Origin of the sequence: Klugiella xanthotipulae (assembly GCF_006716695.1) — a bacterium.
In the GTDB taxonomy this organism is placed as follows: Bacteria; Actinomycetota; Actinomycetes; order Actinomycetales; family Microbacteriaceae; genus Klugiella; species Klugiella xanthotipulae.
In genome coordinates this window covers 576,717-634,387 of sequence record NZ_VFPN01000003.1, presented here as the reverse complement: position 1 = coordinate 634,387, position 57,671 = coordinate 576,717, and the positions used below count along the sequence as shown (strand labels likewise).

The window sequence follows — 57,671 nt, the reverse complement described above, 5'->3', positions numbered from 1 at the left end:
GTCAGCTCCAGGGTGCCGCGCTCCTCGTCGCCGGCAATCGCCGCGGTTCCCCACGAAATCCCGGCAATTGAGAGGAGGACAAAACCCATCAGGCCAAAGAAGGTGCTCTGCGTGTATCCGGCGCCCGTGAAGATGTTCTGGTAGCTGAGCGCCGCCGTGAGTTCGGGCGGGAGGTTACCGATCAGGTCCTGGATGCCGGAGTCGCCGCCGATTGACGGGAACAGCGGCAGGTAGAGGCTGAGCGCCGCGACCAGGCCAATTGACCATCCGATCAGGGACCGCCACGACTCGCGCATCGCGTGCCGAAGCAGGGGTAGTACCGTGCTGGCCGGGGTGGTGGTACTCATCGGGTGGCCTCCTGGGCTGACGGGGTGGTGGTGATTCCGGAGGCCGCGATCTCGGCATCCGACTCGCTGTAGAGCTGGAGGACGGCATCCTCCAGGTTGGGCATCTCGATGCTCACGTCGTGGACGTGCAGCGCGGCGAGGGCCTTCACGAAGGCGTCGGGTTCACCCTCCAGGGTGCCCGTGAGGGACAGCGTTCCGTCCGGCGCGGTCGCCACCGTGAGGCCGTTGAGCCCGGGGATAGTGTTGAGGTGGGCGGTCACCTCGCCGGGGGTGGCCTCCAGGATGCTCGCCCGTACCCGCCGCTGCGCCACCTCGCGCAGCCGCTCGACCGTGCTCGTGGTGACCACGCGCCCCTCGCGCAGAATAGCGACCTCGTCGGCGACCTGCTCAATTTCGCTGAGCACATGAGACGAGAGGAAGACTGTCTGGCCGGACTCCCTGGCCTCGCGCACCAGGTCGAGAAAGATCTGCTGCACGAGGGGGTCGAGGCCGCTCGTGGGCTCATCAAGCACGAGCACGTGGGGGTCGTGCATAAACGCCTGGATAATGCCGAGCTTCTGTTTATTGCCCTTCGAGAGGCTGCGCACCGGCAGCGTGAGGTCGAGGCCGAGCCGCTCCGCGAGGTCGGCCACGCGTGACGGGGATACCGGGCCGCTGATGCTCGCGTAGTGGGTGAGCAGCGCCCGGCCGGTTACGCGACCCTCCAGGATGAGTTCGCCGGGGAGGTAGCCGATCCGCCGACGCAGGCCGATACCGCCCTCGCGCGGGCTGCGGCCGAGCACCGTCGCGGAGCCGGAGGTGGGCCGCACGATGTCGAGCAGGATGCGCATGGTCGTGGACTTGCCGGAGCCGTTGGGACCGATCACACCAAACACGCTGCCGGTGGGGATCGCGAGGTCCACGCCGCGGAGGGCTTGGCGGGAGCCAAAGGTCTTGGTGAGGTTCACGGTTTCGATTGCGAGAGTCATGATGTTTCCTCTGGGGTTGGAGCGGGACGCGCGGAGTGCGGGGGAGTGACGGATGCGTGGCCCGGGCCGGGCGGGCCCGTCGCCTGCTCGGGCGTGCCGGGTTCGGCCTCGCCTGCTGCCCCCGACAGTGCCGCCCGGGTGGCGGTGAGGATGCTGTCGTCGCGGTAGAGGCCGTGGGTGTAGAGGTCGATTGTGGGGAGCACCATCCGGCGCAGGATCTCGGGGGTGAGGCCCTCGTCGCCATCCCCGTCGCCGGAGCCGGAGTCGGGACCGCCGCCCGCCGTGCCCGCAAACGCCCGGGCGATGTGTCGCTGGAAGACGAGCGTAGAGAGGCCCTGCGTGGTGAGGAGCATGGCGACCATATCGGGGTCCTCGACGGGGCGCATCAACCCACCAGCGGCGTACTCGGTTACGAGGGTGCGGGTGTCCTGAAACATCCGGTCGAAGAGTGCGGTGCCCGCCTCACCGCCGTCGAGGAGCATTCGCGCCGTGTAGTCGAGCAACACCCGGTATCGGGTGGGTTCGCGTAGCCACGCCTCAATACCTTCCTGTACCCGGGCGGGGTTTTCCATCTCGCTGCGGTCCCGCGTGAGGCGCTCAGAGACGAATGTGTCACACTCCGCGCGCAGCCCCTCCTTTGACCCAAAGTGGTGGATGATCAGGGCTGCGCTCACCTCGGCCTGCGCCGCGATGGCCCGCACGCTCGTGCCATCGAAGCCGTTCTGGCCGAAGAGTTCCAGGGCGGCGTGCAGGATCCGCTCGTCACTGTCCCGGTCATCCCGGTCCGGGTTCGCGGGGGTCCCTATTGAACGCATGTTCAATAGACTAAACATCCGTTCAGGATAATGCAAGGCTACGGGACATCGTGATTCGAGGACCCCGTAGTGAGGTCAGCGAGAAGCCGGAGCGCCCTGGCTGATCGGTGTCCGGCGTTCGTTCGCCGTGTACTGCGCCGCGAGCCGCACGGGTGCGTTTGGCGCACCGTAGCCCTCATACAGCGCCCGGCGCTCCACCACCTCAAAGAACACATTGCCCGCGGTGGGGGTGTAGAAGTGCAGATACTCGCCGTCGGCATCCCGGTCATAGAGCAGGTTGAGTTCGGCGAGTGTGGCGATAACGCCATCCGGTAGGTCGAATCGGGCCCGGATATCCGCGTAGTAGTTCGCGGGCACGGGAAGAAAGGCGAGCCCGCGGGTGGCGGCCCGGCGGGCGACGGCAACCACGTCATCCGTGGCAAACGCGACATGTTGCGGATGCGCCGCGTGCACCGTCGTGCTGTTCTGCTCGGTCAGAGGCGGCACCACATTGAGCGCCAGTCGCACGGCACCGTCGGTGGTGCGCAGCACCTGGCTGCGCACGAGCCCTACCGGTCCGGCTACGTCGAGCGAGTCCTCCGGGGTGAGCGAGAGCGTGCTGCTGTAGAAGAGCACCGCCTCGTCAAAGTGCTGCCAGGGTTGGGCCAGGTTGATGTGGTCAATGCGGGTGACGAGCGAAGCCTCCGGGGTCTGGGTGTCCAGTTCTCGCTCGGCCACACCGTGAAATTCGAGCATCCAGCGGGGGGTGCCCTCGGTGGCGCGGCAGAGGAACACCTCGGTATCGTCTGGAGCGCGCACCGCGAGTAACTCCTCCTCATCGGCCCGGTTGCCGCGTGGGACGGGGGCGGCGCTCAGCTGCACGGCGCGGGCAACCGCGACCTCAGGGTCGGGTACGTCGCAGCCGATTGCCGAGACGGTGGGCTGCCAGCTCTCCGCCTGCTGGAGGTTGACGATCACCCGGGCCGCGCCCTGTGACCACAGGCGCACGCGTTTGGACCGGTGCGGCCCGTGACCGGTGAAACCCAGCTGGTAGAGCAGTCGTTCGATCTCGCGCGGGTCCTCGGCTTTGATCTCGACAAAGTTGATGCCCGTGGGGTCGGCAACTCGGGGGAGGATCGCGAGTGGTGCGTGGCTGGCACCCGCGTTTCCCCGGGCCAGGTAGGTCGCCGTCTGGTCCTCGAGCCAGGTGAGTGAGCGCATGGCATCAACCGCCGTGCGGATGCTCTCCACCTGCCGGAACACGTCATTGAAGATTTCCAGCGAGAGTGGCCCTGCATAGCCTGTGCGCAGCACCTGCGCGAGGAACGCGTCGAGCGCAAAGCGACCCTCGCCGGGGAAGACGCGGTGGTGGCGGCTCCAGGACAGGACATCCATGGTCACCGGCAGGGCATCCGCCAGCTGGATGAAAAAGATTTTCTCGCCCGGGATCTTCTCGATACCGGCCGGGTCGTGTCCGCGTGACAGGATATGAAAACTGTCGAGGCAGACGCCCAGGTTCGGATGGTCAACCGCCTGTACGAGCCGCCACGCGTGCTCGTACCCGCTCACAAAGGTGCCCCAGGCGAGTGCCTCGTAGGCCACGCGCACGCTGAAGCGGGCCGCGAGTTCGGCGAGTGTGCGTAGTTGGGTGACCATGACCTCGTCGTCATTCACGGTGGCGGTAGCCACGTTGCTGCACAGCAGCATGGTGCCGATGCCCAGCTCGTTCATGAGGGTAAACTTGGCCTCGGCGCGGCGCAGATTGGCGGCCAGTAGCGGCGGTGTAACCGCCTCAAAGTCCCGGAATGGCTGGTACAGGTCGAGGCTCAACCCGAGCGAGGCCGCGAGGTCTCGGATCTCGGCGGGGCTCTCGGGGGCCACGACGAGGTCGGGTTCAAAGAGCTCAACGCCGTCGAAGCCGGCCGCGGCGGCGGCGCGGAGCTTCTCCGTGATTGTTCCGCTGAGGCAGACGGTGGCGATGGATTTTTTCACGTGCGGCTCCTGACGTTCCGAGGGGGATGAGCGGACGGTTAGCGCCCACTCCGGATGAGGCGGAGAAAGTGCTCCCGCATCCGCTGCCGGTCAGGGTCGAGGCCCGTGATGAGAGCAAACGCGTCGGCAGCCTGACCCACGGCCATAAAGCCGCCGTCGAGTACCCGGCAGCCGAGCGCCCGCGCGGCGATCACCAGTTCGGTGTCGAGGGGGCGGTAGACCACATCGGCCACCCAGAGCTCGGGGCGTAGCAGCGATGCCTCCACGGGTATCCCGGGGTGCTGGTGCATACCCACGGGTGTTGCGTGGATAAACCCGGTGGCCGCCGTGAGGAGTTCTGGCAGTTCGGCGGTGTCGGCTGCCGTTACCCGGGACCGGGGGAAGAATCCGCGTAGCGTTGCGGCTCGTTCCACGGCTCGCGCCGCGTCAAGGTCCACGATGGTCAGCTCGGCGGCCCCCGCGGCGAGCGTGGCGTAGCTCACCGCGGCACCGGCACCGCCCGCCCCCAGGAGCACCACGCGGTCGAGTGCGGCACCGGGCAGCCCCTCGGCGAGGGCTGCGGCAAAACCGGAGAAATCTGTGTTGTGTCCAATGAAGCGCCCGTCTCGGAGGAGCACGGTGTTGACCGCACCGAGGCGGGCGGCATCTTCACTCACCTCGTCCAATTCGTCCAGGACCAGTTGCTTGCACGGGTGCGTGATGTTGAGGGCGTTGAAGCCCAGATCGCCCGCAGCGCGCAGCAGCGGGCCGATCTGCTCGGGGGTGTAGCTCAGACGGGACAGGTCGAGCGGGCGGTACAGGTAGCGTACCCCGTGCGCGTCGGCCTCGGCCTCGTGCATCGGGGGAGTGAGTGAGGGGAGGACGCCGTCGCCAACGAGACCCACCAGGAAAGATTCGTCCACCGTACTCATGCAGCCACCTCAGCGTCGATAATAGTCTCTGAACAAAGAGCGAGTCGAAGCGCTTGTCAGACTCGGATGTTCTGGACTACGCTACAGGAAATGTTCGCTTAATGCACCGATGTGCACATAGTGAACAAAGTGAGCCGCAAGGATGCGCAACCACAGAAACTCAGGAGCCCCTATGACCACACCTCCCACCACTATCCCGACCCCGAAGGGCACGCCGCGCCGCGCCGCGATTGCGAGCTTCTTCGGGAGCGCAGTGGAATATTACGACTTCTTCGTGTTCGGTTCGGCCGCCGCGCTCATCTTTCCTCACGTCTTTTTTCCGGATGCTGATGCCAATGCGCAGGTGATGTCGTTTGCGACGTTCGGGTTCGCCTACATCGCGCGACCCATCGGAGCCGTGATCCTCGGCCACTTTGGTGACCGGGTCGGGCGTCAGCGGGTTCTCATGTTTACCCTCGTTCTGATGGGCGGATCCACGTTCCTGATCGGCTGCTTGCCAGACTTCGCCACCATCGGCTGGGCCGCCCCCGCGCTGCTCGTGCTGTGCCGCCTGATGCAGGGGCTCTCGGCTGCGGGCGAACAGGCCGGTGCGAGTTCCATGACGCTGGAGCACTCACCCGACCACCGTCGCGCGTTCTTCACCTCCTGGACGCTCAGCGGTACCCAGGGCGGGCAGATTCTTGCCGCCCTGATCTTTATTCCCATTACGCAGCTGCCCGACGACATCAAATACAGCTTCGGCTGGCGTATCCCCTTCTGGCTCAGCGCCGTCGTGGTTGTGGTGGCATTCTTCATTCGTCGCTCACTCACTGAGCCGCCCACCTTTGTTGAGGCGCGACAGAGTAACACGATTGCCCGTCTACCCTTCCTGGTGCTTTTTCGGGACCACTGGGCAGATGTGCTCCGCGTGATCTGCTGCGCCTTCATCGCGGCCGTCTCGACCGTCTTTGGTAGCCTCGCGATCACCTATGGCAAGGGCGTGGGCATGGAAGAATCCGTCACCCTCTGGCTGGTTGTGGTGGCCAATTGCGTGGCCCTTATCACCCAGCCACTCTTCGGGATGCTCGCCGACCGCATCGGACGCAAGCCCGTTTTCATCTACGGTGCGGTGGCGAGCGCGGCGCTCATGCCCTTCTACATCCTCTCGATGGGGCCAGGCTCCGGTGTCGCAACCTTCCTCCTCGCCATCGCGGTCTTCTCCTGTGGGTACGCCGCCGCCAACGCGGTGTGGCCCTCCTTCTACGCCGAGATGTTCAGCGCCCGTGTGCGGTTCAGCGGCCTCGCGGTCGGCACCCAGTTGGGCTTTCTGATGGCGGGCTTTGCGCCCATGATCGTGACGGCGATGGGCGGCACGGGCGATAACGGTTGGGTGGTCATCTGCATCTTTACTGCGGTGATCTGCCTGGTCGCGACCGTGTCTGCGCTCACCGCGCGCGAAACGTTCCGCGTGCCAACGGCTGCACTGGGGCGTGACGGTGAGAACCTCGCCGGGGAGAAGGACGCCGTTCTCGCATCCGCGTCGGTATCCTAGACACACCCGCTACGACCGAAGGAATCGCCCATGCGCACGGTACTCGTCCTCAACGGGCCCAACCTCAACCGGTTGGGCTCGCGCGAACCCGAAAAATACGGGAGCGAGACCATTGCGGATCTACGCCGTGAGCTTGCCGAAATCTGCCCGGCCGATGTGCGGATTGATCTGCGCCAGACCAACGACGAGGCGGAGCTCATGTCGTGGCTGTACGAGGCGACGGATGAGCGTATTCCGGTGATCCTCAACCCCGCTGCGTTCACTCACTACTCCTACGCGCTGCGGGATGCGGCCGCCCAGGTGACCGGCGCGGGTGTGCCGCTGATCGAAGTGCACCTCACCAACCCGCACGCGCGCGAGGCGTTCCGGCACACGAGCGTGATCAGCGGTGTGGCAACCGGTGTTATTGCGGGTTTCGGGTTTGACTCGTATCGCTTGGCGCTGAGACACCTGCTCGATCGGTAGGGCGTGGGTCGGCATCAATCCGCCGATGCGCACGTACTTTCCAGGGTGGTGTGACAGGATCGTTGCTGGCCCGTGTCCTCCATCGATAAGGATGTGTATGTCTCAGCGCTCACCCCGACGTCGTCTCCTGCTCTGGGGGGTGCCTGCCGCGATTGTGGCGGTGGCCGCCGTGCTGGTTGTGCTGGGGGTGGATACCGCTGCCGAGCCGGAGGCGACCGCACCCACGAGTGCGGCGGGCGAGGGCAACGTCGCGGCGATCCCCGACCTCATGCGCCGCACCGAGGGCGACCCGCTCGCGCTTGGTGCGCTCGACGCGCCCCTGGGTATCGTCGTCTACTCCGACTATCAGTGCGGCTATTGTGCCCTCTGGTCGGATGCCGCACTGCCCACGATCATGAGTAGGTACGTGGACACCGGTCAGGTGCGAATTGAGTTCCGCGATATGCAGTTCTTTGGCGACGGCTCGACCTACGGTGCGCTGGCTGCGTACGCCGCGGGTAAACAGGGCAAACTGAGCGAGTATCACGCCGCGCTTTTTCCGGGCGGCGAAAAGCGAGCCCCCGGCCTCATGAATGAGGCTTCTCTCATCGCCCTGGCCGACGAGTTGGGTCTCGACGTCCAAAAATTCACGGCGGATATCAGCTCCGAGGAGGCCAAACAGGCCCTCGCCGTCAACAAGTACGAGGCAGAGCTGCTCGGTGTCACCTCGACCCCGTCGTTCCTGGTGGGGGAGCAGGCGCTCCAGGGCAACCAGCCGGTGGAGGTCTTTGAGACCGTGATCGACGCGGCCCTGGCCGAAAAGGCCGCCGCGAAGTGACCGTGTCGGCATGACCGAGGTCGGCTACCTGACCGCGTTTCTCGCCGGTATCCTGGCGTTGCTCAGTCCGTGCGGCGCGCTGCTGCTCCCCTCGTTTTTTGCGATCACCGTGACAAGCGTGACCCGGTTTCTCGCCCACGCGGGCCTCTTCTACCTGGGCTTGGCGACCACGCTCGTGCCGCTCGGTGCCGGGGCGGCCGTCCTGGGTTCGTTCCTCCTTGCCCAGCGCACCCTGCTGATCGTCTTGGCCGGATGTCTCGTGATCGTGATGGGCCTCATTCAGCTGCTGGGCGGTGGTTTCGACCTGGGGCGGCTTCTGCCCCGGGCGCGGGAGTCTGCCGCAGACAAGCTGGGCACTCGTGCCGCCGGGCTCAATGCCTACCTATTGGGGCTTGTCTCGGGCGTGGTGGGCTTCTGCACCGGGCCAATCCTTGGGGCTGTGCTTACGCTCGCGGCCGCGAGCGGTCAGCCCCTGCTGGGCGGCGTTCTTCTGGCGCTCTATGCGCTGGGGATGGCCCTCCCGCTCTTCATTATTGCGGCCGTATGGTCACGCGGAAACCTGAGCGGGCGGCGATGGATGCGCGGCCGCACCGTCCGCATCGGCCGACTCACGCTGCACACCACCTCCACCATCACGGGCACACTGCTGATTGCGGTGGGGGTGCTCATGCTGGTGACCAACGGGTTCAACGACCTACCCGAGTTGGTTCCGACTCGGGTGGTCAACGATGTACAGGTGGCGGTGCAGGGGTGGGCTGCGGAGATTCCGAACGCGGTATTTGTGATCGTGGCGGCGGTGGTGGCGCTCGGGGTGTGGGCTGCAGCGGTGCTCCGGGGCCGCCGGAGAGGCCGGGAGCGCGTTCAGGAGAGCACCGAGGCGTAGCGGCGTTCTGTTTGCTCTTCCTTCGTCCGGTGGGGATGCCGGGTGCTCGGCATCCCCACCGGGGTCGTTGCGGAATGACACTAGGCGGTGATGGTGGCCTCCGTCTCGGCTGCTTCCCGCGCCTCAGCCTCGATCACGGCCGGCGACTTCCGCGGCAGGAAAAGCAGCGCCACGACCGCGAGCAGGGCGGCCCCGGCAAAGAGGTAGAAGCCCCACGGGTAGGCGATGCCGGCGGACACGAGCGTGCCCGTGATGAAGGGCCCACAGATGGCACCGGCGCGACCCACGCCCGCGGCGAAGCCGAGCGCTGTTCCGCGCACGCGTACCGGGTAGAGCTTGCTGACGTAGGCGTAGATGAGCACCTGGGCGGAGAATACAAACACGCCCGTGATGAAGACGGCGAGGTAGAGAATAACCATGCTGTCCATCCGAATGCTGAGCGCCGCGAGGAAGATCGCGGCGAGGAAAAACCACGTGAGCGTGACGGTCTTGAGGCCCCGTCGGTCGGCCACAACCCCCGCCAGCAGCAGTCCCACCACGGCACCCACGTTGAGTACCAGCAGGAAGGCGAGGCTGTCACCCAGTTCATACCCGGCTTCACGCATGAGCTGTGGTAGCCAGGTGTTGAGGCCGTAGACGAGCAGGAGCCCCATGAATGATGCGGCCCAGATGCCCAGGCTGATAAAGAGATACGGCTTACGCACCAGGTCGGTGGGGGTGGAGGCTGCCACGATCTTGGTGCCGTCGCTCTGGGCGATGCTCTGCGCGGTGGTGAAGGACTCTGATTCGGGCAGCTTGGCCCAGATGAATGGCAGCACGAGGATGCCCGCGACCCCGCCGATCACGAACATCATGCGCCAATCGGGGATGATGATGAGCGCGAGCAGGGCCGTGAGCACGGCTCCCACGTGGTAGCCGGTCATCGTGGTTGTGGTGCCGCGGCCCGTGCGGTGTGCGGGGGTGAACTCGCTCATGTAGGCGAGCACGGTGGGTAGGCAGGCCCCGAGGCCCAGTCCGGCGAGGAAACGCAGAATACCAAACACCATCACGCTGGGCGCGAGGGCGATGCCGAAGGTACAGACCGAGAAGAGCGCGACGCAGGCTATCAGGGCGCGACGGCGGCCGAAGTTGTCGGCGAGCGGTCCGATGAGCACGGCACCCATCCCCACGCCCACGAGGCCGATTGTGGACACAAATGTGGCGGAGGGTCCGTCAAAGCCAATATCTCCAGTTTCTACGAGTGTGGGGATAACGGTGCCGAGTACCACCAAATCAAATCCGTCAAGGGCGATGGTGATCCAGCACAATAAGACGGGCCAGCTGATGCCGAATAGCGTCTGGGGTTTCTTTTCCACGGAGCCTCCTTGCTCTGTAGACCGGCCGCAATAACGGGGGAGGTCAGTTTTGGCCGCAGACAAAATGCAATTTGCGGACACATGTTCGTAATGCGAACATCTGAAATTTATATCACGTTGCGTGCGGGTTTGCCAGTCATTGGAAATTTGCGAACGACTGTTCGATATGCGAACATGAGAATAGTTGGATGCGTGGGGGCGCATCCACACGATCCCCACCAACGGCGCTGTAGAGGAGGACCCGTGGCAAACTCATCATCGGGGGAGTCCATGATTAGCCGTGTCGTGCGGGTTCTTGACACCCTTGATGCCGGGCGGGCAAATATGTCGATTACCCGCATTGCGGCCGAGGCTGAGTTGCCCCTCGCGACCGTTCACCGATTGGTTCGGGAACTCATGACATTTGGCTGGGTCGAGCGGGGAACCGACGGCACCGTGCGTCTGGGCCTGGCCCTGTGGGAACTGGCCAACCGCGGCTCGGTCGCCCAGGAGCTGCGCACCGCGGCCCGCCCCTTTATGGAAGATGTGCACAGCGTCGTCAAGCAGCACACGCAGTTGGGCGTGCTGCGCGGCGAAGAGGTGGTATTCGTGGAGTGCTACTCTCGCCGGGGTTCGGTGACCAACGCGGTGACGCTTGCTGGCCGCCTGCCTGTGCACTCCTCCTCCGCCGGTCTGGCTATCATGGCGTTTTCCGAGCCGCTTCGCCGTGAGGACTATATCCGTGCCCATGCGGAGCGGATGCCCGGTATCGGGAATCGTCTCGCCCAAATTCGCCGGGAAGGCTACGCCGTGATTGAGGGAGCGCAGCATGTGGACACCTCGGGAATCGCCGTGCCCATCGCTGGCCGCGGGGGCGCTGTCGTCGCGGCCCTGAGCGTGGTGGTTCCGCGTGACCCTGCGGAGGTGACCCTGGCCCTTCCACCGCTGCGCGTGGCGGCTCAGGGCATTACGCGCGCCCTGAGGAGTCGGGATTATCAATCAATGGAAAGGCATGTGGGCTAGCCCCCGATCCCTTGGGATACTGAGGAAAATTGTGCCGTGTCGAGAGGATGAGTATTCGTGGTTGAACGTCAGAAAATTCGTACGCAGGTGGGCATCGTGGGGGCCGGTCCCGCCGGGCTCATGCTGTCCCATCTGCTTGCACGCTCGGGCATTGACTCGGTCGTGATTGAGAAGCGCACTCGTACACAGATTGAGGAGACCATCCGGGCGGGCATCTTGGAAGCCGGTAGCGTCAGGCTGCTGGTGGACTCGGGTGTTTCTCGCCGTGTGCTCGATGAGGGCGATGAACACGAAGGCGTTGAGCTACGTTTCAGTGGCGAGGGACACCGTATCGACTTCCAGGACCTCGTGGGAGAGTCGGTGTGGCTCTACCCCCAAACCGAAGTGTTCATCGACCTGGCCGATGCCCGTGAGCGGGATGACGGGGATGTACGTTTTAGCGTGACCGACACCTCCGTGACCGACGTTCTGGGCAGCCCGCGCATCCAGTTCACAGATACCGAGGGGATGGCCCACGAGATCGAGTGTGATTTTGTGGTGGGGGCCGACGGCTCGCGCAGTATCTGCCGTCAGCTGATCCCTGCGGGTGAGCGCACGGATAACTTCCGCGAGTATCCTTTTGCCTGGTTCGGTATCCTCACCGAGGCACCGCCGAGCGCTCCCGAGCTGATCTATGCACACTCCGACCGTGGCTTTGCCCTGATCAGCCAGCGCACCGAAACTGTGCAGCGGATGTACTTCCAGTGCGACCCGACCGAAGACGCTAGCGCGTGGAGTGAGGCCCGGATCTGGGAAGAGCTGCAGGCCCGCGTGGCTGGTAACGGTTTCTCTCTCAAAGAGGGCCCGATCTTCGACCAGATGGTGCTGCCCTTCCGCAGCTACGTCTGCGAGCCGATGCGCTACGGCAACCTTTTCCTGGCAGGGGATGCTGCCCACACGGTCCCGCCAACGGGAGCGAAGGGTCTCAACCTGGCCCTGAACGATATGCGGGTGCTGCATCTGGCCCTCGCAGAGTTTTACGCGACTGGTTCCCAGCGCGAGCTTGACGCGTACAGCGAGCGTGCCCTGAACCGGGTCTGGAAGAGTCAAAACTTCTCCTACTGGATGACGACTCTCCTACACACGATGCCGGCCGCGAGCGACTTTGATAACCGTCGGCAGCTCGCCGAGCTGAACTCCATTGTCACCTCCCGCGCGGGATCAACCTACCTGGCCGAGGCCTACACCGGCTGGCCGCAGAACTAACCCCCAGACCAGAGACAGAGAACACGAAAGGACACCCGGTGACACCATCCGAACAACCCGTCGTCTCGTCTGACGCGGCCGCGAACACACAGGCCGAGATCAGCGAGGATATGCGGGTCATCCACAGCGCCTATGAGACAGGGAAGGCCGCGGGGAGTCTCAGCGAAGAGACCCAACCCCGCATTGACTTTCCGCCCTATCGGAGTTCCATCCTGCGCCACCCGACTAAGGATCTGCGCCACACCGACCCTGAGACCATCGAACTGTGGTCGCCGGCGTTCGGTCACCGCGATGTACACAAGTTGGAAAGCGACCTGACCATTCAGCACAATGGCGATCCACTGGGCGAGCGGATGATCGTGCGTGGGCGGGTTTTGGACGGTGATGGCCGCCCCGTGCGCAATCAGCTCGTGGAGGTGTGGCAGGCCAACTCGGCCGGTCGCTACATCCACAAGCGTGACCAGCACCCGGCCCCCATCGACCCCAATTTCACGGGTGTGGGCCGCTGCCTCACGGGGGATGACGGCTCATACGAGTTCATCACGATTAAGCCGGGTCCCTACCCGTGGAAGAATCACCACAACGCGTGGCGGCCCGCACATATCCACTTCTCGCTGTTTGGCACCGACTTCACGCAGCGCATGATTACGCAGATGTATTTTCCGGGCGACCCACTGTTTGCGCTCGACCCAATCTACCAATCGATCACCGATCAGAAGGCGCGTGACCGCCTGGTGGCTCAGTACGATCACGATGTAACCCAGCATGAGTGGGCCACAGGTTACACCTGGGATATCGTGCTCTCGGGCAGCAATCGCACGTGGATGGACACGGAGGAGGACGACAAATGAGCAAGCTCATCGCAACCCCTGGTCAGACAGTGGGCCCGTTTTACGGCTACGCCTTGCCGTTCCCGAAGGACTCCGAATTGGTGCCACCGGGGCAGGGTGGGTCGATTCGTGTGCACGGCACGGTCACGGATGGCCGCGGCCAGCCGATTCCCGATTGCCTGCTCGAAATCTGGCAGGCCGACGAGCACGGTGTGATCGCCCAGCGGACCGGTTCGCTCACGCGCGACGGTCACACCTTTACCGGGTGGGGGCGTGCCGCCGTGGATGATGACGGTCACTACACGTTCACCACCGTCAATCCGGGTGTGACCGAGGAAGGCAAAGCCCCCTTCATCGCGGTTGTGGTGTTTGCGCGTGGACTGCTCAACAAGCTGCACACCAGGGTGTACCTGCCGGAGAACCCGGAGCGGCTTGCCGTGGACGGTCTGCTCTCTGACCTCCCCGCGGAGCGCCGCGGCACCCTCATCGCCGAGCGGGAGGAGGACGGCTCACTGCTCTGGAACATCCGACTCCAGGGTGAAAACGAGACGGTCTTCCTGGACTTCTCCTAAACTGAGCAACCAATGAGTGCTAACACGATTGACGACCTCGGGCTGGTGAACCCCCTGTGGGTAAACTCGCCAGCCGCGCTGCTGAGTTCTGACGCGCGTATCCTGCAATTCATGCTCGATGTGGAGTGCGCCTGGATGGCGGTGCTGGTCGAGGGTGGCCGGGCCGACCCCGCATGGCTGCCGGTTGTGACCGAGGCCTGTCGTGTGGAGCACTACAACCTGGCCGAGATTGCCCGGGAGGCACAGGGGGGCGGTAACCCGCTCATCCCGCTCCTGGGCGCGTTGCGTCGCCGGGTGGGGGAGACCTCGCCCGGTGCCGCGGCTCGATTGCATGTCGGGGCGACGAGTCAGGACATTCTGGATACGGCTTTGCTTTTGGTCGCGCGTGATGTGCTCACCGAGCTACGTGCCGACCTGAACGGTCTTGCGGATGCTCTGGAACGGCTGGCTCGAGAGCATGTGGGGACACTCGCCGTGGCACGGACCCTGGGGCAGCACTCGTTGCCCGGCACATTTGGCTTGCGCGCGGCCCAGTGGCTCGCGGGTGTCGTCGCCGCGGAGCGACAGGTTGCGGATGTGCTCCGGCAGCTTCCCTTGCAGTGGGGCGGTGCCGCTGGCACGATGGCCGCCCTCACCCAGTTTGCCGGTGACCATGCTCTCGTCCTCACCGATGCTCTTGCCGCTCGTCTGGGGCTCGCCTTGCCTGTTGCTCCCTGGCAGACGACGCGCTGGCCCATGACCCGCATCGCGGGTTCTGCCGCCGAGGCCGTGGCCGCGTGTACTCGCATCGCCAACGACGTGGCATTCCTGACCCGGCCCGAGGTCGCTGAGGTCGCCGAACCTCAAGTGGAGGGGCGCGGTGGTTCCTCCGCGATGCCACAGAAGCAAAACCCGGTGCTGTCGGTGTTGGTGCGCAGCGCCTCCTTCCAAGCTCCCGGTGCCCTGGCGCAGGTGGTTGCCGCTGCCGCTGCCGCTGTAGACGAACGCCCCGATGGAGCCTGGCATGCCGAGTGGGCACCGCTGCGCCAGCTTCTGCGCCTGGCTGGTGGGGCCGCGAGTCTCACCCGTGAACTGGCGGAGGGCCTGGTCGTGTTCCCCGAGCGGATGCGTGCGAATCTGGATGCGGCCGGCCCACTGATCCTTACCGAGCGCATCACCGCCGTTGTGGTTCCCCTGCTCGCTGAGGCCGGTATCCCCGATGGCGCCGCCCAGATTGCGGCGGCCATTGCCGATACTCGGGCCGGAACGGCTTCACTGCCCGATCTGCTACGTGCGGCCCTGCCCCGCAGCGTTGTGAGCGACGCCCTGCTCGCTGACCTGCTCGACCCTGTCGCCTATCCGGGCCAGGCTCGGCAGCTGATCCTGAGAATTATCGCCGACCGAGGAGACTCCCTATCATGACCGTTCCGATCCTCAAGGCTGCCCTGCTCTCCGAGGCTACTGAGGAGATATCCACACCGATCCTGCTTGTGGGGCCATCTCTCGGCACCACCGCCCGCACCCTGTGGGGTCGTGCCGCGCGGATTCTCGGCGCTCGCTATCGTGTGGTGGGTTGGGATCTCCCCGGTCACGGTCACAGTCCACGCCCGGCGGAGCGTTTCACCATGGCCGAGCTGGCCGAGGGCGTTGCCGGTCTGGTTGGGGGGATGCGTGAACAGGGCGAGTGGGGTGGGTATCCGGTTTTCTACGCGGGCGACTCGCTGGGCGGTGCTGTGGGCCTGCAATTAGGCCTCGACTACCCCGATCTTTTTGCCGGTATCGGCGTGATCTGCTCGGCGGCTAAGATCGGTGAGCGACAGGGCTGGCTTGACCGTGCCGGGACCGTGGCGGTGCAGGGCACCCCCACCATGATTGTGGGCTCTGGCCAGCGTTGGTTTGCCCCCGGATTTATGGAGCGTGAGCCGGAGGTGTCGAGCCGTCTCCTGCACGCCCTTTCTGACACCGACCGGCAGGGCTACGCCTTCTGCTGTGAGGCCCTCGCCGATTTTGACCTGCGCGACCGGCTCGGTGACATCTCCGCTCCGGTGGTTGCGGTATCGGGGGAATTTGATACCGTGACTCCCTATGAGGATTCCTGGGCTATTGCCCGGTCCGTGCAGCGCGGCTCTGCGGAGTGGGTGCCCGGTGCGGCGCACCTTGTGCCGGTGGAAGCTCCCGAGCGAATCGCGGAGATCTTGATGCGACACTTCGACCGGGCCGTTGCCGAGTCCCCGGCGGTGGTCTCGGTCTCCGCCGCGTCGCCCGCGGGTCGTCTGCCGGGGGACCCCTACGATGCGGGTATGGCCGTGCGTCGCGAGGTGCTGGGTGATGCCCATGTAGACCGGGCGACCGCCGCGATTGATGAGGTGACCGCTGAATTCCAGGAGATGATTACCCGTTTTGCGTGGGGCACAATCTGGACCCGCCCCGGATTGCCGCGCACGACGCGCAGCGCGATTACGCTGACGGCGCTGATTGCCCACGGTCACTGGGAAGAGCTCGCGATGCACGTGCGTGCCGCTCTGCGCAACGGCGTGACGCGCGGGGAGATTACCGAGATTATCCTGCAGAGTGCCATCTACTGTGGTGTCCCCTCGGCCAATAGCGCCTTTCGCGTGGCTCAGCGGGTGCTCAACGAGGTGCCACCCGTCGAGTAATCCGCTACACTTGTCCGTATAGTGAACGCATGTTCGCCAACCGAACGCCCGAAGGGGGCGAACTCGGTGGCCGATACGTGCATAACCCAGAGATGAGCGATGGAGCACCCATGGAACAGGCCTATATCTACGACGCCGTTCGCACCCCCTTTGGTAAGTTTGGCGGCTCGTTGGCCGGCACCCGTCCCGATGACCTGGCAGCCCATGTGGTGGCCGAATCGGTCCGGCGTGTGCCGGGTTTGGACCCGGCCCGCATCGAAGAGGTCATCTTCGGCAACGCCAACGGGGCCGGCGAGGAAAACCGTAACGTGGCCCGTATGGCCACCCTGCTTGCGGGTCTCCCCACCTCGGTACCCGGCACGACCGTCAATCGGCTGTGTGGTTCCTCTCTTGACGCGGCGATGATGGCCAGTCGCACCGTCAACGTGGGTGAGGCCGACCTCCTCCTAGTGGGCGGTGTCGAGTCCATGAGCCGCGCACCCTGGGTGCTACCCAAGACCGAGCGACCCTATCCTGCTGGCGACCTCCAACTCGCCTCAACCACTCTCGGCTGGCGCCTCGTTAACCCCACGATGCCCGCCGAGTGGACCGTATCGCTGGGGGAATCCACCGAACTTTTGCGCGAGAAATATGGCATTTCGCGGGAGCGACAGGACGCTTTCTCCGCCGAATCACACCGCCTCGCCGATGCCGCCTGGACCGCGGGGCGCTACACGAACCTGGTTGCACCGGTACCGGGAACGACGCTTGAGCGCGATGAGGGTATTCGTCCCTCAACCACCGCAGAGGTGCTGTCCGGCCTCACGCCCGTCTTCCGGCCGCTCGCCACAGGAACCGTCACGGCAGGCAATGCCTCGCAGTTGAGTGACGGTGCCTCCGCCGCGCTGATCGGCTCCGAACGAGCAGCCGATATCCTGGGCATGCCACCCCTCGCCCGTATTGCCGGGCGCGGGGCCTTCGCCAACGACCCACAGTACTTCGGATTCGCTCCCGTGGAGGCTGCCAACCGGGCCCTCGCCCGAGCCGGTATTGCCTGGGATGAGGTGTCCGCGGTTGAACTCAACGAGGCCTTTGCTGCCCAGTCACTCGCGTGCATTGACGCCTGGGGTATCGACCCGGGGATCGTCAACGCGTGGGGCGGTGCGGTTGCCCTCGGTCATCCGCTAGGCGCGTCCGGTCTCCGCCTCCTCGGCACCCTGACCCGTCGTCTCGAAGCCTCCGGCCGCCGTTGGGGCGTTGCCGCCATCTGCATCGGCGTGGGCCAGGGGCTCGCCGTCGTTCTCGAAAACGTTCACGGAAAGTAGCATCGCATGCCCACACTCACGACGAGCGCCGCGGATGCGGTTGCCCAGATTCCCGACGGGGCCACCATCCTCATCGGTGGCTTCGGCAAAGCAGGCCAGCCGGTCGAATTGATCGAGGCTCTTCTCGATCATGGAGCCAGCGACCTCACGGTCGTCAATAACAATGCCGGCAACGGAGAGCACGGATTGGCCGCCTTGATTGGGGCCGGTCGTGTTCGCAAAATTGTCTGCTCGTTCCCACGGCAGAGTGACTCGCAGCTTTTCGATGAGAGATTTCGTGCGGGCCTGATTGAGTTGGAATTGGTGCCCCAGGGCAACCTGGCAGAGCGCATCCGTGCCGCAGGGGCCGGTATCGGCGGGTTTTTCACCCCCACGGGTTATGGCACGCTGTTGGCTGAGGGTAAAGAGACTCGGATGATTGATGGACGTGGCTACGTGTTGGAGAGCCCAATCCGGGCGGAGTATGCCTTGATCGCAGCGCACACCGCCGATCCGCTTGGTAACCTCACCTACCGCAAAACGGCTCGCAACTTTGGGCCAATCATGGCGACCGCCGCGACCCACACGATCGTCCAGGTGTCGAACGTGGTTCCCGTCGGTCAGATTGATCCGGAGGTTGTGGTCACGCCCGGCATCTTTGTTGACGTGATCGTTGACCTGCACCAGACGGGCCTGGGCAACGGCGTTCCAACCGATGCGTATACCTCAGGAAAGGTGTCGGCATGAGCGAGAGACTGACGCGCGACCGGCTGGCGGAGATCATTGCCGCAGACATTCCCTCGGGGTCATTTGTGAACCTCGGCATCGGACAACCCACGCTCGTGTCCAACTATTTCAGCTCCGATCAGAAGGTCACACTGCACACCGAAAACGGCATGTTGGGCATGGGCCCAGTGGCCGTGGGCGATGAGATCGACGAGGACCTGATCAACGCCGGAAAAATCCCGATCACGGAGTTGCCGGGTGCTTCCTACTTCCACCACGGTGACTCATTCGGCATCATGCGTGGTGGGCATCTCGATATCTGCGTGCTCGGCGCGTTCCAGGTGTCGGCCACGGGCGACCTGGCCAATTGGCACACGGGAGACCCGGGCGCGATCCCCGCGGTGGGTGGTGCGATGGATCTTGCGACCGGGGCCAAAGAGATCTTCGTGATGATGAATCTGTTCACCAAAACGGGCGAGAGTAAGCTTGTTCCGGCCTGCACCTACCCGCTGACAGGCATCGGCTGTGTCACCCGCGTCTACACGGATGTCGCTATCTTTGAGATCCTCTCGGCGGGTGTCCGGGTGAGAGAAACCTACGGGATGGAGTTTACCGAACTACAATCAAGAGTTGACGTTCCCCTGCTGCCGCCGGAGAACTAAGCTTCCAACTCAGGAGTGAGCGTGACCCAGTCAGCACCACCGGCCACCGAACAGTTCGTTCAGTCCCTGGCCCGCGGACTTGCGGTGATTCGTGCATTCGATGCGAATCATCCGGCCATGACGCTGAGTGAGGTGGCGAAGCGCACCGACCTCAACCGGGCGGCGGCGCGCCGTTTCCTGCTCACGCTGGTGGAGCTTGGCTACATGCGTACAGACGGCCGAATGTTTGAGCTCACCCCCCTCGTGCTGCAGCTGGGCTACTCCTTTCTTTCGGGCCAGTCGCTGCCGCGTATCGCGCAGCCGCTGCTTGAGGATCTCTCGGCCTCGATGCACGAGTCAGTGTCGATGGCGGTGCTCGATGGCTCGGATATCGTCTATGTTGCGCGCATTCATACGAAGCGGATCATGTCAATCGGTATTTCGGTGGGTACCCGTTTTCCGGCCTCCGTCACCTCGATGGGCCGTGTCCTGCTGGCGGGTCTCGGGGAGGACGAGTTGAATGCCTTTCTCGGCCGGGTCGAACTGACCGCGCTCACCGAGCGCACCCTGACCGACCCGGCCGCGCTCCACGCCGAAATTGTGCGGGTGCGGGAGCAGGGCTGGGCGATGGTTGATCAGGAGCTAGAGTTAGGCCTCCGCTCGGTCGCTGTGCCGGTATACGACCCGCAGGGGCGGGTCGTGGCGGCGCTCAATGTGTCGATGCAGGCTTCGCTGCATTCGACCGATGACATTACCGAAACGATTGTGACGATGGTGACCGGGTTGCAGGAGGTTGCCGAGAAAATCCGCGAGGTGCAGCGCGCGATGAGTTAAGTGCTGTGGGTGCATTGCTGCCCGCGTCCCCCCGTCACGGATATCCCTGCGGAACCAGTCTGCGGGCGGTGATGGGTAAGCGCAACACGCCGAGGAACTGGGTGAGAAGCTGTGCGGCCTTCGACGTGCTCATCAATAACGGCGGCGCTGTGACGGGGGATAGCTGCTCCTCGTGGGGAGAGATGCGCGGGGGTGGCACAGGTGAAATGGTACCCGGGCACCGAATATTTACCCTCCGGTATGATCCCAATTCCCAGCTTGATGCGGTGAGATATGATTCATGAATAAATTATCATTTATCTCGATTTTAGCGGGGCTAACTCTCGCGTTATCGGCGTGTGCTCCTTATGTGACAAGAGATAATAGTGATAAGTTTGACGGGATTTCAGGAATTAGATGGAATGATTGTGCGAGTCTCAAGAAGAGTGTGGATGAACTATATGCGTTGATACACTCCCCCTCCCCGCTAGAGCATGTTTCGGATCGATTTGAGTGTGGAGAGGTGGATGTCCCTCAGGACTACAATAATCCGGAGGGAGAAAAACTCACGATTGCTGTCAGTCGGCTGAAAGCCAAAGAAACTGAGCAGGGGGTCGTTTTTACAAATCCAGGTGGACCGGGGCTTGAGGGCCGGACCCTCCCTGTTGCTCTTGAGAAAACGGGGATGTCTGAGTTGACCAAAACTCACACTCTTGTGGGTATTGATGTTCGTGGTACGGGCGGCAGTTCTTCGTTGGGCTGTGAATCGCTGAGCAACTTTGAGGACGCTGCGGTTGAGTTCCCCGATAAAGAAAGTGCGGTGAGTTATGCGCATAAAATCAGAGAATCAAATCGTTCCTGCATCGATAAAGACCCTGAGTTCTACCGAAATCTAACCACTCAAAATATTGCGAGAGACATGAATTTTATTCGGGCAGCAATGCGTCTCGAAAAAATAAAATATTTCGGAATTTCCTGGGGCACGGAACTTGGCATTGAGTTTCGTTCACAGTTCCCTGACCGAGTAGAACGAATGCTTTTAGATAGCGTTGTCGATCTTTCCGGAGATGCCCAGAAGTCGTTGGATGATATTGTGCACGCCGTAGAGTTTTTCGGTTACTTCTTCTCCACCGAAATGGGGTTCGCTGCTCTCGGGTTTAAACCTTCCGATTTTGTTACACGTACCATGATCGTGTGTAACGTTTATCGCAATGTCGGCGATGTCAATCGGCAATGGAGTGACTATATTGAGCGCTCCCAAACGTACCCTCACGCGGGCTCACTTCGCCCACCACATCCGGTCAGTTCGTCATTTCCGGGACTTTCGACCTGTACCGGATGGCCACTCGAACCCCACCCGATCAGCCTCAATAAATCGGTGAGTTCTCTCCAGCTGGTTGGACATGCGAGAGAAACGGTGACCCCTGTTGTGTGGGCAAAAAAAGCGCAGAAGCTGATTGGTGGTCAATTATTTATTATTGACGACGATCAGCACGGATCGCTCGCTCTGGGTTCATTCGCAGACCAAGCGGTCGAGTACTTGAGCACCGGGACATATATGTCGAAATAAATTTCGACGGGGGCTCCGGCTATCCTGCTTAGCGTTCTGGTGGGAGCCAGCGGTATTCCAACTCCGGCCGACCCGGTGTGCCGTAGCGGGGCTCTCGTGACACCTGGCGCGTGCTGGTCAGGTATTCGAGGTAGCGCCGCGCGGTGATTCGTGAGATGGAGAGCGCCTCGGTGATCTCTCCTGCCGACACGGCCGTATTGACTCGGTGTAGATGCGCGGTGATGGCGTCGAGCGTATCGGGGGAGAGCCCCTTGGGGAGCAAGTCGGGTGTGCTGCTGCGCAGGCTGGCGAGTGCCCCGTCAATCTCGCTCTGGAGCACGCGCTGCTGCTCACCCACGACCGTGATCTCGCCCGTGAGCTGTCGGGCAAACTGCTGGTAGTGATTCAGTTTGTCGTGAAACGTGGCGAAGGTGTATGGCTTGATGATGTACTGCACCACGCCAAATGCGATTGCGGCCCGCACCACCTCCAGCTCGCGTACAGCGGTCACCGCAATGATGTCCACCCACAGCGACGCAGCTCGCACCTGGCGCGCGATCTCCACCCCGTGCATATCCGGCAGATTCATATCGAGCAGAATCACGTCCACGGGGGCCGCGCCTTCCCGCTGGTTGTGCGAGAGCCACTGGAGCGCATTGGCCCCGGTAGCGGCCGTGTGTGCGACCTCAAATCCACCGATTCGTCGGAGGTATTCGTTCTGCCCGGCCGCAGCGGTGGGATCATCTTCGATCACCAGTACTCTCAGGGGGTGTGTCATCGTGCCTCGTCCTGGTCGCTGGGCCTGTTCGCAGCATGAAACGGTACGGTCACCGTGAAACGCGCTCCGGCAACCGTTTCCTCGCTGTCTTCAACCGTTATTGTCCCACCGATTGAGCGGGCCGTTTGCCGCACGAGCGCGAGGCCGATGCCGCGACCCTGCCCGGCGTCCTGTTTGGTGCTGAACCCTCGTGCCCACAGCTCTTCGGGGCGCAGGCCCTGGAGTCCGAGCCCGCTATCGAGCACGCTAATGGTGAGTTCGGTTGCGGTACTGATTAGGACCACTTCCACCCAGCGTTCCTCGGGTGTGTGGGTCTCGGCCCCCTCCTCGACCGTCCGGGCTGCCGCGTCCAGGGCGTTGTCAATCAGGTTACCCATGATCGTCACGGCGTCATGTGCGCTGATTCCGTGTGGTGGGACGACCCCGTCGCTCACGATGATGAGGCTCACCCCGCGTTCGCTTGCCTGCGCAGTCTTCCCCACGAGCAGAGCGCTGAGGGCTGGCTCACCCACCGCATTCACCACGCGGTCGGTGAGAATCTGGCCTTGTTCAACCTCGTGCGTCGCGAAGCGGAGGGCCTCGTCACCACGCCCCAGCTCGATGAGCGTGACAATCGTGTGTAGCCGGTTGGAATGCTCGTGAGTTTGTGACCGCAGCGCATCGGCGAGAGTGTGCATCGAGTCGAGTTCCCCGCTCAGTCGCTGCATATCGGTACGGTCTCTGATGATTGCCACGGTGCCGAGGGAGGCCGCCCGCCCGCCGGTGCCAGAGGCCCGGGCCGGTCGCTGGGTCACGAGCAGTACCCGGCTAGGGGTGAGGACAACCTCGCTGTCCACAGAGGTACCGCCTGCGAGTAGCTCGCCCAACTCGGCGGGGAGGTCGGCCGTGCGCAGGGGGAGCGGGGGAGCCTCCGGTTTCATCGGCGGAAGTCCCAAAAGCTCGGCCGCCTGTGTGTTGTAAAGCACCAACTCTCCCTGGGGGTTCACGAGGAGCATTCCCTCTCCGATCGAGTGCAGCACCGCGTCATAGAACGCGTACATCTGGCTGATCTGCTCGGGGCCGCGGCCGTAGGTCACCCGGCGCAGGTAGCGACTGAGCCCCAGCGAGATGAGTGCACCCACCAGAATGAGGGTGGCTGCTACCGCGGCTACGAGCGGGAGCCTGGCGTTGACCGCGAGATTTACATTGGACACGGTCACGCCGGAGGAAACGATCGCGATAACGGTGCCGTCGGAGGAGGTGATCGGTACGATCCCGCGCACGGTGGGCCCGAGCGAGCCGTTGTGGATCTCGGTGAAGGCCTGCCCGTGCAGGGCCGGGGTAATGTTGCCCTCGAACCTCCCGCCGATCATATCCCGGTTCCGGTGCGTGTACCGGATGCGGTGAGTGTCCATGATCGTAATGAAGTCGGCGTTGGCCGCATCCATCAGGGATTCCGCGTAGGGCTGAAGGAGTTCACTGGGGTGTGCCGTCTGTACAGCGTCGATCACAAACGGGTTGAGGGCGACCGAGGTGGACAGGGTGAGCATCCGCTCTCGCGTCTCCCGGTCGATACGGTCGGCGGCGTCTATCACGAGCGCGACCGAGCCCACGATGGCGAGGAGCAGGATGAATGACAACTGTCCGATAAAGAACCGTTTGGCAATGCTCCACCTCGTCATCCCCCTATTGTCGCCGCTGGGTGGTGCAGTCGCCGACCGCCACGTCTGGGCTGTCAACAACCCCGACGTGAACAGTATGAACACAAAGGGCTCATTTCTTGGGTCTGACCGCACAATAGCTGAAGCTATTCCGCCATTCACACAAAGGAGTCGTCATGGCGAAAAATGATGTCACACCGTCTCACACCGTCGGCCCCGCGCCCCGGCGACGACGGATCGATAAATCCCATTATCTGTACATTGCCGTTATTCTTGCCGTGGTACTGGGTGCAACGCTTGGACTTGTTGCTCCCGAGTTTGCGAAGGGTCTCAAGCCCATTGGCGATGCTTTCGTGAGCCTGATCAAGATGATGATTGCGCCGGTAATCTTCTGCACCATCGTGCTGGGCGTCGGTTCGATCGCCAAGGCGGCCACAGTGGGGAAGGTGGGCGGTCTGGCGCTCGGTTACTTCATTATCATGTCCACGTTTGCACTCGGTATTGGCTTGTTGGTGGGTAACTTTATTCACCCGGGCGAGGGCCTGAACATTCAGAACATGCACTATGACGCACCTGTGACGGCGGAGGCGGGTGGTACCTCCAGTTTCCTGCTGGGTATTATCCCCACATCTCTGTTGTCTTCTCTGACCGCGGGGAACATTCTCCAGACGCTCTTCGTCGCGCTGCTCGTGGGCTTTGCCCTCCAGAAGATGGGTGCGGCGGGGAAGCCGATCTTGACGGCCCTCGGCCAGGTGCAGGTGCTTGTTTTCCGGCTCCTGATCATGATTATGTGGCTCGCCCCGATCGGGGCGTTTGGCGCGATTGCCGCTGTTGTCGGGTCCACGGGGTTTCAGGCCATTGTCAGTATGGCCACGCTCATGGTGGCGTTTTACATCACGTGCATCCTCTTCATTGTTGTTGTGCTGGGTACGATTCTGTGGACCGTCGCCCGGGTGAGTATCTTTAAGTTGATGAAGTACCTGGGGCGTGAGTATCTGCTCATCTTCTCGACTTCTTCCTCCGAGGCTGCCCTGCCCCGCTTGATCGCGAAAATGGAGCACCTGGGTGTGTCCAAGCCCGTCGTGGGTGTGACGGTGCCAACCGGATACTCGTTCAACCTTGACGGCACGGCGATCTACCTGACGATGGCGGCTCTCTTCGTGGCCACTGCTATGGGTAAGCCTCTGGAATTGGGCGAACAGGTCTCCCTTCTCGTCTTCATGATTATTGCCTCGAAGGGCGCTGCGGGCGTGACCGGTGCCGGTCTCGCGACCCTTGCCGGTGGTCTCCAATCGCATCGCCCGGACCTGATTGACGGGGTGGGCCTGATTGTGGGGATTGATCGCTTTATGTCTGAGGCCCGTGCACTCACCAACTTCACTGGTAACGCTGTCGCTACCGTGCTGATTGGCACCTGGACGAAAGAGATCGATAAGCGACAGGTTACGGCCGTTTTGGCCGGCCAGATACCGTTCGATGAGGCCACAATGTCCGCGGCGCACGGTGAGCCGACGACGGGTGCCGACGGGGCGAGTGTGCTGGAGGCCGTGCGGGAAACCGATGCGGCCAGCCTGGAGCGTGAGTTGAGCGAGATTGCGGCGGAAACGGAGACCGCGGAGAGTTCTCCTCGATAGCGGTATTACCCCGGTCATTTCGACGGCGGTTGCGCTGATACCGTGACCGCGAATGTCGAGGTGACCGGGGTTTCTTTGCGAAAAAGGTAGGTATCAGCCGGGTCGCGGGGTATCGTAGAAAAAATGACACAGAGGGGTGGGCTCACGGCGCGTGGGAGCCGGGGTAGCCTTTGCTCTGGTCGGTTTTCTTGCCCTGGCAGGCTGTCGTTCTGTCTGGTCTTCTGCCGACTCTGAGTCGTCGGTGCCGTCGGTGCCGTCGGTGCCGCCGGTGCCGCCGGTGCGCGCCGAGCGGCCCCTGACGCCGGTTCCGTGGTGCAGTTGCCGCTGAGCGCTTGGGCGGGACGAGGCCGGGTTTGACTTTGTTGTCGCGGAGCAGTGTTATCGGTATGCCGAGTGCGGCGATTACGCAGAGGTCTACGGTGGGCACCTCATCGACATCGAGTACCTTGACGATCTCCCCGTCCCGTGTGCCACCCTCTGCGCGGATGTGGGCCGCGTAGCCAGCACGATTCTGCGTGATCGGATGCTCACAGTGCCGGGTGATGCTGGCTACCATTACGCCGCATGCCCCACTCCCTAATCTGGCCATCCGCCGCGATTTTTCGGTGCATTGGGCTGGCACATTGCTCTGGCGCGGAACGAGGTTCGGACGTACGATTGTCCCACCGCGAGAAAGGTGAATCAATGGTGACTTTCACACAGACCATGACGGGGGAGCCCATCTGGATGGACCTCTTCAGCAGTAATCCTGAGGCTTCGATGCTCTTCTACCAGAAGCTTTTTGGCTGGACGTCCGAGGCGGCAGGTCCTGATTTTAACGGGTATGTGACCTTTTCGCTGCACGGTGAACGCGTGGCCGGCCTCGCCACCAACGACACAGGTGGTGAGGTAGCGGATGCGTGGACCGTCTACCTACACACGGCCGACGCCGAGACAACGGCCGCATTGATCGAGGAAAATGGCGGTGGCGTGCACTCCTCGCACCGGGTGGGCAGCCTCGGCACCATGCTGATCCTCAACGATGCGAACGGAGCGGTGCTTGGCGCGTGGCAGCCGGGCACGCACACGGGATTTGGTGTGTACCGTGAGCCCGGAGCTCCCGCATGGATCGAACTACACACGACGGGGTATGCCGGAGCTCTCACGTTCTATCAGCGTGCCTTTGGCTGGGAAACCACCGTCATGGGAGACTCCGACGAGTTTCGATACAGCACCCTGGGCTCGGGTGAGTCGAGTACCGCCGGAATGATGGATGCCACCAGTTTTCTCCCCCCGGGGGCGCGTTCCACCTGGGTCGTCTACTTCGCGGTGGCGGATGCCGACCAGGCCGTTGCTTTAGCTGTTGAACGTGGTGGTCGGGTTCTGCGTCCTGTTGAGGACACTCCGTTCGGCCGGATGGCTGAACTCGTTGATCCCACCGGAGCGCCCTTTAAAGTGCTTCAGGACACCGTCACTGCCCCATAAGCTGCCCCGGAAAGGTTCCTCATGCCCGTCTACGATTCACCCCTTCGTGGGGAGCCCGTCTGGATTGAGTTGTTCTCCAGTGACCCCGGGCGGGCCATCCATTTTTACTCTGAGCTTTTTGGCTGGACCGATGCCCCCGAGAGCTCACAGCGAGCCGGCTACGTGAACTTTTTGCTGCGCGGTCGCCCCGTGGCGGGCCTGATGCGCAATGATCCCGCGAGCGCCATGATCGACGAGTGGACGGTCTACCTGGATGTGCCTGATGCGGGGGCGACGTGTGCCCGTGCGAATCGTTACGGTGGCTCTGTTCTGACGAGTGAGCCCGTCGCCAACCTGGGCGTCATGCTGCTACTGCGAGATCCTTCGGGGTCACTTGTGGGGGGCTGGGAGGCTCAGGAGCGTGGTGGGTTTGAGGTTTTCCGTGAAGCAGGTGCCCCCTCATGGCTCGAATTACACACCCGCAGTTACGCGGCTGCTGTGCGTTTTTACGAGAACGTTTTTGGCTGGCGGACGAGCGAGATTGGCCGTACCGACGAAGACCGTTACAGCGTGCTGGGCACCTGGGAGGAGCCGCGGGCGGGTATTCAGGATGCCGCCGCCACGCTTCCAGATAATGCCCCCTCACGCTGGATGGTCTACTTCGGTGTGTCTGATGTGGACCGCGCTGCCGACCGTGTTGAGGAACTGGGCGGTTCGGTGATTGAGCCCCCCAGTGACAGCGATTTTGGCCGGGTGACGACCGTGACCGATCCCACCGGTGCCGTGCTGCGGCTGATGCGTGGGAATCGATAGGGCTGTCGTCGTTGCCCGTGCGGAGGGCGCCCTGTGGTGTGCGGTATCGGTTTATGTGTTCACCGATATGAACCCGGCGATAACGTACAGAACGAAGCTGAGCGCCATCGCTACCCCGGCGTAGGGCAGGATCGTGAGCATCAGGTGGAGCGGCTTTACCCCCGTTGATTTGGCGGCCAGGATGATCCCGTCACCGTAGAGACATGTGGTGCTGCCGAGTGCTGCGCCCGAGAATACGGCCGCACCGGCCAGGATCGGGTTGACCTCCATCGCCAGGGCCAACGGAATCACGACGGGGGTAATCACGGCGGCCAGGTCCCAGAAGGAACCTGTGGCGTAGGCGTAGACACCGCACACGAGAAAGACGATTGCCGGTAGCCAGGCACCGTTCATGAACGGCGTGGTCGCGTCGATGATGTAGGTGGCCAGTGCCAGGTCAACGTTCATGTGTTGCACCATGAACGCAAGGACCGAGAGCACAATCACAAATGACATGCTGGTGACCCCGCCGAAGGCCGCCTCGGCCACGCCCGTGAAACTGATCGTGCGCTGCGCGAGGTACAGCACGATGGCGACGACCAGTGCGGCCGTGGTACCCGTGAGGATATCCACCCCGGTTGTGAGTGTGACGGCGATCATGGTGATGATCGGGATCAGGAAATTGTAGGGGCGTGGTCGGTCGTCTTCCGTGGTCACCGCACATGTGTCCTCGGCCTTGCGCTCCCCCTCGGTCAGTGTGGCGGGCAGGGTTTCCCCGGTGGCGTGGGCACGCAGATTCGCCGTCTTGAGCGGGCCGATGAGAGGAAGGAGACCGAGAGCCAGCAGCAGCGACATGGTGACGGAGATCCACCCGAAGAAGATCAGGGGGATTGATTCGATATAGGCCCCGAAACCCGTCCCGTTTGTCGTTACCCCGGATTCTTCGAGGAGCCCGGAGAAGAACAGTGCCCAGGTGGAGAAGGGAATGAGCACACACGCCGGGGCTGCCGCCATCTTGATGATTGTGCCGAGTTGGGTGCGGGGTACCCGGTAGCGGTCGGTGACAGCTTTCATGGAGGTTCCCACCGTAAGTGAGCTGAGGTAGTCGTCAACGAAGAGCACGATGGTGAGCAGAAAGCTCATGACGAGCGACTTGCGGCGCGAGGTGACACGCAGTGCGGCCCAGGCGGCGAAGTCGCCGACCGCGCCTGATCGTTCCAGCAGTGCGATCAAGATGCCAAACAGTACCACCACGAGTACAAGCCACTGGAGCGTATCATCGGCGAGTGACGCGTTAAAGTAGGCCACCCAGCTCTCGAAAAAATTCCGTCCCCCCAGCAGCACCGTGCCGATAAGCGTGCCCGCAACCATCGCGAGCAGTGTACGGCGGGTGAAGACGGCCACCACGAGGATTGTCGCGACGGGAATGAGAGCGAGCGCACCGGGCTCTGTCATGAGCGGTTGCTGTCCTTTCGTGAGGGTGGAAAAGCTCTAGTCCTGCTGAAAGTGGGTGAGGGTTTCACCGTCAACGTAGCTGTCGAGTAGGGGTGACTGTGCCCAGATCTCGGTCGCCCTGAGCCGGAGCGGCCCAGGTGGTGTAGCCTGCGAGGGCTTCCCAAGGGGTGAGTCGCTGCTCGGGGTCGTAGACGAAGTCGTCCAGTTTACCCGGAGTGCGACGCAGCCGGGCCCAGGCGATACCGCGACCGTTTACTCTTTTTGTGCGTGCGCCCCGGTAGTCTAAGGCGTGGTGGTTCTCGTCAACAGCGATGGTGCACCCGTTTTTGATCGCAATGGCATTCGCCCGCGTGTGGTGAGAATCCATCGGGTGGACGGTCACATCGGTGATAATCGTATCGGTGAACACCATAGAGCACCCCCCTCTCTTTAGTGCTATGAGGTTACTACCGCGAGCCTCGTTGTGGTGAGAAAATAAATTTATTACGGTTAGTTAATTTGACATCAACAGAGTCAGTCGCGAGGGTTCACAACATAGAGGTGATCACATGGAGACAGTGAGTAGCGCACGAAAAGCTGGTCGGCCTCGGGAGGCTGTTCTCAATCGTGAGCGCATTATCGACGCCGCTTTTGCGGTGCTTGAGGTCGCCGGTCCGGATGGCTTCACGATGAAGGGTCTGGCTGAGCGGCTCTCCGTGAAACCTCCAGCGTTGTATAACTATTTCCGCAATAAAAACGATGTCATCAAAGCTATGCGGGGGCGGCTTGCCTCTCGAATTGACCTCGCGAGCTTCGAGGCCGCCCCCTGGTGTGAGGCGGTTGTGCCCTGGGCTCGGTCCTATCGCTCCGTCTTCGCTCGACACCCCGAGTCCATCGCGCTGTTGGCGACCATGCCCGTGAGTGGCCAAGAAGATTCGGTACTCAACTATGAGGTGATTAGTCGGTCACTTCAGGAGGGTGGCTGGCCGCTAGAGGAGATCGTTCCCGTGATCGTCGCCCTTGAGTCATTCATCATCGGGTCGGCTCTTGATGCGATCGCCCCCGATAACATCATGGACCCGGCCGACTACTCGCCGCAGGTTCCCCTCTTCGCGGCAGCCGGTCTTGCGCAGGCGGCTGTGGTCACCGCGGGGGGTGTTCGCCCTGCCGATCTAGCTTTTGAGTTGGGCCTCGGCGCTCTGGTTGCGGGTTTACGCGCACGGCTGGTGAGCTAGCGTGCGCCCACTGACGATTGTGACGGGGGGCAGCCGGGGCATTGGAGCGGCCGTGTGTGAGCGGCTGGCCCGTGATGGTCACGACCTGGTGGTTGCCTACCGTCGGGAGAGGGCTGCGGCCCTCGGCGTGCTAGAGCGCGTCCGCGTGGCGGGTGGAAACGGTGTCGTTGCTCAGGTGGACACCGCAGATGAGCGCTCCGTTGAGAGGCTCTACGCGGCTGCCGCCGCCTACGGCTCCGTCACCGGTCTCGTGAACAACGCCGGGATGAGCGGCCCTAACGGTCTCCTCGTCGATGCGGATGTTGCTGGTATGCGTCGTGCCCTCGACGTCAATGTGCTGGGCTACCTCGTGTGTGCTCAGCGTGCGGCCCAACTGTGGACAGCTTCGGCGGCAGAGGGTGCCATCGTGAATATCTCTTCGGCTGCGGCCACCCTCGGTGGCGCCGGGCAATATGTGCATTACGCGGCGGCGAAGGCCGCTGTGGATGCGCTCACGGTTGGCCTGGCTCGTGAATTGGCCGGTGACGGTATTCGGGTGAACGCGGTCGCACCCGGTACGGTGTGGACGGAGTTTCATGAGGATCCTGATCGCCCTCGGCGGGTGGCGGCTGACATCCCGATGGGCCGCGCGGGCCAGCCCCATGAGATTGCCGGTGCCGTCTCGTGGCTTCTCTCGGCCGATTCTTCGTATGCGACGGGGTCTATCATTCGAGTGGCCGGTGGCCTGTAGCCGCAGATAAGCCTCGCGTCAGGAGGTTCCGTTGGGTTGCGCTGTCCGTTGGGGCCGTTGCTTCCGGTGATCTAGGTGCCGCTATCATGGTAACTATCCGAACAAAGTTTCGATTAAGGGGAATGTGCCGTGCCCACAGCTGACGAATTACTCGGTGCCGAGGTGGTGGATGCGCTCGCCGAGGTGCTGCAGCGTGCGTGCTCGAGCGTGTCGTTTGACCGCGTGCGCGAATCTGCCGGTCAGCTTGATGGGCTGGCTCTGCGCGAACGCAGCGATCTCGTCACCGCCGCCCTCCTGCTTGACCTCCCAGGGGGAATTGAGCCGCTGGGGGCGACGATTCACGCTGCGCTGTCTGATGACAACTTCACCGGCTGGATGGTGTGGCCCGTGACGGAGGCTGTCGCCTCCGCCGCCATCACCGAGGGCAGCGAGGGGGCCATTGATGTGGCGCTCGCACTCCTCGGTGAATTGACCGGTCGGCTCACCTCCGAATTTGCGCTGCGGCCGCTCCTCAATGCGTACCTGGAGCGCACCCTCTCCGCGGCACACGAGTGGGCGTGGCATCCCAGTGAACATGTGCGGCGGCTTGCCTCCGAGGGGACCCGTCCTTACTTGCCCTGGGGCACGCGAGTGCATGCCCTTCTCCAGCGCCCGGAGGCCACCCTGCCCATTCTGGATGCGCTGTATCGCGACCCGAGTGAATCCGTGCGCCGCTCCGTCGCCAACCACCTCAACGATCTGAGTCGCCTACACGGTGACCTTGTAGTGCAGGTCGCGACCCGGTGGCTGGCCGAACCCACCGAGCACACGGCTCCGCTTGTCCGGCGGGCACTGCGCACTCTGGTCAAGCGTGGACATCCCGGAGCCCTGGCTCTTCTCGGCTTTGCCCCGGCTCCCCGCGTCGCCGTCACAGGGCCCATACTCGATGTTCCGTGCGTAGAAATTGGGGGCAAGCTGGGTTTTGAGGTTGCGCTGCGCAACGAGGGTGCCGAATCATCCCGCCTGGCAATTGACTACATTGTGCATCACCGCAAGGCCAACGGGTCCCTGACTCCCAAGGTTTTCAAGTTCACCACCACCACGCTTGCTCCGGGTGAGGCAACCAGGCTCACAAAGCAACATTCTTTTGCCCCCATCAGCACGCGGGCCTACCACCTCGGGGAGCACGCGATTGAGGTGCAGGTTAACGGTGTCGTGCATGGCCGCGCCGCCTTTACCCTGGCTGATTCTGCCGAGGGTCCCTCCGCCATAGTCGCGGGGGATACGTGATGTCGGGCCTACGATGGGGGAGTGAGCCTGTCGCCAGAATCTATCGTTGTCTCCCACCAGAGCCTGTCTGAGGGGGATGCCGCACTCGTCGCATCGCTGTTGACCACCGTGAACACCCTCATGCAGGCGGGGCGCACGCCGGGGGATATCCCCGGAGACGCCCTCCATGGCTACTATGTGGACTACTATCGGGCGGAGATGGTCTCGGCGGGTTCGATTGAGTTCTTGCACCGGGCGGGCCGACACCCCGCGGTTGCCGAGGTCGTGCAGAATGGCCTGGTTGCGATGTCGGCCGACTCCCACGCTGAGTTGTGCGCGCGCATCGTGACCCGCTGGAATGAACTTCCTCTCAAAGCTCAGCGTGCCGTTCTCCGTCAGCCGGTTTTTGGCGCTAACCCGGCGCGGAATGAGTTTCGTGCGTTTGATGAGGAATTTGTGGCTCTCAGTGCGGAGCTCGATCTCATCGAGGCCAACGCTCGCTGGCTGCGCAGCCATCCCTTTCTTGTTCCCCTGAAGGCCGCAGAACTCGCGGAGTACCTGCGAGGATAACGGGTTTCACGGAGGCAGCCGGTGTTTTTGGGCGCTTGTTGAGAATCCGCTGGTTGCGACCCCTCCCGCAGGGCTAGGCTAGGGCCAGAGGGCTTCGTGGAAGAAGTTTCTACCGCGAAGATCCCGGACTATTCACCGAGAGACAGAGGGGTTACGGCATGCTACACATCGACATTCCGACGAGAGCCGACATCGAGAAACTCGCCACCGCGCGAGACCTGGTTTCCGTGTCACTGTACCTGCGCACGAGTCCTCGCCCGACAGAGTCGGACGCCGCCCGGATAGAGTTGAAGAACCTGGCGTCCGCCGCGGTTGATCAGCTCCGGGAGGCCGGGGTAGAGAAGCATCTGATCGAGTCTGTGCAGGAACACTTTGAGGATCTGCATGAGGATAGCTCGTTCTGGCGCTATCAATCGCACAGTCTCGCCATCTTTGTCACCCCGGAATCAATGCAAACCTACCGGCTGCCCAACGAGCTTCTGTCGGCCGTTGAGGTGTCAGATCGGTTCTACATTAAGCCGTTGCTGCGCACGGTGACGTTCCCCCAGGCAGCCTTCATCTTGGCAATCGCGGCAAACTCTGTGCGGTTGATCGAGATCTCTGCCGACTCCGAGCCGCACGAGGTGGGGGTACAGGATATGCCGGCGGATGCTCCGGGTGCCGTCGGCCTCGACTCCATTAGTGGCCGCTCCACAACCGGTCGGGTGCGTGGCAATATGGCGGTGGGTCGCATTCACGGCTCGGAGGGGCAGAAGGTGCGTTTGCGTCAGTACTCACGTGCCGTTGACCGCTCACTGCGTCCCGTGTTAACGGGCCATAACCTTCCTCTTATTATTGCGGCGGCTGAGCCGTTGGCCAGTATCTACCGCAGCGTCAATAGCTACCCCAATCTGGTGGCGGCGGGTATCAACGGAAACCCGGAGGAAACCTCTGATGCCGACCTGGCCGCCGCGGCCCGTCGTATCCTCGACGATCTCTACGCCGCCGAACTCGCCGATCTCAAAGAAACGATGGCGATTCGGGGGGCCCACGGCCGAGCTGTCACCGACCTGAGCGATGTTGCCCGCGCCGCGACCTTCGGTGCGGTCGAGACCCTGTTTGTGGACATTGATCGCTCCGTACCCGGTTTTGTTGACGAGGAGAGCGGCGTGATTACGCTCAGTTCAGAGGACAACGCCGCGAACTACGGTGTGGTTGACGAGATTGTGCGACGAGCCTTGCTGTCGGACGCCAGTATTTTTGCTGTCCGAGCAGACGATGTGCCCGGTGGTGGTGCCGTAGCCGCGAGCGTGAGGTTCGCCGTCTAGCGTCTGGTGAGTTAATACAGGGGAGAGGGAGGCATCCGGGGATAGGATGCCTCCCTCTCTGCGCCGGACGTCTCCCGGATGTAATCGACGGGAGAATCGGGCGCTCACTGCAACGGGCGGGTTTGGGGTTAGCCCCGCCGGCAGCGGATCGGTGTGCTCAGGGGCTGCGGGATGCGAGGCGAGCCCCATCTCCGGCTCGGCAGGCTATCCGGTAGGTGTCTGAGCGGTCAGCCAGCCGCGAGACGAGCTCGGTGAGCTGGGCGACATCCTTGCACGTCCACGCTGCGAGAATTTCATTGATGATGTTCCGTGCAGCGCCGAGGAGGGCATTGATGGCCCCTTCTCCCGCGGAGGTGGGGACGACGAGGGTGGCCCGCGCGTCGCAGGGGTCGGTGCTGCGGCGGACGAGTCCGGTACGAACTAGCCGTGTGATCACCTTGCTCATGTGGGAGGGGGACATGCTGAGTTCACCTGCCAGGATGCCCGGACGCGAGGGACCGAGGCATCCCAGGGTGACCAGGATGGGAACATCTGAGTGGTGAAGTGTGGGGGTTGTGTGAGTTGCCAGGTAGGCGTAGGTGTCATCGTGGGATGCTCGCCGCATGAGACGCAGAAAAGGTACTAACAGGTCTGGGGTTGCTGCAGGCGGCCGTTCCGGGGTCGGCTGAATGGCGCGGACCTTCCGATATTCTTGGCGCGGCATCCCGTTTCCCCTCAGCGCAGTGGTTATCGTGTTTTCGCCCTGAGGAAAAGGAATTTACTCACAGCTAAATAGTATTCACTATAACGATATTTTATGTTTTTGAAAAGGTCCTCTCCGGGTGTGGCGAAAGTGACAGGGGTGTGGCCGTAAAGTTTGACGTGCAACGGTCATCGGTGGGAGGATTGCCCCGGGTGGGGTCCGGCGTGCGCCGTGTGCTGCGCGTCACAATCAGTTGTTTGTACTGCAACGAAAGATCCGTGTGCCCCCGTCATGACTCACGCCCTCCGTGCCGTTCGTCCCACCCTGAGAAGCTATGTCCTGATGCGGGCGACTACCGCCCTGCTCCTCATCTGTGCTGTTATCGCTGGTGGAGCGGTGATCGCTGCCCGCCCCGCTGTTGCCGCGGTGCCGATCTCGGTGAGTCCCGTGTCCGCCGCCGCGACCATCACAACAGCCCCCTCGGTTCCCGCAGTTCCCTCACTGGGGGCAGCGGGAACGTCCCGCCTGACCGTCACGGCCTATCCGCGTGAGGCCAACGGGGCCGACTCGCAGCTCGCCTGGGCCCGGGTAACAGATGCCGCGGGTAGGCCGATTGAAAATGTTTCCGTTGCGTTTTCTGGCGAGAGCACGGCGCTGGTACTGAGCGCCCCCACTGCGCTGTCAGATGGGGAGGGGTACGCGGTTATCGGCGTGACAGCATCCGTTGCCGGCAGCTACGCTGTGCACGCGAGTGTGGCCGGAATTGCCCTGGCGCAGAGTCCGGCCACCGCCACATTCGCGCCAGTTTCCGTCTCTGTTGCGCACTCGACGTGGCGGCTCAGCGGCGCAGAATCCGTTGTGGCCGATGGCGAGTCACACCGCGTTGTTCGGGTGGAGGCGCGTGATCAACGCGGTGAGCCCCGCGTGGGGGCCAAGGTGAGTGTGGACTACGGGGTGGGGGAGCACCCCGGTCTCGTAGTCCCCGACCCTGTTCGCACCGATGAGTACGGGGTAGCGACCCTGAGTATCACGGCGACTCAGGCGGTTTCCGCGTCGCTTCGCGTGGTTGTTGATGGTGTGCCGCTATCGGGTCGGCAGCAGCTTGAATTTAGCGAGAATGGTGTGGGAGTACCCTCCGCGGCCACTTCCACCTGGCAGATCAGGGCTGATCAGCCGGTGACTGCAAACGGACGTGACTACTACTCTTCCGTGATGACTATTCGCGACGTCGAGGGTACCCCGGTTCCCGGTGTGATGACGCACTACTCCGTCGAGGCTGCGGAGGCGATCGCCCCCGGTAGCGCGGTGACAGATGCGGACGGGCGCGCCGTGATCTCACTATCCGCATCCGCCGCGGGGCTCGCTGCGCTCCGAGCTGACGTGGGCGGTTGGAGCTTTGCACCGACCGTTGTCGGGTTTGCGGCCGCAGCGCCCGTTCCGCTCCTGGCGGCGGGGGCCACAGAACTTTCGGTGACTCGGGGCTCTCGCGTGGCCGACGGCGTGCAGGAGCACACGGCTTCCGTTGTGGTGCGGGATGCCGAGGGCCGCCCCGTGCCGGAAGCCGATGTCTACTTTCGGCTGGGTGCCGACCTGACCGCGACCTCCCCGGTGTCGGTGGCGACCGGAACCGATGGCGTGGCCCGCGTTGGTCTGACCGCGACGACCGCTGGTCGCTCCGAGGTTACCGCGACGGTGAATGGCCAGCCCGTCCCGCCAGCCGAGGGCTCCTCGGGTCGTATTGACTTCGTAGCGGGCAGCCCCTCCCTGGGGGTCGAGGGCCGTACCGCTCTTTCGCTTGCGGGCGGTGATCGTGCGGCCGACGGTTTGGACAGTCACCTTCTGCTTGTCACCGTGCAGGATGCGCAGGGAAACCCGGTGGCGGATACCCCCGTGAGTTTCCGGGCTGACGCCGGTGTTGATCTTTCGGGGCGTACCGCGATAACCGATCGCGGCGGTATCGCGGCGGTGACGGCCACCTCCGTCTTCATCGGTCGTTTCCGGGTGTCGGCCACGGTGGGTGGTCAAGCGGTCCAAGGCGGTGAGCAGACCGTTGAGTTTGCGGCCGGTGCTCCGGTGGTGGGTACCGGTTCGCACAGCAGTGTGGGTGCAAGCTCAGCTTCCAGTGATCCTGACGGCGTGGCGCAGCAGGCTGCCTGGGCGATTATCCGGGACGCGGCGGGTCATCCTGTGCCGGGGGCGCTGGTTAGCTTTGCGGTTGGTGGGGATGCATCGCTCACGGCGGCGTCGGTTGTGACGGATGCGGAGGGGGTCGCCCGGGTCGGTGTGACCTCCACCCGGCCGGGGGCGGTTGAGGTGACAGCCTCCCTTGCGGGGCAGCCCGTCGCCGATCAGCCGGTGCGCGTATCGTTTACTCAGGGTTCGCCGTCGGCCCGCGGCTCCTCCTGGGTGGTGGGCTCCTCGGCTGAGGTCGTGCGGGCCGATGGGGCCTCTGCCTACACGGCCGTTGTCACCGTGCGGGATGCCAATGGGGACCCGGCCCCCCGCGTGCCCGTTGACATTCGGGTGCCCGATGCTGTTGTCGCGGATAGTCCCGTTGCGCTCTCTGATGCCGACGGCAGGGCCGAGTTTCACCTGGTATCGACGGTGGCTGGAACGTTTAGCGTGATCGCCGCCATCGGGGGCGACCCCGTGGGGGAGCCTGCCGCTCTCCGCTTTGCGGTCGGTCAGCCCTCGCTCGGCGTTGAGGGTTCCTCCGAGTTGTGGGTAACTGACGGTACCGCGGTTGCGGGGATTGGTACGCAGCAGGCCGCCGTCACGGTGAAGGATGATCATGGAAACCCGCTTGCGGATGTTCCGGTGATGTTTGCCGCCGATGCGGGGATCGAGCTCACCGCATCCAGCGTCACCACCGATGCTGACGGCGTCGCCCGTGTGGCCGCTGCCGCGGCCCGGCCGGGCGAGTATACGATTCGCGCCTCGGTGCGCGTCAATGATCAGGTGCAGTCGGTGGGGGCTGGTTCGAGACCGCTGGTGTACCGAAGCGCCGGTCCGTCGGCTGATGCCTCCACCCTGTCCGTTCACGGCGCACGATCCACTCTCGCTGACGGCGTTGCCCAGGCATCTGCCACTGTGACCGTGCGCGATCATGATGGTCAGCCGGTAGCAGATGCGACCGTTGACCTGCAGGCTTCCGAACATCTAGTGCTCTCGTCGGGCCCCTACGTCACCGATGCCAACGGCGTGCTGACGGTGACCGCTACGTCTCGGGTCGCCGGCAGCTCTGAACTGACGGCCCTGGTAGGGGGCCAGCCTATTGGTATGCCCCAAAAGCTCACCTATGTGGCCGGAGAGGCGAGTAGCGTGACCTCCGAGATGACGAGCTCACGGCTGACCATTGCCTCGGATGGCAGCGATTCGGCCGAACTTATGGTGACACTGCGCGACGCGGTGGGTAACCTGACCGATGATCGAGGCTCGGTGCAGATCCTGTCCAGCGGCGGCGTGGTTACTCCGACGATCACCGAGGACGGTATCGCTCGTGCTACCGTCAGCTCGGTGCGTCCCGGTGTGATTGAGGCCTCCTTTCTTCTGGACGGTGCGGCCTCATCTGCGGTGACCTCCGTGACCTGTGCCGATGCCCCCGTGCCCCCCGTAGTTTTTGCCTCGAACGGCCGCGCGGCGACGGGTATCGCCGAGGCAAGTACCGTGGTTGTTGTGAGTGACGCTGAGGGCACCGTACTCGGCTCGGCAGAGGCGGATGCTGCGGGTCGGTTCTCGGTGCCCCTTAGCTCTACCGCGCTCCGGTCGGAATCCGGCGCTGACGACACTCTCCGTGCTGTGGCCTGGGACGATAGCGGTCTGCCCTCCACCCCAACTCCTCTCGTCGTTGACGCACAGGTCCCGGAGGCACCCCGGCTCGATGCGACCGGCGGAACTTCCGTGACGGGTGCGGGGCTCGAGCGAGGTGATACCTTTCGCGTCTTTACCGCTGACGGTACCCCCGTGCCCGGTGCCGCGAGGCTCGACTGGGGAGGCCTCGTCACCTTTACCCCCGAGGAGCCTCTCAATCGGGTAGACGCCCCCTACGCCACCATCACTGATGCGGTGGGTAACGAATCGGATCCTACTGAAGTTACGTTCACCGGGCGTAGCCCCGATGCCCGGGCATCGTCACCGGATGCTTTTCCAACCGCGGGCTCGACCGTCTCGGGCCGCCTGACGGATGTTTCCGGTGGTGCCGTCATGGTGAGCGGCGCAGCCGGGGTTTTTCTGGGGGCTGCCCGGGTCGGGTCGGAGGGGGCCTATACCGTGCGGCTTGCTACCGAACAGGCCATCGGCGACACCCTGAGCGTGGTCTCGGTCAGTGCAGAGGGGGCGGTATCGCGGCCGCTCGCACTGCGGATTGGTCTGCCACATGCGGAGATCAGCACGGAACCCGTCTACCAGCCGGGTGTGGGGGTGAGTGTCGGTCCTCTCGTACATGGCCAGGGTTTCCAGCCGGGCGAGGCGGTGATCGCGGTAGGTGGGACCGATGTTCCGACGGTGTATTCCGCGGATATTAACGGCAACGTCTATGCGCCCGTGAATATCTCCGCTCGCGCCGGGGCGGACTCCTACTCGGTCTCGCTGGTGGGTAGTTTTAGCGGTGAGGTGACGGGCAGCTATACGGTGCCAGCGGGGGAGTCGCCGGTTGGCGGGGTGAGTGTTCCGTTCGCCTTCTGGGCTGGTTTGGTGGCCCTCCTCATGACCGGTCTCTGTCGTGTCGAGGCGCGCGTTCGCCCGCGAATATGACGGCGGAAAGGTTGCAATCACGTTGCAGAATGAACAAATGTTCGCGGCGTTATGCGGGGCGGTGAGGACTGTTCGTTCGTGGCGTTGGATTCTTCTGTGTCTGCAATAAAAAGCCTGTTCAGGGTATAATACGGGTGGCAAATATGTGGTTTCTTTGCGGGGAGGTCGCGATAAAATCCGTTGCCATGACGTGAGGTCATTGCGGGTGTTGGGGGTGGCCTTCTGCAGCGACCCCAAAAGGGCCGCCGAGGGGCTTGGTAACGGGCTATAGTCGGCTCCGGGCCCCGCGACCCCAGTGTCGGCTGTTACGGGACCGTCCCACACTTCTCGGTGTGGGTGATTACGAAGGAAAGTGAACCCCCTCAATGACTGTTTATGCACAGCCGGGCACGCCCGGAAGCGTCATCACCTTTCAGGAGCAATACGAGAACTTCATCGGCGGCCAGTGGGTACCACCCGTCGAGGGCCAGTATTTTGACGTCACCACGCCCGTCACGGGCCAGGCCTTCACCCGGGCCCCTCGCAGCACCGCCCCGGACGTAGAGCTTGCCCTCGACGCCGCGTGGGAGGCCTTCCCCGCCTGGAGCAAATTGTCGGCCACGCAGCGTGCCGAGATCCTCTGGAAGATCGGCGACCGCATCGACGAGAACCTGGAGAAGATTGCCGTCGCCGACACCTGGGATAACGGCAAGCCGGTGCGCGAGACCCTCGCCGCTGACATCCCACTGGCGGCCGACCACTTCCGCTACTTTGCCGCCGCCATCCGCGCGCAGGAGTCAAACACCAACGAGGTAAACGAAGACCTGGTGGCCTACCACTTCCAGGAGCCACTTGGTGTTGTGGGTCAGATTATTCCCTGGAACTTCCCCATTCTGATGGCCGCGTGGAAGATTGCCCCGGCCCTGGCCGCCGGAAACACCATTGTGCTCAAGCCGGCAAGCGAGACCCCCGTCTCGCTGTTGGAGTTTGTGAAATCGTTTGAAGATTTGCTCCCCGCAGGTGTGCTCAACATTGTGAACGGTGCGGGCTCAAAGGTGGGCAACGCGCTGGCCAACAGCACGCGTATCCGCAAGATCGCGTTCACCGGTTCGACGAGCGTGGGACGCTCAATTGCCCAGTCGGCTGCCAACCTGATTATCCCGGCCACCCTGGAACTGGGTGGCAAGAGCCCCAACGTGTTCTTTGCTGATGTTGCGGATAAAGACGACGCGTTCTACCAGAAGGCGCTGGAAGGTTTCTCGCTCTTCCAACTCAACCAGGGTGAGATCTGCACCTGCCCATCGCGCGCCCTCGTGCAGGAGTCCATCTACGAGAAGTTCCTCACGGATGCTGTGGCCCGCGTGGAGTCGGCGATCCAGGGTAACCCTCTCGACACCAACACCCAGGTGGGTGCCCAGGTGAGTGAGAACCAGATGAACACCATCCTCGGCTACATCAAGGTGGGCAAAGAAGAGGGCGCTGAGGTGCTCACCGGTGGCGAGCGCAACATCCTGGAGGGCGACCTGGCCGGCGGTTTCTACGTGAAGCCGACGGTTTTCAAGGGTCAGAACTCGATGCGCGTTTTCCAGGAGGAGATCTTTGGACCGGTCCTGTCGGTGACCTCGTTTACCGACTTTGATGACGCGATCTCGATTGCTAACGACACCATCTACGGTCTGGGTGCCGGTGTGTGGAGCCGCAGCGGTCGGATCCAGTACAAGGCAGGGCGGGCCATCCAAGCCGGTCGTGTCTGGACCAACACCTACCACAACTATCCGGCCGGTGCGGCGTTTGGCGGGTACAAGGAGTCCGGTATCGGTCGCGAGACGCACAAGATGGTTCTTGACGCGTACCAGCAGACCAAGAACCTGCTCGTTTCGTACTCCGAAGAGCCCCAGGGCCTGTACTAGGAAAACCACCAAAACATTACTCAGGTCTGAGTAAGCGAGGCGGCGGCGGGATGACGGCAGCTAGGGGCGTCATCCCAACGCCGCTTTTCCTGTGCGCACCGTGTGGTGTGCCGTACCCAGCGAAAGGCATGGTCTCATGCAGCATGAAGACTGCTCCCGTGTGGTGATGACCCGGGCGGCGGCGGATGTCCTGCGTCGCGTTCGCGCCGACAACGGCGACGTGATCCTGCACCAGTCGGGCGGCTGCTGCGAGGGTAGTACCCCCCTCTGCGTCCTGGCCGCGCACTTTGTGGTGGCCCCGGCTGATCGTCTGCTCGGCTCCGTGCTCGACGGGGTTGATGCCGATGCTCGGCCCACCCCGGTGTGGATCTCCTTCCGTCAGCAGGAGGCGTGGGCGCACACCCAGGTGGTTCTTGACGTGGTGCCCAGCGATGGCCTGGGCTACTCGCTGGAGGGCGACCTGGGGTTCGCGTTTGTATCCCGGGCGCGGGTGTTTACCCCCGAAGAACTGGCTGCGGTGGCACCAGCCCCCTCCCGGCAGCAGTTGGAGGATGGTGAGGCTGTCGCCCCCGTGCCCGTCGCCCCGGTGGACCTGTCGGGTCCGTGGGTGGGGCTGTGCTCCCTCCCCTGAGGGCTGTGCGGGCTATTTTCCGCGGAGCATATCGAGTGAGGCGTCCTCCCAGAGCCACTCGGCACCCTGAGTGAGGTAGATCACCCACACGGCCAGAATGGGGGCGGTGGGGCCGCTCAGTAGCACGGGCAGGTCTGTGCGCATCTCGGCGATGAACCCGCGGCGCTCGGGTGAGGGGTAGAGCACCGCCATATCGTCAAATCGGATACTGGTCCACTCGCCCTCGACGAGGCACAGGACCCGCTCATCCGTCACGATGACGCGTACGGGCTGTGGCTGCCGCCAGCCGCCAATCAGGCCCCGTTCGGCATCGCTCAGGTGCAGCGCGTCAATCGCGGCGGGGCTGTGGGCGTCACCGACGGTGAGTCCCGCGCGAACGAAGGCGGGGAACGCGCTGTCGTCGTCTTCCTGGTTGCCGTCGGTGAAGACGTTGCCGGTGAATCGAGAGTGGAAGAGGGTGGTTTCGTAGTGGAAGACCTCCTCTGGGTCGCCCTCGATGCTTTCGCGGCCGATGATCTCGATGGGTGCGGGCTCCAGGTCTACCTGGAGGAGAGCGAGGAGCGAGGAGGCGTCGCTCAGCGCAGTGAGGGTGGTTATCTGGGGGTCGGTTGAGGGTTCCTGCGACAGGTAGACGAAGGGTTCCGGCTCGGCGATGTCCTCGTCTGCCGCGCTGTGAGTCGAGGTGGTTTCGGCCTCCGCATCGCGCCGTTCGGCACGGATCTGGTTGCGCTCGGGGGTGAGGTAGCTCTCGGCGCTGCTCGCGTAGCTCCGGGCGGGCTGCGCATTCGTCTGGGGGCCGTCCGCCGCCCGACTCTCGATCCGGAGGCGGGTGGCCTCCCGGACGAGACGGAGCCCAGCCACGGCCGCCCAGAGCACGAAGAACACCGGCAACATTATTGACGCGACCACCACGACTGTCAGACCAAAGCTGGGTTGGGTGTTGAGATTACCGTCGGAGTTGGCAATTGTCAGCTGAGCAACCCAGGCGCAACCGAAAAACGACAGCGGGGCGAGAAGCAGTGGGATGAGCCATTTCAGGTGTCGAGTCACCCCCTGACTCTAACGGATCAGACTGGGCGAGCCGAGCGTTATTGAACGTCGGGGGCCTCACCAATTCCGGTGAGGGTGGCGCGACCCAGGGTGTGCATGCGCAACTGAGAGCTGAGTGCGACCGGAGTAGATTCGGGGGCACCCGCGTTAGCGGGGAGCTCTGTGATCGAGACGGGGATGTTGAAAACGGCCCAGTGCCAGTAGCCGGACACCATCGGTGAGGTCTGCGCTCGTTACGGTGAAGGAGGGGACGGGGGCGAGGAAATCGTAGGGGTTGTAGTCGAACATAGAAATCCACTGCTTTATAAGGGTTTTTGAACAGGGTTTATGCTGCCCGGGGGGCAGCCCCTAACGGTGCGCGGCCACGGTATCCCGGGGTTCGATACCCGGCAGGTAGCGGTCCCCGTCGTGGGCGACACGACCGCTCGTGATTGCGAGGGTGAGGGCCCGACGGAAGCGGCTTTTTGTCGCCTCGTTTGCCCGAGAATAGCCGAGGGCGCGCGAGGTCTCCAGATCAAGCTCTTCGGGGCTCATCGAGAATGACTCGCGCAGGAGGATGCACATCGCATTCGCGATTTCCTGCACGCTGACCTCGTTGACGGTGCGATCACCGGAGGCTTCGACCGTGTACGCATCGCGCCAGTTGTCCGGGGAGATCCCATCGGGCCACACAAATGTGCCCTCGTCGTGCGTGGTGGTGAAGCGGGCCGTGATAACCCGGCTGAGTTCGTCGCGACGGCCCGGGCCGATGCGCGAGAAGCCGAAACGTTTGGCCACGAGTAGCGCGAGACGTCCGAGCTCGATGGGCCCCTCCGTCGCGAGGGCCTCGGCGGCGTAGCTCTCCACCGCGGGTGTCGCCATGATGATATTGTTGAGGGCCGATTGTGACGCGATGACACCCGTATCGGCCGCAACGAACGGTAGGATCGTGGGCGCGTAGTCGGCGACGGTCAGGGCCTCGTCCTCAGGGTTCTCCTCCTCGGGAGCTGTAGGGTCCGCGGTGTTCTGGTTGGTTGCGATGAGCGAGGCCACACGGCTGAGTGCGGGTGACTCCCCCCGAAGGGGGAGAAGACGGGCGTGTGACGGCGTGAGCGCCGATGGCCCCACCTCGCTATCGTTGGACACCACCGCTTCGCCCTCAAAGACGAGCGGGTCGAACTCGTCAAGTTTGGCCACGGTAGCACCGTCGGGGTTAGCCAGCAGGCTCATGAGGCGCTCGACCACCGCGCTTCGGTCCCGCAACCAGGCGGGTAGCCAGACGCGGGCCGCCGAACGCCAGCCCATCCGGGACTCCAGGAGGGCGGGTGCGCCGTCACGGTCGGCCACGGTGGGACGGGAGGCCCACTCGGGGCCGTCAACCAGCACGGCCAACTCCCACGAGCGGGCGTTGGCGCGGCGGATGGCGAGGTCCACCCGGAAGGCGGAGCGCCCCACAGTGTTGGCCACGATCAGCCCGCGCCCACGCAACTCTGTCGTGAGCTCCGAGACGAAGCGGGCTGTGGAGTCGGTGGGGAGGGGAACCGGGGCCGCAGGTGCGGTTGATCTTCCGGAGGAATCATCGGATTCGGCCGCCACAAACTCCAGGTAACCGCGTAGATCACGCAGGCCGGCCGGTGTCGAGCGAGAGAGGTCAATGGCGGCGGGGTCGAAGGAACTAAAAAGCACCACGCGGGTGCGGGCCCGGGTGATCGCCACGTTCAGGCGCAGCTGGCCCCCCTCACGGGCAAGGGGGCCACTCGTGAGGGGGAGGTTGCCGGTCTCGCTATCCGGTGAGAGGACGAGCGAGAACAGGATCACATCGCGCTCGTCGCCCTGCACACTCTCCATGTCCTTCACAAACAGGGGTTCGGTCGAGCCGGTATCGCCGAGGCCGAGAGCCTGTTGCACGAGGAGATCGTCGTTAGATTCGAGCAGGGTGAGGATGAGGTCGCGCTGTTGGGCGTTGAGGCACACCACGCCGATTGACTGGTTTCGGGTGCGCGGATTGCGTAGGCGCGTCTGGATCTCATGAACAACCGCTTGGGCCTCGACCAGGTTGGTGCGGCCGCTGCCGCGGTCAAACGTGCCGCTGACCCGTCGCCAGGACAGACCCGTCCCGTGTTGCGCAGCGGACAGGGACGACATCCGGGGCGTCGATGCCGCCGCGATCTGCGGGGATGGCAGGGTGGTCAGGCTGTCGTTGTAGTAGTTCGCATTGGAGAAGGCAATCAGTTTTTCGTCGGCGCTACGGTAGTGCCAGGTGAGTCGCTCCCGCGGCAGCCCAGCCGCAATGGCCGCGGTGAGAATGCTCTCCCGGTTCTCGACCACCAGTTCGTCCACGATGATCTCCGCCTGGGGGGTCACCGTTTCCACCCGCATCGTGCGCGTGGGAGGAACCTGCTGTGAGTCGCCCACGATAATGACCGAATCGGCCCGACCCATCGCACCAATCGTCTGGGTTATGGGGATACGGGAGGCCTCGTCGAAGATGACGACGTCAACGTGCAGCGTGCGGGGGTCGAGGTGGTGTGCGAGAGCCTCTGGACTGGTGAGAATGCACGGGGTGAGCGAGGTGAGGGCGTGGGGGAAACGTGTCGTCAATTCGCGGAAGGGCATCCCCCCACGGCTGCGCTCGATTTGGCGTTGTAGGTCGGCGACCTCACCGCGGAGCTGTTCGGGGTTGAACGGACGCTGGCTGAGGATGTCGCTCACCAGCACCCGACGGAACATCTCGCGGACGCGTTGGCCCTGCTCAGGGAAGGTTCCGGCGAGCAGATCCTGCCGCACCGCGTCGAACACGTTGATCTGGGCGGCGGCTCCGCGCTCGGCAAGGGATGCCGTGGCGATTCCCCGCAGCAGGGCAGTGGGTGCCTCCACCGCGGCAATTGTGCCGGACATGAGCTCGTCCGCAAACTCGTGGAGTCCCTGGTTCGCCAGGTTCTCGCAGAGGAGGGCGAGACCGGCGACGTGCTGTGCGCTGAGGGCACCGGTCGTCGCTATATCGGATTGCCACCGGGGTAGATCCTGGGCCCAGGCCTCTACCCAGTCCCGGGAGAGGGGGCCAACGAGGGGTGCCCAGCGGGAAACGTTGCGAGCCGGGGCACCGAGGGCACCGAGCCAGCCCTGCCAGGCTCGATCAATCTCGGCGAGGATGGCCACGTCGGTGGGCGGGAGTGTGGCAAGTATCGGAACGCTGCCGGGGGCGTGCTGGCTGACCCAGACGGCCAGCTCAGCGAGCTCACGGGACTCGGCGAGATCTTCCTCCGCCTGGGGATTATATGGCCGCCAGGAGGGCGGTACGGTGAGCCCGGGGGCCTCGATGAGTAGAGCGCTCACTGCCGGGCTCTCCGCCGCGACATCTCGAATACTCTGGAGCAGTCGGGTGACCTCGGCCCCGCGCAGAACGGGTCCGGTCGGTGCTGACGGTGAGAGGAGCGGGGTCACCCGCGCCACGATTTTCTGACGGCGTAACTCGGGGAAGAACCAGGCACCGTCGAGTGCGGCCGACTCGGCGAGGAGGCCAGGCACCGCAGGGTCATCGTACGCTTCAGGGCGCACACGAGAGATCACGTCGGCGTGTCGTTCGCGCAGGAGTTTCAACCCGCGCAGCGCAGCATCCACCCGCTCGCCCCAGCCGGGGCGCACAATCGTTGGGAGCGTGTCGGGGCTGGGGGCGCAGCCGCGCTGCCAGCCGGAGACGAGCCGCAAGGCGGCAGTGAGCTCCCCGCCCGGGTGGAAGCGGGAGAGCAATTGGCGGGCATCCGGGGTCAGGGCGGCGACCTGGGTGCGCGCGCGTACCAGATGATGCAGTGCCGCGGCGAGCGCGTCTGCTGTGAGCTGAGTCGGGTCGATGGGCCCCGTGAGCGCCCAGGGGTGGTGCGTTCCGAAGGGGAATCGGAGGGCTAACTCCTGGAACGCCTGGGCGGTGCTGAGAGCGGATTCCCGGTCCAGGTTGCCGGAGGACACGGTAACGGGTGAGACCGTGGCGATGGGGCCATCTGGCCCGAGCGCGCCCAGCTCATCGAACGCGCTCCAGAGCGAGTGGCCCGCGGCGTTGGTTCCGTGGACGCGCTGCGGGTAGGTGGATAGCTCGGTTGTGGTGCTGCGCAGGCGCGCATCCTCGGCCGACCACCCCGCGCTGGTGGCGGGGGCCCGCGCCTCCAACGCGCGACGCAGCTGGCCACGAATGGCGTTCATTGACTGCATCTGTCCGTGCAGCTCGAGGGTGAAAGGGGCAACCCCCGAGCTGTCCAGTCGTTGCCGGACCACCTCAAGAGCGGCCTGCTTCTCGGCAACAAACAGCACCTTTTTGCCCTCGCGCAGCAGGTGCACGATGAGGTTGGTGATGGTCTGCGACTTGCCCGTGCCGGGAGGGCCCTCCAGCACGAAAGACTGCCCGGCGTTGGCCCGGGCAATTGCGCGCAGCTGGGAACCGTCCGCCGCGAGAGGCAGCCGGATACTCGACTCGTTGACGACGGCAGGTACATTGGCCCGGGGGTCGATAAACGTCTCACCAGGGCGGTCCACCAGGTGCCGCACCAGGGGGTTCTGATACAGGGTCTCCCAGTTGTCGTCGAGATCCTTCCATATCTGGAAGGCGGGGAAGGGGAGCAGCGCGATACTGGCGTCCTCCTCAATACGGAACGGCAGCGTGTGTTCCGTGAGCGATGCGCGTAGTCGGGTCAGGATCGACTCAACGGCGAGGCCAGAATCATCTACCTCGGGGGTGTCGAGTGCGGGGAGACGTACACCGGCCGTGGCGGCGAGCCACTGCGTGAGGCACCGATTTACCGAGGCAATGTCGCCGCCATCCACCGTGATCGTGAAGTCGCCGAGCCGTTGCAACCCGCGCAGTTTGATCGGGAGCAGAAACAGCGGAGCCCGAGCCTCCTCACCGTTGGCTCTCGTGTGTATGAGTGAGCCGAGCGTGAGGTAGAGGGAGCTGGTGCCTGTCTCCTGCTCTCGAGTATCGGCTTCTCTGCGCAGTCGGGTGAGTGCCGCTCGGAAGCTGGATGCGTCAATCAGGGTGTGCAGCACACGCATGGAGCGGAAGCGGGACTTCATAGCCTCGGGGGCCATCTCGCTTGCCACGCGGATACCACGGGTCTGCATCAGCTCGTCCACACCGTCGTGGGGGAAGAGACGAACTTTTTTGCCGTCGTGCAGCACATCGTCGAGTAGAGGGAGCATCCCGCTCGGCATGACCAGGTCGATGACTCGGTGGCTGTGCGGCAGGTTCAGAAGCGGATTGCGCGGCGACAGGTCGAGCAGTTCGCTCTTCCAGCGATGGAATTGGGCCGGTGAGCTGTCCTCTCGGTCGAGTTGGTCGCGTACACGCCCGGCGCTCTGCTGCTCCTGGGCCAGGTGCGGAAGACGAGAATGGGCTACCCAGCTGCGGGCAGATATCGCGGTTGCGGCTGCCACCCGATCTACCTCGCCCGCTGGTGTGCGCAGCGGGAGGGGCATGACGTTGTTGAGTCGGGAGGCCGCCACATCTACCATCGTGCGCACCAGGTCGCCGCTGTGGGTGAAGTACGCGCGGGCCTGTTTCACCGAGTCACGAAACACCACGTCAAAGCCTGGATTGATGCCGGTGAGCTCTACCGGGATGATGTGTCCAGCCTCGACCAGCTGGGCAATCAGCTGGGGGGAGGTGTGCACCGGCCGGTCTCCGTAGTACTCGCTCGTGTAGAAGCCCGCAAACGCGTGATCCTGGGTGGTAAAGATCACCGGGTGCAGACCGGCCGCCTCCATACACGCGGCATACATCACGGCCAGGTCGATACAGCTGCCACAGTGGTCCGCGATAACCCGCTGTGCGGTACGCACTGACTGCCCCGTGAACTCGAACGACGCTGGCGGGTTCAGGTAGGTGATGCCGAGGGAGCGGATGCTCTCGTAGATCGCCCCCGCGATGTGCATCGGACGCCCCCCGAGTGTCCGATACCCGCCGAGCAACCCGTCACCCGTGTGGGTGAGTAGGGTGTCGGAGGCCTCCTGCAGAATGGAGGTGACCTCACGCGCATCCGGCTGGACAAATGTGGCCAATGCCGCGTGGAGTGCAGGCCAGTTGAGGAACTCGTTGGCGGCGGAGAGCGTGACGCTCGCCGACAGCGGGCCCGTCGGTGACTCTGGGATTGATACCGACACCGACAGCTTGGCGCTGCTCACCTCTGCTGAGGCCGCCAGCAGCGGCAGAAACGCCGATGTTATCCGCTCATCGGCGACACGCACCGTCTGGCCGGGTGCGTGTGGACCGGGAACGACGATGGTGAACACGGAATCCTCCACCGGCCCCGTGGCTAGCTTGCCCGTGATTGTGAGTGAGCCCCACTCGTGCGCCGTCTCGTTGTGGACGACCACAGCACGCACGCACGGTAGGCCGCCCACTGCCAGTGCGTAGTTGGCTCTCGGCTGAAACTCCACCTGCATCTGCAGGCCAGGGCTCGCCGCATCGAGAACCTCGTAGATCGAGGGGTCACTCATGGTTATTCCTTCGGGGGGATGGGGAATGTGAGTCAAACGGGGTGGTACCTACACGATGCTAACCCGGTTAACCCCGTGAACCCGGTTGGTCGGGCCGCGTTTCCGCGGGCTGCCCCGAGTCTGGAACCTTGCTAGCGTGGGGACCATGACCGTGCCAACGCCTCCGCCGCCGTCCGTCCGTCCGCTGGCAGCCTCCGCGCGCTCCCGGGTACCAGCCTTTGAGGTGATGGAGATTCTGGGTCGGGTGGAGCAGCTGCGCGCCCAGGGGCGGGACGTGGTATCCCTGTGTGCCGGCGAGCCGAGCGTGGGTGCCCCCGCCGCCGTGAGCGACTCCGCTGCCCTGCTGCACATCACGGGCACCCCCGCCCTCGGCTACACGAGCGCCATCGGCACCCGCGAACTACGGGACGCGATCGCTGGCCACTACCGAAAGTGGTACGGACTCGACGTGCCGCCCGAGCGGGTTGCGGTCACCACGGGCTCCTCCGGGGCGTTCACCCTCAGCTTTCTTGCCGCGTTCAACCCTGGGGATCGGGTGGCGCTCGCGAGCCCCGGATATCCCGCCTATCGCAATATTCTGACGGCTCTTGGTATCGAGGTTGTCACCATCCAGACCGGACCCGAGACCCGCTTCCAACCCACCCCGGCCCTGCTCGATGCCGCCCAAGCCGCCCACGGCCCCCTGCACGGGCTCATCCTCGCCTCACCCGCCAACCCTACGGGAACAATGACAAACCGCGCCGAGCTTGAAGCCCTCACCGGCTGGTGTGCAGCGCACGGTGTACGCCTCGTCAGCGATGAGATTTACCACGGCATTACCTACCCCGAACCCGGCGCAGCTGACCCCCGCGGTGTCAGCACCTGGGAAACCAACCGAAGCGGTCTCGTCATTAGCTCGTTCAGTAAGTACTGGGGCATGACCGGCTGGCGGCTCGGCTGGGCGCTCATGCCTGAGGACCTCACCGATGCGATGGAGGCTCTCGCTGGTAACTTCTCCCTGTGTCCGCCCGCACCCGCGCAATATGCGGCCCTCGGCGCGTTCACCGCCGAGACGTACGCGGAACGAGACGCTGTTGTTACCTCGTTCGCCCGAGCGCGTTCCCTTCTCCTCGCAGCCCACGACCGGCTGGGCTGGGGCATCGCAGCCCCCGCCGACGGGGCCTTCTACTACTACGCCGACCTGGGCGAGCAACTGGACCGCTGGGGAACGTCACGTGCGTACGCGCGGGCACTCCTGGATGCTGAGGGGGTGGCGCTCGTGCCAGGCACCGACTTTGACCCGCTTCATGGGCACCGAACCGTGCGGCTAAGCTTTGCCGCGGGGGAGACCGCCGTGGCCGCCGCGATCAAGCGAATCGTGCGGTTTCAGGAGTAAAGCGGGGGAGCGGGTTGCACGCATTCTGCGCGTCCGCGGCCTGTCGTTACCCGCCCGCTCGGATGCTAGTTTTACCGATATGAACCGGCTGATGTTCCCCGCTCCGCGTACGTCTCGGCGGTGAACGCGCCGAGGGCCGCATAGTGCGCGGGTGCGATCGGTTCGCTCGGCAGGGAACCCTTCCGTGCGGTGCGCCCAGCGTGGTGGTAATTAGGATGGGATGATGCAGATTCGACAGTTTTCCGCCGAGGACGAGGATGCCGTGGTTGACCTCTGGGTCGCCTGTGGGCTAACCCGGCCGTGGAACAATCCCCGGCTGGATATTGAGCGAAAGCTCCGGGTGCAGCCCGAACTGTTCCTGGTGGGGGAAATTGACGGGATGATTGTGGCCAGCGCGATGGGCGGGTACGACGGGCATCGTGGCTGGGTCAACTACCTCGCCGTCGCACCGTCACGGCGCGGCCAGGGGTGGGGGCGACTCATCATGGCCACCGTTGAGGAGGCCCTCCGCGCCACCGGTTGCCCCAAGCTCAATCTTCAGGTGCGCTCCGACAACACGGCAGCCATCGCGTTTTATGAGGCGCTCGGTTACGGCAGTGACGAGGTGGTGAGCCTGGGTAAGCGGCTCAAGACATCGTCGTTAGAGCCCGAATGACGACCTCGGTGCTCACCTCCAGGGTCACACTGTGCGCCGATTCGATCCGCGACACGATGGCCCTGCGCGGACCCATCAGCCATGCTTCGCTGGAGTAGAACGCATCCTCCTGGGCCCGGTGCTGTTCGAACGAGTCAAACGCTCGGATGAGGTAGGCCTCGTCGTGTCCTTCCTCGCGTACGAGAGACTTTCCCGCGGCACATACCCGGATGCCGGCGGCCTCGATCAGTGGGATTGACTCGCTCATCATGACCCGCACAAACTCGTCAATCTCACCCGGGACAATGCGATAGGTGCGGATTTCAACGATCATCCCCACAGCGTAGTGCTACGGGGATGATCGCCGGGCCCGCTACGCGGACGCCGCTGTGAGCGCCGTGAGCTCGTCACCGCTCAGGGTGAGTGCAGCGGAGGAGAGCAAGGCTGTCAGCTGATCAACCGTTCGTGCGCTGGCAATTGGTGCGACAACTGTGGGTTGCTGGCGCAACCAGGCGAGAGAGACGCTTGCCACCTCAACGTCGTGTGTTGCAGCGATGCTATCGAGTACGGCGAGCACCCGGGTGCCGCGCTGGTCGAGGTATTCGCGGGCCTGGCTGGCACGCGGGCTGTCGCTCGTGGTGTCTGACCGGTACTTGCCCGTGAGGAAGCCCTTGGCAAGCGAAAAGTAGGGGAGCACCCCCAGACCGTATCTCTCGGCCCGATCGCGAAGACCGTGCTCGAAGTCCCGCTCGACGAGGTTGTAGTGGGGCTGGAGCGCAACCGCGGGGTGAAGGCTGTTGTCCGTGGTGACCTGGAACCACTCGTCGATACGCTCGGGGGTGTAGTTGGAGATCGCCAGGTAGCGCACCTTCCCGGCATCCACAAGCTCAGAGAGGGCACCGACGCTGTCTGCGAGAGGAACACTCGGGTCGTCGAAGTGTGCGTAGTAGAGGTCGATGTGGTCGGTCTGGAGGCGGGCAAGGGAGGCCTCCGCGGCAGCCCGGATGGTCTCGGGTGCGAGGCCCGAGAAAGCGGGATGTGTGCTGACCTTGGTGGCAATGAGTACGTCATCACGGGTGCCCCGCCCGCTCAACCAGGAGCCAATCACCGTCTCGCTCTCGCCGCCCGTATGGCCCGGTGCCCAGTGCGAGTACCCATCGGCCGTATCGATCAGATTGCCGCCACCGGCCACAAAAGCGTCAAGCACGCTGTGTGACTCGGCCTCGCCCGCGGTCCAGCGGAAAACATTGCCACCGAGGGTGATTGGGAAGACGCGTAGATCGGACGAGCCGAGAGCGACGGGGGAGGTGATGGTGTCGGTCATGAGGGGGCGTTCTCCTGTTCGCATCGGTGACGGCACCGCTGCGGGAGAGCATCCGCTGGGCCACCCGGTGCCACATTCACTCACAATAATTACAGAGGGAAAACAATAATTCCCCCGAGTGACCTTGTGTTTCGCTGTGCATTCACCCGCACGGCCCAGCCTCGGGCATCGCACCACTCGGAGGAGCGGCGCGATGCCCGAGGCTTGTGGTTAGTCCGTGGCCCGGCGGCGACGCGCGGCGAAGAACCCGCCGCTCGCAAGCAGCGCAAGAGCGCTCCACAGGGCGAGAGAGACGTCAACACCCCCGGTCACGCTGAGCGTGCCCGACCCGGCCGCGTCGCCACCCGACCCGCCCGAAGCTGAGACAACCGTGACGGTTGTCCACCCCAGCACGGCCCCCGTGGCATCCAGAACCACGATCCGGTGGCTACCGAGTTCGGCTGTCGGGGGAATCTCTACCCGGGTCGAACCGGTCGCCGTGACCTGTGTCCAGCCGCCGAGCGACACCGGGGTGGAGTGCAGCCACACGCTGATCCACTCGTCGGCGTGTTCGGTGCCCGTGAATACCGTCACGGTGTCGCCCGGACGGGCGGTATCGGGGGCAACGGAGACCAGATCACGAAGGCTCTCCGTGAGCTGCCCATCCGTTGCCGGGCTGGGCTCCTCGGTGGGTTTCTCACTGCCCGGGTCCGTACCCGGGTCAACCGGCGCGACGGTGACTGTGAGGGGGATGCGCACGGTGGTGCCAGACTCTTTTCCGGTCAGTACGAACTCGCTCGCGGCCACGGCATCGACCGGGACCGTGACCCTCACCTGGCCCGTACCATCCACCACCGGGATTGCGGCAAATGTGGCGGTCGAACCCGTCCAGGACGCCGCCAACTCTGTTGTTTCCGGTGCGCCCAACGAGGTGAGGTTGAGGCCGCTCACCTCAAACTCCACGGTGTCGCCCGCCGCCACGGCGGAGGTGGGTGCCCCCGTGACCTTCGCCGCACGCGCCGTATAACTGGGAACGATTGGGGAGTTGGCGGTCAGGTACTCGATCCAGGCATCACGGTCAATCAAACCCGAGTCTCGGGTATCGGTGCCCTTCAGGAATTCGCGGAAGTTGTCGCCACCCTGGAGCAAGAAGCTGAAAGAGCCGATGCGGTAGGTGTCGGCGGCCACGAGTGGTTTGCCATCGATCCACACGCCCGTCACCCGGTCGCCCTGTGCGCGGCCATCGTCGTACGTGTATGACACGTTCTCGGACAGGCCCAGCTTGAGGAACGGGCGAGATGGCACCGTGCCGTCGGCGTTGAGCTGCCACTGCTGTTCCAGAACCGCCTTGAACTGTGCGCCCGTGAGCGACGTGGTCCAGAGGTTGTTCACAAACGGCAGCACCGCGTTGGCTTCTGCATACGAAACGGTTCCATCGGGTGCGTAGAAGAGTTCGGCGCGCAGGCCGCCGGGGTTGACCACGCCGATGTCGGCCCCGCCGCGATCTGTCGCGGACAGCGAAGAGACGAGCGAGTTGGCCACGAGATTGCCCAGCGTGGACTCGGCCGCACGGTTGTCACGCGTCCCGCCCGTGTAGGAGCCGCCCGTGTAGGAGCCACCCGAGTAGGCGGTGGTGATATCACCGGTAATCGAGCCCACCGGTACGCGACCGGTCACATCGGCTGCCGCCACCGCGGCATCCACAATCGTCTTCACCTCGGCCGCACGCGGATACGCAGCGATAAGATTCGCGTCGGCCACGGTTGTGCGGGGGACATTGCGGGCCGTATAGCCGGATACGGTGTTGTTCTCCGGGTTGACCGAGAGCACCACCTGGCCGATGTTTTCACCGTAACTACCGGTTTGCAGCACGGGGCGGGTGTTGGAGGTTCCCGGTATCGCCGCATCCCAGGCGTACTGCTTGTGTGTGTGCCCCGTGTAGATCACATCGACGAGTGGTGAGGTCGCGGTGACGACACGATTAAACATGCCGCCCGCGTCAAGCTCCTCGGCGAGGGTGGACCCCTCGGGCGTGCCCGCCCCGGCCCCCTCGTGGTACTCGGCCACGAGAACGTCTGCCTCACCGTTGGCCATATTGCCATCACTCAGCTGGGCGGCGACCCGGTTAACCGCATCCACCGGATCACCAAACGAGAGCGTGGCGATACCGCCGGGGGAGACGAGTGTGGGGGTCTCCTCGGTGACCGCGCCGATGACCCCGACGGTGAGCCCGCCACGGTCAATCAGCTCGTATTCGGGGAGCGCGGGTGTCTCAGTGCCCGTCTGATAGACGTTGGCACCCAGGTAGGGGAACTGTGCGTTCTTCGTGGCCCCCGAGCCGACCACCCGGTCGGTGAGGTCGGTAAACCCGGCGTCGAACTCGTGGTTGCCCACGGCGCTCGCAGCCAGGTCGAGGGCGTTAAGCACGTCGATTGTCGGCTGATCGCGCTGTGAGGAGGAGGCAAAGAGGGAGGCTCCAATATTGTCGCCGTCGGAGAGTAATACAGAGTTATTCTCGCCGTTCTCCGCACGTAACTGCTCAATCGTGCCCGCAAACTTGACAGTGTTGGCATCAATACGGCCATGGAAATCGTTGATGTTCAGCAGATTCAGCTTCACGTCGGCGGCCTCGAATTGCACGCCCACCACGATGGGATCGTGGTCGCTCGACCGGTACGGTGACTCGTTATAGAAATTTGTGAGGTTGTAGTTGTATCGGCTGTACTCCAGAGCGATTGACTCTCCCGAGTTGATATTCCAGATGTCCACACCCGTCACGGCCGTGTACGCCGCGGGGGAGGCGAGAATGTGGTCAAGCGATCCGCTTGCGCCGCTGAACGAGTAACTGTACTTACCACTCGTGGCCCCCAGATCAACGTATCCCCTGTCGGTGAGGGCGATAATGGGGTCTTCCTGGCTGTACGCGTTGAAGTCGCCGATCAGGAACACCCGGTCGGTGTCCCACTCGTCCTGTAGCGTCTGTGAAAAGTCGGCGAGGGCGTTGGCCTGGGCCACTCGGGATGCGTTGGATGCGCCCTGGCCGTCGCCGGTATCCGCGTCTGCCCCCGAGCCGGAACCCTTCGATTTGAAGTGGTTCACAATGGCGATGAAGGTTGCACCGTCGGGTTTTCCGGCGGCGGCAAACTCCTGGGCGAGCGGTCGGCGTGCGTTGTTAAACGCCGTGCCATCGGCCAGGATGCGGGAGCTTCCCACCGGTTGTACAGCGTCCTTTTTGTAGATGAAGGCGGTACGGATGACGTCCTCGTTTGCGGGGAGCGCCGTTGGCGAGGCCACAAACTCCCAGACGTTGCTGCCCGCGGCCGTGTTGAGGGCCGCCGTGAGGGTGCCGAGTGCGGAGTCGCGGTTCCGGCCGAAGACGGCCGAATTCTCGATCTCCTCCAGCGACACGACCTCAGCGTTGAGGCCGTTGATGGCCGCAACGATTTTGGCCTGCTGGCGCGCCAGGTTGGCGGCGTCGGCCGCTCCGCGTGCGTCGCAGCCCGTGTTGACGGTGATCGGGTTCTTCTCCCGGTCGGTGTAGAACGAGCACCCGCTGACGGTGTCACCTGTCGTGGTGAAGTAGTTCAGTACGTTGAAGCTGGCGATCTGGATATCGCCACCCACGGCGCGCGGGGCGTCGGTGCGGACGTTACTGAAGGATGCCGGCTGCACGCTGGCCGCATTGCCTGCGGTCAGCTGAGTGGTTGGCTGGAACTTCCACGTGCTGTTGCGGTAGTCAAAGATCACGGCACCCGTGAAGGTGACATCCGCGCCCACGCTGAGGGGTGTGTCGGGTGTCAGGTAGGGCAGCGCGATGCCCTGATTGGCCGCGCTGAGGAAGTTGGTGGTGGCGCCATCGTCGAGCACCACGCCACGCGCAGCGTTTTCCGCTACCGCGGCGGTGTAGGCGCTGGTCGTGGGGCGGGCGACTTCAGTGGGGGTGAGCAGCGGTGTTGAGCCGGCCGCGAGACCGATCTCGCCGTACTGGTTGGTGGTGTAGGTGCTGCTCACGGTGAACTCGCCCCGGGGTGCCAGGAGCATCCCCTCCAGCGTCTCGCGCTCGGCGGAGGCGCGGGGCAGGGAGACCGCGGCTGGCGTGGGGGCGGTCACGCTTTCCGAGAGCGTGGTCAGGCCGGAGCCCCCTGTCACGGTGATCTGGGTGAGGTCATAGTACTCGCTCACCTCGCCGGTGACCTCCACGTAGTCGCCGACGGCAACAGAGCCGACGGTCGAGTTTGAGAACACAAAGAGCGCGTCGGAAGCCGTATGGGTGGCATCAATCGTGCCACCGGTTCCCGGAGTCTGGATGTAGTAGCCGTTGTAGCCGCCCGTGGGATAGCTGGCCGTCACCACGCCGCGCGTCGTGACGGTTTGCCCGGCGAGGGGTGAGGCTGCCCCGGTGCCCTGAATCGCGGTGATGGCAACGGGGGTTCCCGGTCCGGGAGTACCCGGATCTGGCGTGCCGGGGTCTGGCTGGCCCGAGCTCTGCGGTGTGATGGTGGCCGGATGTGTCAGGTCGGCCTGATTGTTGTCGCTGTCGATAAACTCGGTGCGAGCGAGCGAGTTGGGCGTGCTGTTGGGGTCCGTGACGGGCGCCACCGCCCCCTCAAACGAGGTGGCACCGCCGTAGCCGACAAAGTCAACCACGTGCTCGGTGCCGGAGACATTGCCGACCGGTGGGTTGAGTTTGTCGGTTGTGTCGGCGAGGAAAACCTGGCC

Annotated in this window: 46 protein-coding genes and 1 pseudogene (2 of these 47 cut by a window edge); 29 read left to right on the top strand and 18 right to left on the bottom strand. The window is 63.9% G+C overall.

Annotation, left to right across the window (positions count from 1 at the left end; genetic code table 11):
* The 5 genes from FB466_RS12345 to FB466_RS12325 all read right to left on the bottom strand — a co-directional run.
* Window positions 1-347, bottom strand: partial view of an ABC transporter permease subunit gene (locus FB466_RS12345; protein WP_141918674.1) — the 5' end (the start) only. Its footprint begins 469 nt before the window's first position; the window shows 347 of its 816 coding nt (coding positions 1-347); its start codon is at window positions 345-347; its stop codon lies off the left edge, out of view.
* Window positions 344-1,315 carry an ABC transporter ATP-binding protein gene (locus FB466_RS12340; protein WP_141918673.1) on the bottom strand — a complete coding sequence of 324 codons (972 nt, stop codon included), beginning with the start codon at window positions 1,313-1,315 and terminating at the stop codon, window positions 344-346. Before FB466_RS12340 ends, FB466_RS12345 begins: the two co-directional genes overlap by 4 nt.
* Complete coding sequence (locus FB466_RS12335; protein ID WP_170206122.1) at window positions 1,312-2,130, bottom strand: TetR/AcrR family transcriptional regulator; 819 nt, start codon at window positions 2,128-2,130, stop codon at window positions 1,312-1,314. The genes FB466_RS12340 and FB466_RS12335 overlap by 4 nt, the downstream gene beginning before the upstream one ends.
* Before the next feature lie 75 nt (window positions 2,131-2,205).
* Window positions 2,206-4,101 (bottom strand): bifunctional sugar phosphate isomerase/epimerase/4-hydroxyphenylpyruvate dioxygenase family protein, encoded by a 1,896-nt coding sequence (locus FB466_RS12330; RefSeq protein ID WP_141918671.1) that lies wholly within the window; start codon window positions 4,099-4,101, stop codon window positions 2,206-2,208.
* A gap of 38 nt (window positions 4,102-4,139) precedes the next feature.
* On the bottom strand, window positions 4,140-5,012 hold the full coding sequence (locus FB466_RS12325; RefSeq protein WP_141918670.1) for a shikimate dehydrogenase: 873 nt from the start codon (window positions 5,010-5,012) through the stop codon (window positions 4,140-4,142).
* A 172-nt stretch (window positions 5,013-5,184) separates the two neighbouring features.
* On the opposite strand from FB466_RS12325, the gene FB466_RS12320 reads away from it, so the two are divergent.
* The 4 genes from FB466_RS12320 to FB466_RS12305 all read left to right on the top strand — a co-directional run bounded on the left by FB466_RS12320 (window position 5,185) and on the right by FB466_RS12305 (window position 8,708).
* Window positions 5,185-6,543 carry an MFS transporter gene (locus FB466_RS12320; RefSeq protein WP_141918669.1) on the top strand — a complete coding sequence of 453 codons (1,359 nt, stop codon included), beginning with the start codon at window positions 5,185-5,187 and terminating at the stop codon, window positions 6,541-6,543.
* 30 nt (window positions 6,544-6,573) lie between these two features.
* Entirely contained in the window at window positions 6,574-7,008 is a 435-nt protein-coding gene (locus tag FB466_RS12315) for a type II 3-dehydroquinate dehydratase (protein ID WP_141918668.1), read from the top strand.
* A 97-nt stretch (window positions 7,009-7,105) separates the two neighbouring features.
* The gene (locus tag FB466_RS12310) at window positions 7,106-7,825 is read left to right on the top strand and encodes a DsbA family protein (RefSeq protein ID WP_170206121.1); all 720 of its coding nucleotides are present in this window, start codon (window positions 7,106-7,108) and stop codon (window positions 7,823-7,825) included.
* A 10-nt stretch (window positions 7,826-7,835) separates the two neighbouring features.
* Window positions 7,836-8,708 (top strand): cytochrome c biogenesis CcdA family protein, encoded by an 873-nt coding sequence (locus FB466_RS12305; RefSeq protein ID WP_141918666.1) that lies wholly within the window; start codon window positions 7,836-7,838, stop codon window positions 8,706-8,708.
* A gap of 80 nt (window positions 8,709-8,788) precedes the next feature.
* On the opposite strand, the gene FB466_RS12300 is transcribed toward FB466_RS12305, so the two are convergent.
* Window positions 8,789-10,063, bottom strand: a complete 1,275-nt coding sequence (locus FB466_RS12300; RefSeq protein WP_246054652.1) for an MFS transporter — start codon at window positions 10,061-10,063, stop codon at window positions 8,789-8,791.
* A 243-nt stretch (window positions 10,064-10,306) separates the two neighbouring features.
* On the opposite strand from FB466_RS12300, the gene FB466_RS12295 reads away from it, so the two are divergent.
* The 10 genes from FB466_RS12295 (at window position 10,307) to FB466_RS12250 (ending at window position 19,832) form a co-directional block, all read left to right on the top strand.
* A complete protein-coding gene (locus FB466_RS12295; protein WP_170206120.1) occupies window positions 10,307-11,065 on the top strand; it encodes an IclR family transcriptional regulator in 759 nt (252 codons plus the stop codon).
* A 57-nt stretch (window positions 11,066-11,122) separates the two neighbouring features.
* Window positions 11,123-12,310: a 4-hydroxybenzoate 3-monooxygenase gene (locus FB466_RS12290; RefSeq protein WP_141918663.1), complete on the top strand. Its 1,188-nt coding sequence runs from the start codon at window positions 11,123-11,125 to the stop codon at window positions 12,308-12,310.
* Window positions 12,311-12,348: 38 nt separating this feature from the next.
* Window positions 12,349-13,161, top strand: coding sequence for a protocatechuate 3,4-dioxygenase subunit beta (gene pcaH / locus FB466_RS12285; RefSeq protein WP_484140798.1), 813 nt, complete (start codon window positions 12,349-12,351; stop codon window positions 13,159-13,161).
* Entirely contained in the window at window positions 13,158-13,712 is a 555-nt protein-coding gene (pcaG, locus tag FB466_RS12280) for a protocatechuate 3,4-dioxygenase subunit alpha (RefSeq protein ID WP_141918662.1), read from the top strand. Before pcaH ends, pcaG begins: the two co-directional genes overlap by 4 nt.
* A 12-nt stretch (window positions 13,713-13,724) precedes the next feature.
* Window positions 13,725-15,113 (top strand): lyase family protein, encoded by a 1,389-nt coding sequence (locus tag FB466_RS12275; protein WP_141918661.1) that lies wholly within the window; start codon window positions 13,725-13,727, stop codon window positions 15,111-15,113.
* Entirely contained in the window at window positions 15,110-16,348 is a 1,239-nt protein-coding gene (gene pcaDC / locus FB466_RS14030) for a bifunctional 3-oxoadipate enol-lactonase/4-carboxymuconolactone decarboxylase PcaDC (protein ID WP_141918660.1), read from the top strand. Before FB466_RS12275 ends, pcaDC begins: the two co-directional genes overlap by 4 nt.
* A gap of 110 nt (window positions 16,349-16,458) precedes the next feature.
* The gene (locus FB466_RS12265) at window positions 16,459-17,652 is read left to right on the top strand and encodes a thiolase family protein (RefSeq protein WP_141918659.1); all 1,194 of its coding nucleotides are present in this window, start codon (window positions 16,459-16,461) and stop codon (window positions 17,650-17,652) included.
* A gap of 6 nt (window positions 17,653-17,658) precedes the next feature.
* Window positions 17,659-18,378 carry a 3-oxoacid CoA-transferase subunit A gene (locus FB466_RS12260; RefSeq protein WP_141918658.1) on the top strand — a complete coding sequence of 240 codons (720 nt, stop codon included), beginning with the start codon at window positions 17,659-17,661 and terminating at the stop codon, window positions 18,376-18,378.
* Window positions 18,375-19,019 carry a 3-oxoacid CoA-transferase subunit B gene (locus tag FB466_RS12255; RefSeq protein ID WP_141918657.1) on the top strand — a complete coding sequence of 215 codons (645 nt, stop codon included), beginning with the start codon at window positions 18,375-18,377 and terminating at the stop codon, window positions 19,017-19,019. The genes FB466_RS12260 and FB466_RS12255 overlap by 4 nt, the downstream gene beginning before the upstream one ends.
* A 21-nt stretch (window positions 19,020-19,040) precedes the next feature.
* Window positions 19,041-19,832, top strand: coding sequence for an IclR family transcriptional regulator domain-containing protein (locus tag FB466_RS12250; protein ID WP_141918656.1), 792 nt, complete (start codon window positions 19,041-19,043; stop codon window positions 19,830-19,832).
* A 34-nt stretch (window positions 19,833-19,866) separates the two neighbouring features.
* Here FB466_RS12250 and FB466_RS13530 read toward each other — a convergent pair whose 3' ends face one another.
* On the bottom strand, window positions 19,867-20,031 hold the full coding sequence (locus tag FB466_RS13530; protein ID WP_170206119.1) for a hypothetical protein: 165 nt from the start codon (window positions 20,029-20,031) through the stop codon (window positions 19,867-19,869).
* A gap of 81 nt (window positions 20,032-20,112) precedes the next feature.
* Here FB466_RS13530 and FB466_RS12245 point away from each other — a divergent pair, with 81 nt between their 5' ends.
* A complete protein-coding gene (locus FB466_RS12245) occupies window positions 20,113-21,381 on the top strand; it encodes an alpha/beta fold hydrolase (protein WP_141918655.1) in 1,269 nt (422 codons plus the stop codon).
* A gap of 28 nt (window positions 21,382-21,409) precedes the next feature.
* On the opposite strand, the gene FB466_RS12240 is transcribed toward FB466_RS12245, so the two are convergent.
* Entirely contained in the window at window positions 21,410-22,138 is a 729-nt protein-coding gene (locus FB466_RS12240) for a response regulator (RefSeq protein WP_141918654.1), read from the bottom strand.
* Entirely contained in the window at window positions 22,135-23,799 is a 1,665-nt protein-coding gene (locus FB466_RS12235) for a sensor histidine kinase (protein ID WP_141918653.1), read from the bottom strand. The genes FB466_RS12240 and FB466_RS12235 overlap by 4 nt, the downstream gene beginning before the upstream one ends.
* A gap of 155 nt (window positions 23,800-23,954) precedes the next feature.
* Between FB466_RS12235 and FB466_RS12230 the strand changes: the two genes are divergently transcribed.
* The 4 genes and pseudogenes from FB466_RS12230 (at window position 23,955) to FB466_RS12215 (ending at window position 27,668) form a co-directional block, all read left to right on the top strand.
* Window positions 23,955-25,412, top strand: a complete 1,458-nt coding sequence (locus FB466_RS12230; RefSeq protein WP_141918652.1) for a cation:dicarboxylate symporter family transporter — start codon at window positions 23,955-23,957, stop codon at window positions 25,410-25,412.
* 358 nt (window positions 25,413-25,770) lie between these two features.
* Window positions 25,771-25,992, top strand: a pseudogene (locus FB466_RS12225) (endo alpha-1,4 polygalactosaminidase); the annotation flags it as partial.
* Between the two features lie 104 nt (window positions 25,993-26,096).
* Complete coding sequence (locus FB466_RS12220) at window positions 26,097-26,876, top strand: VOC family protein (RefSeq protein WP_141918651.1); 780 nt, start codon at window positions 26,097-26,099, stop codon at window positions 26,874-26,876.
* Window positions 26,877-26,897: 21 nt separating this feature from the next.
* The gene (locus tag FB466_RS12215; RefSeq protein ID WP_141918650.1) at window positions 26,898-27,668 is read left to right on the top strand and encodes a VOC family protein; all 771 of its coding nucleotides are present in this window, start codon (window positions 26,898-26,900) and stop codon (window positions 27,666-27,668) included.
* Window positions 27,669-27,719: 51 nt separating this feature from the next.
* Here the strand turns inward: FB466_RS12215 and FB466_RS12210 are convergent, their stop codons facing one another.
* Window positions 27,720-29,102 carry a Na+/H+ antiporter NhaC family protein gene (locus tag FB466_RS12210; RefSeq protein WP_141918649.1) on the bottom strand — a complete coding sequence of 461 codons (1,383 nt, stop codon included), beginning with the start codon at window positions 29,100-29,102 and terminating at the stop codon, window positions 27,720-27,722.
* A gap of 70 nt (window positions 29,103-29,172) precedes the next feature.
* Window positions 29,173-29,514: a hypothetical protein gene (locus tag FB466_RS12205; RefSeq protein WP_141918648.1), complete on the bottom strand. Its 342-nt coding sequence runs from the start codon at window positions 29,512-29,514 to the stop codon at window positions 29,173-29,175.
* A 136-nt stretch (window positions 29,515-29,650) separates the two neighbouring features.
* Here FB466_RS12205 and FB466_RS12200 point away from each other — a divergent pair, with 136 nt between their 5' ends.
* From FB466_RS12200 to FB466_RS12180, 5 genes are all read left to right on the top strand, one after another.
* Entirely contained in the window at window positions 29,651-30,316 is a 666-nt protein-coding gene (locus FB466_RS12200) for a TetR/AcrR family transcriptional regulator (RefSeq protein ID WP_141918647.1), read from the top strand.
* Between the two features lies 1 nt (window position 30,317).
* On the top strand, window positions 30,318-31,046 hold the full coding sequence (locus FB466_RS12195) for an SDR family NAD(P)-dependent oxidoreductase (RefSeq protein WP_211344822.1): 729 nt from the start codon (window positions 30,318-30,320) through the stop codon (window positions 31,044-31,046).
* 129 nt (window positions 31,047-31,175) lie between these two features.
* Window positions 31,176-32,315, top strand: coding sequence for a DNA alkylation repair protein (locus FB466_RS12190; RefSeq protein WP_141918646.1), 1,140 nt, complete (start codon window positions 31,176-31,178; stop codon window positions 32,313-32,315).
* A gap of 21 nt (window positions 32,316-32,336) precedes the next feature.
* On the top strand, window positions 32,337-32,864 hold the full coding sequence (locus FB466_RS12185; RefSeq protein ID WP_141918645.1) for a DMP19 family protein: 528 nt from the start codon (window positions 32,337-32,339) through the stop codon (window positions 32,862-32,864).
* Window positions 32,865-33,022: 158 nt separating this feature from the next.
* Window positions 33,023-34,171 (top strand): baeRF11 domain-containing protein, encoded by a 1,149-nt coding sequence (locus tag FB466_RS12180; RefSeq protein WP_141918644.1) that lies wholly within the window; start codon window positions 33,023-33,025, stop codon window positions 34,169-34,171.
* 157 nt (window positions 34,172-34,328) lie between these two features.
* Here FB466_RS12180 and FB466_RS12175 read toward each other — a convergent pair whose 3' ends face one another.
* Window positions 34,329-34,775 (bottom strand): MarR family winged helix-turn-helix transcriptional regulator, encoded by a 447-nt coding sequence (locus FB466_RS12175; RefSeq protein WP_170206118.1) that lies wholly within the window; start codon window positions 34,773-34,775, stop codon window positions 34,329-34,331.
* A 369-nt stretch (window positions 34,776-35,144) separates the two neighbouring features.
* Here FB466_RS12175 and FB466_RS12170 point away from each other — a divergent pair, with 369 nt between their 5' ends.
* The 3 genes from FB466_RS12170 to FB466_RS12160 all read left to right on the top strand — a co-directional run bounded on the left by FB466_RS12170 (window position 35,145) and on the right by FB466_RS12160 (window position 42,125).
* Window positions 35,145-39,605: an Ig-like domain-containing protein gene (locus FB466_RS12170; RefSeq protein WP_141918642.1), complete on the top strand. Its 4,461-nt coding sequence runs from the start codon at window positions 35,145-35,147 to the stop codon at window positions 39,603-39,605.
* Between the two features lie 365 nt (window positions 39,606-39,970).
* The gene (exaC, locus tag FB466_RS12165; protein WP_141918641.1) at window positions 39,971-41,494 is read left to right on the top strand and encodes an acetaldehyde dehydrogenase ExaC; all 1,524 of its coding nucleotides are present in this window, start codon (window positions 39,971-39,973) and stop codon (window positions 41,492-41,494) included.
* A 136-nt stretch (window positions 41,495-41,630) separates the two neighbouring features.
* Entirely contained in the window at window positions 41,631-42,125 is a 495-nt protein-coding gene (locus FB466_RS12160) for a DUF779 domain-containing protein (RefSeq protein ID WP_141918640.1), read from the top strand.
* Between the two features lie 12 nt (window positions 42,126-42,137).
* Here FB466_RS12160 and FB466_RS12155 read toward each other — a convergent pair whose 3' ends face one another.
* From FB466_RS12155 to FB466_RS12145, 3 genes are all read right to left on the bottom strand, one after another.
* A complete protein-coding gene (locus FB466_RS12155; RefSeq protein WP_141918639.1) occupies window positions 42,138-43,175 on the bottom strand; it encodes a hypothetical protein in 1,038 nt (345 codons plus the stop codon).
* Window positions 43,176-43,213: 38 nt separating this feature from the next.
* Window positions 43,214-43,390, bottom strand: coding sequence for a hypothetical protein (locus FB466_RS12150; RefSeq protein ID WP_141918638.1), 177 nt, complete (start codon window positions 43,388-43,390; stop codon window positions 43,214-43,216).
* A 133-nt stretch (window positions 43,391-43,523) separates the two neighbouring features.
* Complete coding sequence (locus FB466_RS12145) at window positions 43,524-49,640, bottom strand: DUF4011 domain-containing protein (protein WP_141918637.1); 6,117 nt, start codon at window positions 49,638-49,640, stop codon at window positions 43,524-43,526.
* Between the two features lie 145 nt (window positions 49,641-49,785).
* Between FB466_RS12145 and FB466_RS12140 the strand changes: the two genes are divergently transcribed.
* Window positions 49,786-51,015: a pyridoxal phosphate-dependent aminotransferase gene (locus tag FB466_RS12140; protein WP_141918636.1), complete on the top strand. Its 1,230-nt coding sequence runs from the start codon at window positions 49,786-49,788 to the stop codon at window positions 51,013-51,015.
* A 220-nt stretch (window positions 51,016-51,235) separates the two neighbouring features.
* Window positions 51,236-51,670 carry a GNAT family acetyltransferase gene (locus FB466_RS12135; RefSeq protein ID WP_211344821.1) on the top strand — a complete coding sequence of 145 codons (435 nt, stop codon included), beginning with the start codon at window positions 51,236-51,238 and terminating at the stop codon, window positions 51,668-51,670.
* Here the strand turns inward: FB466_RS12135 and FB466_RS12130 are convergent.
* The 3 genes from FB466_RS12130 to FB466_RS12120 all read right to left on the bottom strand — a co-directional run.
* Window positions 51,642-51,983, bottom strand: a complete 342-nt coding sequence (locus tag FB466_RS12130) for an NIPSNAP family protein (RefSeq protein ID WP_141918635.1) — start codon at window positions 51,981-51,983, stop codon at window positions 51,642-51,644. The two genes, FB466_RS12135 and FB466_RS12130, sit on opposite strands and share 29 nt — an antisense overlap.
* Before the next feature lie 39 nt (window positions 51,984-52,022).
* Complete coding sequence (locus FB466_RS12125) at window positions 52,023-52,973, bottom strand: aldo/keto reductase (RefSeq protein WP_211344820.1); 951 nt, start codon at window positions 52,971-52,973, stop codon at window positions 52,023-52,025.
* A 210-nt stretch (window positions 52,974-53,183) separates the two neighbouring features.
* On the bottom strand, window positions 53,184-57,671 hold the 3' portion of the coding sequence (locus FB466_RS12120; RefSeq protein ID WP_141918634.1) for an ExeM/NucH family extracellular endonuclease. It continues 402 nt past the right edge of the window; 4,488 of the gene's 4,890 nt are visible here — the last part of the coding sequence; its start codon lies off the right edge, out of view; it ends in the stop codon at window positions 53,184-53,186.

Bases quoted from the DNA above. Each gene is read 5' to 3' on its own strand.
- FB466_RS12200 (WP_141918647.1), top strand. From the start codon at position 29,651: ATGGAGACAGTGAGTAGCGCACGAAAAGCTGGTCGGCCTCGGGAGGCT.
- FB466_RS12235 (WP_141918653.1), bottom strand. From the start codon at position 23,799: ATGACGAGGTGGAGCATTGCCAAACGGTTCTTTATCGGACAGTTGTCA.
- FB466_RS12180 (WP_141918644.1), top strand. From the start codon at position 33,023: ATGCTACACATCGACATTCCGACGAGAGCCGACATCGAGAAACTCGCC.
- FB466_RS12135 (WP_211344821.1), top strand. From the start codon at position 51,236: ATGATGCAGATTCGACAGTTTTCCGCCGAGGACGAGGATGCCGTGGTT.
- FB466_RS12325 (WP_141918670.1), bottom strand. From the start codon at position 5,012: ATGAGTACGGTGGACGAATCTTTCCTGGTGGGTCTCGTTGGCGACGGC.
- FB466_RS12275 (WP_141918661.1), top strand. From the start codon at position 13,725: ATGAGTGCTAACACGATTGACGACCTCGGGCTGGTGAACCCCCTGTGG.
- FB466_RS12145 (WP_141918637.1), bottom strand. From the start codon at position 49,640: ATGAGTGACCCCTCGATCTACGAGGTTCTCGATGCGGCGAGCCCTGGC.
- FB466_RS12215 (WP_141918650.1), top strand. From the start codon at position 26,898: ATGCCCGTCTACGATTCACCCCTTCGTGGGGAGCCCGTCTGGATTGAG.
- FB466_RS12240 (WP_141918654.1), bottom strand. From the start codon at position 22,138: ATGACACACCCCCTGAGAGTACTGGTGATCGAAGATGATCCCACCGCT.
- pcaDC (WP_141918660.1), top strand. From the start codon at position 15,110: ATGACCGTTCCGATCCTCAAGGCTGCCCTGCTCTCCGAGGCTACTGAG.
- FB466_RS12340 (WP_141918673.1), bottom strand. From the start codon at position 1,315: ATGACTCTCGCAATCGAAACCGTGAACCTCACCAAGACCTTTGGCTCC.
- FB466_RS12255 (WP_141918657.1), top strand. From the start codon at position 18,375: ATGAGCGAGAGACTGACGCGCGACCGGCTGGCGGAGATCATTGCCGCA.
- FB466_RS12170 (WP_141918642.1), top strand. From the start codon at position 35,145: ATGACTCACGCCCTCCGTGCCGTTCGTCCCACCCTGAGAAGCTATGTC.
- FB466_RS12310 (WP_170206121.1), top strand. From the start codon at position 7,106: ATGTCTCAGCGCTCACCCCGACGTCGTCTCCTGCTCTGGGGGGTGCCT.
- FB466_RS12260 (WP_141918658.1), top strand. From the start codon at position 17,659: ATGCCCACACTCACGACGAGCGCCGCGGATGCGGTTGCCCAGATTCCC.
- FB466_RS12335 (WP_170206122.1), bottom strand. From the start codon at position 2,130: ATGCGTTCAATAGGGACCCCCGCGAACCCGGACCGGGATGACCGGGAC.
- FB466_RS12315 (WP_141918668.1), top strand. From the start codon at position 6,574: ATGCGCACGGTACTCGTCCTCAACGGGCCCAACCTCAACCGGTTGGGC.
- FB466_RS12230 (WP_141918652.1), top strand. From the start codon at position 23,955: ATGGCGAAAAATGATGTCACACCGTCTCACACCGTCGGCCCCGCGCCC.
- FB466_RS12125 (WP_211344820.1), bottom strand. From the start codon at position 52,973: ATGACCGACACCATCACCTCCCCCGTCGCTCTCGGCTCGTCCGATCTA.
- FB466_RS12175 (WP_170206118.1), bottom strand. From the start codon at position 34,775: ATGCGGCGAGCATCCCACGATGACACCTACGCCTACCTGGCAACTCAC.
- FB466_RS12245 (WP_141918655.1), top strand. From the start codon at position 20,113: ATGAATAAATTATCATTTATCTCGATTTTAGCGGGGCTAACTCTCGCG.
- pcaG (WP_141918662.1), top strand. From the start codon at position 13,158: ATGAGCAAGCTCATCGCAACCCCTGGTCAGACAGTGGGCCCGTTTTAC.
- FB466_RS12305 (WP_141918666.1), top strand. From the start codon at position 7,836: ATGACCGAGGTCGGCTACCTGACCGCGTTTCTCGCCGGTATCCTGGCG.
- FB466_RS12140 (WP_141918636.1), top strand. From the start codon at position 49,786: ATGACCGTGCCAACGCCTCCGCCGCCGTCCGTCCGTCCGCTGGCAGCC.
- FB466_RS12160 (WP_141918640.1), top strand. From the start codon at position 41,631: ATGCAGCATGAAGACTGCTCCCGTGTGGTGATGACCCGGGCGGCGGCG.
- exaC (WP_141918641.1), top strand. From the start codon at position 39,971: ATGACTGTTTATGCACAGCCGGGCACGCCCGGAAGCGTCATCACCTTT.
- FB466_RS12205 (WP_141918648.1), bottom strand. From the start codon at position 29,514: ATGGTGTTCACCGATACGATTATCACCGATGTGACCGTCCACCCGATG.
- FB466_RS12265 (WP_141918659.1), top strand. From the start codon at position 16,459: ATGGAACAGGCCTATATCTACGACGCCGTTCGCACCCCCTTTGGTAAG.
- FB466_RS12320 (WP_141918669.1), top strand. From the start codon at position 5,185: ATGACCACACCTCCCACCACTATCCCGACCCCGAAGGGCACGCCGCGC.
- FB466_RS12150 (WP_141918638.1), bottom strand. From the start codon at position 43,390: ATGGTGTCCGGCTACTGGCACTGGGCCGTTTTCAACATCCCCGTCTCG.
- FB466_RS12130 (WP_141918635.1), bottom strand. From the start codon at position 51,983: ATGATCGTTGAAATCCGCACCTATCGCATTGTCCCGGGTGAGATTGAC.
- FB466_RS12210 (WP_141918649.1), bottom strand. From the start codon at position 29,102: ATGACAGAGCCCGGTGCGCTCGCTCTCATTCCCGTCGCGACAATCCTC.
- FB466_RS12220 (WP_141918651.1), top strand. From the start codon at position 26,097: ATGGTGACTTTCACACAGACCATGACGGGGGAGCCCATCTGGATGGAC.